Annotated in this window: 24 protein-coding genes (1 of these 24 running past the window's edge); 11 read left to right on the forward strand and 13 right to left on the reverse strand. The window is 73.6% G+C overall.

Features of this window, described 5'->3' with window-relative positions:
• The 3 genes from QWU11_RS38120 to galT form a co-directional block, all read left to right on the forward strand.
• Positions 1–979: sugar ABC transporter permease (locus QWU11_RS38120; protein WP_290119404.1), on the forward strand; the 979-nt coding region annotated here is incomplete at its 5' end.
• A gap of 14 nt (positions 980–993) precedes the next feature.
• Positions 994–2,028 carry a LacI family DNA-binding transcriptional regulator gene (locus QWU11_RS38125; protein WP_290119405.1) on the forward strand — a complete coding sequence of 345 codons (1,035 nt, stop codon included), beginning with the start codon at positions 994–996 and terminating at the stop codon, positions 2,026–2,028.
• 41 nt (positions 2,029–2,069) lie between these two features.
• A complete protein-coding gene (galT, locus tag QWU11_RS38130; RefSeq protein ID WP_290119406.1) occupies positions 2,070–3,119 on the forward strand; it encodes a galactose-1-phosphate uridylyltransferase in 1,050 nt (349 codons plus the stop codon).
• 73 nt (positions 3,120–3,192) lie between these two features.
• On the opposite strand, the gene QWU11_RS38135 is transcribed toward galT, so the two are convergent.
• The 7 genes from QWU11_RS38135 to QWU11_RS38165 all read right to left on the reverse strand — a co-directional run bounded on the left by QWU11_RS38135 (position 3,193) and on the right by QWU11_RS38165 (position 11,019).
• Positions 3,193–4,149, reverse strand: coding sequence for an NlpC/P60 family protein (locus QWU11_RS38135; RefSeq protein ID WP_290119407.1), 957 nt, complete (start codon positions 4,147–4,149; stop codon positions 3,193–3,195).
• Entirely contained in the window at positions 4,146–4,628 is a 483-nt protein-coding gene (locus QWU11_RS38140) for a poly-gamma-glutamate biosynthesis protein PgsC/CapC (RefSeq protein WP_290119408.1), read from the reverse strand. Before QWU11_RS38140 ends, QWU11_RS38135 begins: the two co-directional genes overlap by 4 nt.
• A gap of 9 nt (positions 4,629–4,637) precedes the next feature.
• Complete coding sequence (locus QWU11_RS38145) at positions 4,638–5,096, reverse strand: hypothetical protein (RefSeq protein WP_290119409.1); 459 nt, start codon at positions 5,094–5,096, stop codon at positions 4,638–4,640.
• Between the two features lie 392 nt (positions 5,097–5,488).
• Positions 5,489–6,328, reverse strand: coding sequence for a hypothetical protein (locus QWU11_RS38150; protein ID WP_290119410.1), 840 nt, complete (start codon positions 6,326–6,328; stop codon positions 5,489–5,491).
• A gap of 275 nt (positions 6,329–6,603) precedes the next feature.
• Positions 6,604–7,860 carry a hypothetical protein gene (locus QWU11_RS38155; RefSeq protein WP_290119411.1) on the reverse strand — a complete coding sequence of 419 codons (1,257 nt, stop codon included), beginning with the start codon at positions 7,858–7,860 and terminating at the stop codon, positions 6,604–6,606.
• Position 7,861: 1 nt separating this feature from the next.
• Positions 7,862–8,788 (reverse strand): ThiF family adenylyltransferase, encoded by a 927-nt coding sequence (locus tag QWU11_RS38160; RefSeq protein WP_290119412.1) that lies wholly within the window; start codon positions 8,786–8,788, stop codon positions 7,862–7,864.
• A gap of 818 nt (positions 8,789–9,606) precedes the next feature.
• A complete protein-coding gene (locus QWU11_RS38165) occupies positions 9,607–11,019 on the reverse strand; it encodes a radical SAM protein (RefSeq protein WP_290119413.1) in 1,413 nt (470 codons plus the stop codon).
• Positions 11,020–11,187: 168 nt separating this feature from the next.
• Here QWU11_RS38165 and QWU11_RS38170 point away from each other — a divergent pair, with 168 nt between their 5' ends.
• Positions 11,188–12,144, forward strand: coding sequence for a LysR family transcriptional regulator (locus QWU11_RS38170; protein ID WP_290119414.1), 957 nt, complete (start codon positions 11,188–11,190; stop codon positions 12,142–12,144).
• On the opposite strand, the gene QWU11_RS38175 is transcribed toward QWU11_RS38170, so the two are convergent.
• Positions 12,115–13,914: a thiamine pyrophosphate-binding protein gene (locus QWU11_RS38175; protein ID WP_290119415.1), complete on the reverse strand. Its 1,800-nt coding sequence runs from the start codon at positions 13,912–13,914 to the stop codon at positions 12,115–12,117. The two genes, QWU11_RS38170 and QWU11_RS38175, sit on opposite strands and share 30 nt — an antisense overlap.
• A gap of 170 nt (positions 13,915–14,084) precedes the next feature.
• Between QWU11_RS38175 and QWU11_RS38180 the strand changes: the two genes are divergently transcribed.
• The 4 genes from QWU11_RS38180 to QWU11_RS38195 are packed head-to-tail and all read left to right on the forward strand — an operon-like array spanning position 14,085 to position 18,588.
• Positions 14,085–15,482: a trehalose-6-phosphate synthase gene (locus tag QWU11_RS38180; RefSeq protein ID WP_290119416.1), complete on the forward strand. Its 1,398-nt coding sequence runs from the start codon at positions 14,085–14,087 to the stop codon at positions 15,480–15,482.
• A gap of 52 nt (positions 15,483–15,534) precedes the next feature.
• Positions 15,535–16,494 (forward strand): thiamine pyrophosphate-dependent dehydrogenase E1 component subunit alpha, encoded by a 960-nt coding sequence (locus tag QWU11_RS38185; protein WP_290119417.1) that lies wholly within the window; start codon positions 15,535–15,537, stop codon positions 16,492–16,494.
• Entirely contained in the window at positions 16,491–17,489 is a 999-nt protein-coding gene (locus QWU11_RS38190; RefSeq protein ID WP_290119418.1) for a transketolase C-terminal domain-containing protein, read from the forward strand. Before QWU11_RS38185 ends, QWU11_RS38190 begins: the two co-directional genes overlap by 4 nt.
• Positions 17,482–18,588: a 2-oxo acid dehydrogenase subunit E2 gene (locus tag QWU11_RS38195; protein ID WP_290119419.1), complete on the forward strand. Its 1,107-nt coding sequence runs from the start codon at positions 17,482–17,484 to the stop codon at positions 18,586–18,588. The genes QWU11_RS38190 and QWU11_RS38195 overlap by 8 nt, the downstream gene beginning before the upstream one ends.
• On the opposite strand, the gene QWU11_RS38200 is transcribed toward QWU11_RS38195, so the two are convergent.
• Genes QWU11_RS38200 through QWU11_RS38220 form a run of 5 tightly spaced genes read right to left on the reverse strand, consistent with a single transcriptional unit; the run spans position 18,560 to position 28,517 of the window.
• Positions 18,560–22,198 (reverse strand): ABC transporter ATP-binding protein, encoded by a 3,639-nt coding sequence (locus QWU11_RS38200; protein WP_290119420.1) that lies wholly within the window; start codon positions 22,196–22,198, stop codon positions 18,560–18,562. The two genes, QWU11_RS38195 and QWU11_RS38200, sit on opposite strands and share 29 nt — an antisense overlap.
• Complete coding sequence (locus tag QWU11_RS38205; protein ID WP_290119421.1) at positions 22,180–22,737, reverse strand: phosphopantetheine-binding protein; 558 nt, start codon at positions 22,735–22,737, stop codon at positions 22,180–22,182. The genes QWU11_RS38200 and QWU11_RS38205 overlap by 19 nt, the downstream gene beginning before the upstream one ends.
• A 3-nt stretch (positions 22,738–22,740) precedes the next feature.
• Entirely contained in the window at positions 22,741–25,758 is a 3,018-nt protein-coding gene (locus QWU11_RS38210) for a condensation domain-containing protein (protein WP_290119422.1), read from the reverse strand.
• A complete protein-coding gene (locus QWU11_RS38215; RefSeq protein WP_290119423.1) occupies positions 25,751–27,034 on the reverse strand; it encodes a condensation domain-containing protein in 1,284 nt (427 codons plus the stop codon). The genes QWU11_RS38210 and QWU11_RS38215 overlap by 8 nt, the downstream gene beginning before the upstream one ends.
• A gap of 4 nt (positions 27,035–27,038) precedes the next feature.
• Positions 27,039–28,517 (reverse strand): AMP-binding protein, encoded by a 1,479-nt coding sequence (locus tag QWU11_RS38220; protein ID WP_290119424.1) that lies wholly within the window; start codon positions 28,515–28,517, stop codon positions 27,039–27,041.
• Between the two features lie 306 nt (positions 28,518–28,823).
• Here QWU11_RS38220 and QWU11_RS38225 point away from each other — a divergent pair, with 306 nt between their 5' ends.
• The 3 genes in view from QWU11_RS38225 to QWU11_RS38235 are tightly spaced (each overlapping or abutting the next) and all read left to right on the forward strand, a layout consistent with a single transcriptional unit that may run on beyond the window.
• Positions 28,824–42,788, forward strand: coding sequence for a non-ribosomal peptide synthetase (locus tag QWU11_RS38225; protein ID WP_290119425.1), 13,965 nt, complete (start codon positions 28,824–28,826; stop codon positions 42,786–42,788).
• Positions 42,785–54,487: a non-ribosomal peptide synthetase gene (locus QWU11_RS38230; RefSeq protein WP_290119426.1), complete on the forward strand. Its 11,703-nt coding sequence runs from the start codon at positions 42,785–42,787 to the stop codon at positions 54,485–54,487. The genes QWU11_RS38225 and QWU11_RS38230 overlap by 4 nt, the downstream gene beginning before the upstream one ends.
• A protein-coding gene (locus QWU11_RS38235; protein ID WP_290119427.1) for a non-ribosomal peptide synthetase crosses the window boundary here: on the forward strand, positions 54,484–57,671 show its 5' portion. Its footprint extends 2,005 nt past the window's final position; the window shows 3,188 of its 5,193 coding nt (coding positions 1–3,188); it begins with the start codon at positions 54,484–54,486; the stop codon falls past the right edge of the window. The genes QWU11_RS38230 and QWU11_RS38235 overlap by 4 nt, the downstream gene beginning before the upstream one ends.

Raw genomic sequence — 57,671 nt, forward strand, 5'->3', positions numbered from 1 at the left:
CTCCACCCCGCCCCCCCACGCCGCCCCCCCGCTCTCCGCCGTGCCGCGGCGCCCCCACCACGTGCCCTGGCCGCTCGCGGTGGTGCTGACCCTGCTCGCGGGCGCGCTGATCGGTGCATGGCAGGGCTACTGGATCGCCTACTTCGAGATCCCGGCGTTCATCGTCACGCTGGCCGGCATGCTCATATTCCGGGCCCTGACCCTGACCGTGCTGGGCAACCAGGGCATCGGTCCGTTCCCCGACCAGGTTCGCACGCTCGCCAACGGCTTCCTGCCCGGCTACTTCGGCAATATCGGCCTGGGCCCGCTCGGCGGCGGGGACACGTTCACTCTGCTCGTCGGCGTGATCGGCGTCGCGGGCATCGTGTTCACCCAGTGGCGGGCCCGCCAGGCCCGCGCGGGGTACGGCCAGAACGTCGGCCCGCTGCCGGTCTTCGTCGTGCGGATGGCACTGGCCGGGTTCGTCGTGATGTTCATCGTCGTGCAGCTCTCGCGGTTCAAGAACCTGCCCGTGGTGCTCATCCTGCTGACCGTCCTGGTCCTGGCGTACACGCTGATCACCACCCGCGCGGTCTTCGGCCGGCACATGTACGCCCTCGGCGGCAACCTCCAGGCCGCCCGGCTGTCGGGCATCAAGACCAAGTCCGTGGTCTTCCTGCTGTTCGTCAACATGGGCGTACTGGCCGCCATCGCCGGCGTCATCTTCGCCGGGCGGCTCAACCAGGCCGGGCCGACCGCCGGCACCAACTTCGAGCTCGACTCGATCGCGGCGGCGTTCATCGGCGGCGCGGCGGTGCAGGGCGGTGTCGGCAAGGTCGTCGGCGCCATCACCGGCGGTCTCATCATGGCCGTGATCAACAACGGCATGTCCCTGCTGGGCGCGCCCAGCGAGCGGGTCATGTTGATCAAGGGTCTGGTGCTGCTCGCCGCCGTCGCGTTCGACGTTTGGGCAAAGCGCCGGGCCGGCACCTCCCGATAATTAAGATCGATTCCATGACCACAGAGCCCGAGGACCGGGGCGACGCGCGACACGCGGCGCGCCCCGGTCTCCGGGACGTGGCAAAGCTCGCCGGGGTGTCGCACCAGACCGTGTCCCGGGTCTTCAAGGATCACCCGAGGGTGAGCACGGAGACCCGGGCCAAGGTCCTGGCGGCCGCCGCCCAGCTGGACTTCCGGCCCAACGCCTTCGCCCGTGCCCTGGCCACCGGCCGGTCGCGCACGCTCGGCGTGGTCAGCTTCGACGCGACCCAGTTCGGGCCCGCGTCGATGATCAGTGAGATCGAGCGCTGCGCGCGCGAGGCCGACTACTTCACCAGCGTCATCACGCTGCAGTCGGCCAGCGAGCGTTCGATCGCCGAGGCGACCGAGCGGCTGCGGGGCCAGGGCGTCGACGGGCTCATCGTGATCCCCGGCCATGCCCCGCTGACCCAGACCATCAAGCACCTGCCGCGGGACCTGCCCGTCGTGGTCATGGAGAGCGAGACGATCGTCCCGGCCGTCGGGGTGGATCAGTACACCGGGCCGAAGGCGGCCACCCGCTACCTCCTCGACCTCGGCCACCGGACCGTGCACCACCTGCCCGGCCCGACGTCGTGGCTGGAGGCGCGCGAGCGCCACCGCGGCTGGCACGACGCGCTGACCGAGGCCGGAGCGCCGGTTCCGCCGACCATCGCCGGCGACTGGAGCGCCGGGTCGGGGTACGAACGGGGCCTGGCGCTGGCGGACGACCCGGAGGTCACGGCGGTGTTCGCGGCCAACGACCAGAACGCCCTGGGCCTGCTGCGCGCCCTGCACGAGGCGGGCCGCAGGGTGCCGGAGGACGTCAGCGTGGTCGGCTTCGACGACATCCCCGAGGCCGCGTACTTCATCCCGCCGCTCACCACGATCCGCCAGGACTTCACCGCGGTCGGACGGTCCAGCGTGAACCTGCTGCTCGAGCAGATCGAGAGCGGTCACCGCAGCGACAACAAGATCATCATTTCTACCGAGCTGGTCAGCCGGAACAGTGCCGGACGGGCACCCGCGTAACCCCGTCCTCTCCCGCGCTCCGCACCAGTGAAAGGACGACCATGTCGGCCCATGCCGTCACCGTGTCCACCGCTCGCACGTCCGTGCGGCTCGCGGACGGACGAGAGCTCATCTACTTCGACGACGCGCCCGGCCAGGACCGTTCCGTGCCCGACCTGCGGGAACTGCCCGCGTACGCGCCCGCCGCGGAGCTGACCTACGACGTGCTGCACGACGAGGAGGTCCTCGTCGCCGCCCACCGGCAGAACCGCACCTACCAGCCGGCGCCCGGCGAGTGCCCGCTGTGCGGCTCCCACAGCGGCCATCTCAGCGAGATCCCGGCCGCCGACTACCACGTGGTGTCGTTCGAGAACCGTTTTCCCTCGCTCGGCGGCCCGGCGGGCGGCCGCTGCGAGGTGCTGTGCTTCACCAGCCACCACGACGGGTCCTTCGCGACCCTGCCGCCGGAGCGGCTGGCCACCGTCGGGCGCGCCTGGGCCGATCGCACGGCGGAGCTCGGGAGGCGTCCTGACGTGGAGTACGTCTTCCTTTTCGAGAACCGCGGCGCGGCGATCGGCGCGACCCTGCCGCACCCGCACGGCCAGATCTACGCCTTCCCGTACGTTCCGCCCACTCCGCGCCGGATGCTCGCCGCCGCGGAGCGGTTCCGTGAGGCGCACGGCCGGTGCCTGATGTGCGACGTGGTCGCCCGCGAGGCCGCCGGGCCGCGCGTCGTGGCCGAGACCGACGGCTTCCTCGCGTACGTGCCCGAGGCCGCCCGCTGGCCGTACGAGGTCTACGTCGCCCCCCGTTTCTGCGTCCCCGACCTGCCGGCCCTCGACGCCGCGCAGCGCGACGAGCTCATGCGTCTGTACGCCGACGTGCTGCGCCGCTTCGACGCCCTCTACGAGCACCCGACGCCGTACATGGCCTGCTGGTACCAGGCCCCGGCACGTACGAAGCGCGACGCGGCGCACCTGTGCGCCCGGATCTACACGCCGCAGCGCACCGCCGACAAGCTGAAGTTCCTCGCCACGAGCGAGACCGGCGGCGGCGCGTACATCAACGACGTGCTCCCCGGCGCCGCCGCCGCCCGCCTCCGCGCGATCTGATCCCGCACCCGTGTCAGAGCCGGTGTGCGTACCGCGGGCCGGCGGCCATGAGGTGCTTGTGCACGGCTCCTCCTCAGAGGCGGCGGATGATGCGCAGGTGACGTGCGTAGTAGCCGTGGCCGTCCAGGATTCCCGCGCCGCCGATGTCGCCGAAGGTCGGTCCGTTCGCTCGCATTCGGGAGGAGACGAATCGGTCGTGTCCCTGCTCTTCGACGCCGAGGAAGAATCCCATGTGGGAGATCCTCGTGTCGTCGTGCAGGGCGAAGAAGACCAGGTCGCCGGGTTGCAGGAGCCCCAGGTCGGTCAGCTGGCGCGGGCGGCTGTCCGCGATCTCGATGCCGGGCGCGGCGGCGGCCATCGCACGTGACAGGCGGCCCAGCCCGTCAGTGTGCGGGTCCCGGTCGCGGAACAGACGTACGCCCATGTCATGGCCGAAGAGGAGCCGGATGTAGCCCGAGCAGTCGACGTCGCGGCTCAGCGTCGTACGCGGCTGCCGGCCGGCCCAGACGACTCCGAGGTAGTCGTTCCAGTCCGCGCCCCGTACGCGATGTACCGAGTCCTCGGCCGGTGGCCCGAACCCCGCGTCGAGCGGTCGGCCCGACAGATAGCGGACGGCGTCGGCGAACAGATCCGGCGACCGGCCGCCTAGCTTGGCCCCGAACCAGGTGCGGAACCACGCCTGCTGCTGCTGACCGAACCTCCACGGGCTGGGCGCGAAGCGCACCCAGGCGTCGGTGCGCACCGCGGCGGAGGTGGTGTCGGGATCGGTGAACGTCCGGGTCCGACCGTGGAAGACGACCGTGGAGGAGCCCTCGGTCAGCTGGGCCACCAGATGGTCATGACGGTCATAGACCGCCGTACGGTCCGGATGGGCCGAGCGGATGTACCGGTAACCGGGCAGGAGCGGCCGCGCGGACTTACTGATCTTGTCGTGCGCCCTGGCGTCGACGATCGAACGGCTCATCACCGGCACCAGCGCTATGATCGCCGGCCCGGCGATGGCCGAGAGGAGGATGACCGGCTTCCTCATGTCAGGGCCACCCCCACGGTGAGCAGGACGCAGGACGCCGCGGCGACCGAGATCAGGGACACGATGGTCGGCAGTGCCCGCTGACTTCTCACCTGGTAGGCGATCAGGCCCGGCACGATCAGGCCGAGAGTGTCGTGGGGGAACAGGCTCGGGTACTTACCCGCGAGGGTCAGGAACGCGTCGACCTCGACCAGGACACCGACCAGGACGGTCGCCGCGAAGAGGCGCTTGCCGTACAGGATGGTGTACTGACTCACCAGCTTCATGATCCCGTACATGCACACCGTGGCGCCGATCCCGATCGGGAGGGTCTGGGGCCGTTCGGTGACGGTGAGCGCGAGCCATCCGGGGACGACCAGCCCGCCCGGGGACAGGTTGGTGGTCAGGTAGCAGATCAGGGAGCCCAGCAGCCCGATGCTGAGAATCACCGCGGACAGGGTGGGGCCGACGTCGAGTCCGACCACGGGGAGAAGGTGCAACGCTGTCTCCTAGCACGCGGGATCCATGCCCAGGGCCGCGAGAAGATGCTCCCCTTGGCCATGGATGTTGCCGATCATGAGCAGGGTCGTGGCGGGGGCGGAGCCGCCGGCCGATGCCCTCCAGCAGGCTCTGCCCGGTGTGGGTGTCACCGCCCAGATCGACCACGAGGGAACGATGGGAGCGGCGATCGCGCGCCGCGCCGACCGTGTCGGCGTTCCGATCAGGTAGACCATCGAGGGGTCGATCCGGGCGAGGATCGCGCCCATCTGGGCATTGCGCTCCATGCGGTCCGGCCGGCAGTTGATGACCAGGTGAACGTCACGGCCGGCCAGGTTCAACAGTTCGATGTTCATCAGCGTCGAGGTCGGATCGTTGGCGGCGAACAGGTTCACGGCCTGCAACCCCGTCGCGCCGAACCACCGGCGTTCCACGCGCAGGACTCCGGGGTCCGGCGGCGCGGCGTACATCCCCCCGCAGGGCCTGCTGGCGGGGGATTCCGGCGTGGGCCGCGACCGCCAGGGCCAGGGCGACGTTCTCCTTGAAGGTCACCCAGCCGAATCCCGCCATCTCGGCGTCGGTGACGTCGTCCGGGTTCACCGGGACGAGCGTGCAGTTCCGCTTCCGGGCCTCGTCGGCGAGGACGTCGAAGTATGCGCGTTCCGTGGTGAAGCAGACGCCGCCGTCCGGCATGGAACATGACAACGAGCGAGCGATGTCCTCCAGGGATACGGTCAACACGATTGTCGTCTGCCGTTGTACAAGAGGCACGAACCAGCCAGACACACCAGCATCACTTGTGACACGGGGCCGAAGATCAAAAAGGTTCACCCGGCCGCGGACCGGCTCCCCTCAGGGCAGGTCAGCCGCAGACTGCGCGGGCCTGGGCCGCGGCGACGTGAGTGAAGGTCTTCTTCGTGTCCGTCCAGTCCTTCCCGGTGTTCGCCAGGCGGACGTAGAAGGGGCCGTCGGCCGTGAAGGCCGCGCTGCTGACCCATCGTCCCCGGGACCGAGGCTGGTCGATACCGAAGGAGAGGAGCTTCGCGTCGTCTTTCTTCCGCCGGACCGTGTAGAGGGCGGGGCTCCCGCCGACGAACACCTCGTCGCCGTCGTTCGGAATGAAGATGGCCACCGTGCACTGACGTCCCGACTTGGGATCGAACGCCCATTGGGCGTACAGCTTCGGGTCGGCCTTCTTCGCGTCGCCGGACATCGGAAGCGCGTCGAACTTCCCGTCGCACCCCGCTCCCGAGAAGCCGCCCGAACCGCTCAGCCACCCCGCCTTGCCGTCCTTGTAGAAACCGACACGCTTGTAGGCGCCACCTCCACAGCCCGGCCCGGTGGTGCTCGGGGGGAGGGGAGGCGCGGCCGGGTGCGTGCCGGCCCCTGACGGCTTGCGGCTGCCCCGTCCGGTCAGGTGCGTCACCACGGGAGCCGCGATCAGCGCCGCCAGTACGGTCACACTGGCGATGCCGAGAAGGACGGGCCGCATCATCGAACGGCGAGACGCTCCCTGCGAGGGAGGGGCCTCGGGCGGCGGAGGCCGCACGTCAGTGCCCGCGTCCTCCGCGTACATGGAGGACGCCCAGATGATGGCGGGCGGGTAGGACTCGGCGACGGGATCGTCGGCCGTGTCCGGCGGAACCGGCTCCGATCGCTGCTTCATCCGGTAGGCGTCCCACTCGGAGTAACGGTCAGGCATGGCACCTGTCCTTGCTCACTACGTTCCGACGGCATCTGTCAACAGTGAGCATCTTCCATCTCCTGGCATCGCCAAACGAGCAATCCGCGCCCTAATTCGGCGAGGGCGGTACTTCCGCCCCGCGCCGAGCCGCGCGAACGCACCGGCCGGCGTCGGTGCCCGTGGTGTACAGCAGGGTGTGGCGGCGGTACGCCGTCCGGGACCCGACATCGCGGGGGAGCGGTCGCGTGAGCGCGGGCAGGAACGTCCGCTCCGCCCACGATGGCTGGGAGCGGCTACCCGGTCATGCGGGTCCGCGTCCTGGTCCGTCGAAACCATCGGCGGAGGCGTTCACCGTGCCTGCGCCACCAGGCGGAAAGCCAGGTCAGCTGGAATCCCAGGATAATGGAAACGACCACGACCGCTTCCGCCGCCGCACCTGTGGATTCGGTGACAAGAAAGGTATGAATCGAATCAGCGATCAACCTGACATAAGTCGGGATGGTAATGGCGCCGACGACAAGCATGCAAACGCTCGTGCCGAGGACGAGCAGTACGGCATAGCAGCGAACGGCTACTCGCTCATGTCTGGGAAGTCGCAGTATGGCGGGACTCGCCGATTCGCCGCGTCGCCGGGTGAGGCGGTGGGCGACGTCACGAACGTAAGCGGATCCATCCGCGTAGAGGTTCCGGCATCTCGCCAGATCCTGGAGTATGAAATACACGTCCGTTCGCATGAAGACGAGAAACTGCAGGGGGATCATCGACGAGACCATCAGTACGATGATCGGCAGAACCGATGGGGCGTCGACACCCATTACCCGCAATGTCTTGATGGCAAGAATGGCGAGTGACGCTATCGTCAGATCGATCGCCATCCCCGCGCCGTAGACGGTGAACCGGTGTCTCCGTGGCGCCGTCCAGATTCCGCTGACATCGGTCTGGGCGACGAGGAACTGCAGCCGGGTCCCCAGTCTTATGCGCGCCGGAACATCGGCGGCCCGTGCCGTGGCCAGGTGGCCGATCTCATGGACGAGAATAAGAGCCCACATGACAAGGGCCTGGCTGAGCAGATTCAGGCTTTGATGATCGGTCCAGAACAGCTCCCGATAACTCGGAAACACGCCCGGATCCCAGGCGATCACCCCGAGAGAGACGATCACCACTGTGGCCATCAGCGCGGCCGGGACCGGGCTGAGGGTCCAGCGGACGTGACGCGGTCGTAGCCAGGGGAGGGAGGGTTCCTGAAGAGGGGACTGCGCGACATCGCGATCGTCCACCGCAGCCACGAAGCCGAGGTCGATCAACTGATTCACGAAAGCGACCACGTCGACGGGCTGATCACTGCGTGACTCGAGTTCTCGCCGGATGTCGTCGAGCGGTCGCCCGTCCTGGATTTTCTCGATGACCCGCATGCCCATCTGCGGGATGGCGACGAAGGTCCCGGTCTCGGCCCGGCCGACGATCCACTCCTGCCCGTCCTGGCGAAAGCGGAGGGAGTGCAGGCGAATCGCCGAGTCGTCCTTGGCGAGAGGAGACGCCGGCCGAGTCATCCTAGGTCGTCCCGCAGGCGGGGCAGCCGGGCTGGCGAGGGTGAGAAACGAGTACGGGGTCGGTCAGCGCGACGAGGTTCATGCCGTAGACACGTCCGGCCGGCAGGACCGGGGCCCCCGTGAGAAGGGAGATGGCCGCGTGTGTCATGAGGAGGCCCGTCATCCCGGCCGACGCCGCTGTCACCGGATGCCCAGGTCTCTGCGTACCGAAGGACGGCTCGTCTTCCGGTCTGAAGATCGACATTTCCGGTCGGCGCGCCTCTGCGAGGTTCAGGCACTCCCAGCAGGCGCCGTCGCCCGGTTTGAAGACGCCCACCGTCAGTAGTGCGCCGTGATATCCACCGCCGACCCAGGGAACGTTCTTGGCCAGACAGGCACGGTTGGCCCAGGTGCGAATACTCTCCGGCCGGTCGGCGGCCAGGACGAGCACGTCGCAGTCCTCCGCCAGAGCCTCCAGATCGGCCTGGCCGCGCACGGTGCGTCGCTCGCCTGTGATCTTGATATCGGAGTTCAACCGACCCAATCGGGCGACCGCGGCATCCACCTTCGGTTTGCCGAGGTCGTCCTCGTCGTAGAGAACCTGCCGGTTGAGGTTCGACAACTCCACGACGTCGGAGTCGACGCAGTGCAGATGCCCCACTCCGCTCGCGGCCAGACCTTGCGCCGCCGCGCCTCCGGCGCCACCGACGCCGACCACCACCACGCGCGCGTCACGGAGCATCAACTGCACGTCCCAGGAACCCTCCCTGGGCAGCGTGTCCACCCACCGGAAGTAGGCGTGACCGCGGCTGTAGCGCTCCCGTTCGCGCGGGGAGAGCGTCTCAGGTTCCAGGCTGCTCGCGTCTTCGAGATGTCCGGCGTTGAACAAGGACTCGATCGCGTCAGTGATCTGCGGCGCCGTGACCTGTGTTCGCTCACCCGAGGACATCACCTCGACGATCTCCGGGATGGTGCGAGAGCCGTTCATGGCCTCAAGGAGTTCCCAGATTCGGCCTGAGGGATCCGCGATCTCCGCGGCTATCCCGAAGAGTCCGCTTCCCAGCCGTATACGGCCGTCCGTGGTTCTGTACGGCTGGTGTTCGGGCTTTATTCGAGGGTGGTGGGGCAACGAACGGCCCCGGTCCTCGTCTGTCTGCATCAAGGATTACGCGCCAGATCTGTCGAGCGGATGACTCGATGAGAAGCCCTGGTGGTCGAACATCGAGCGTCCGGAGGTTTTCGAAGTCACGGGCCGCGACAATTGCCGTCGCGACCCGTAATCTGCCTACTTGTACGTCACATTTCGGTAGCGCAGAAACTTGTCGTCTCGATCTGGTCCAGCTTGCGGATTTCGATGTCCATCCTGATCCATTCCCTTTAGGCCGACGGTCCATGGCGTTTCGGCGTCATTGCAGTTGACCGTGGCGTCGGCAGGCCTTCGATTCGGCTGATCATGGGTGATCGTAGACGGGCCCCGGAGCCCTTGGCAATACCACCGTCACGGAGCGTTGTGACCTTAGGTCGCCGACATTGAATTATCTGTCCCCGGCCTCTCGCGTGGGCGAATCATTGCTGGTAGGTCGCTGGAAACGATCAATCGGAAATCAGTCGGCCAGGCCATTCGGGCGAACGGTATATCCACTAATTCACCATATTTCCGAGCGGAAATATATGATACATTACGGCTTCTGTGTTTGCTGAAAAATGTCATCCGGGCAGCTGGGAGTGGTGGAGGCCGGTGCGAACCCCCATTGGGAGACTTCGCCGTCATTCCAGACTGTGCAAATAGCAAGAGATGATCTCCTCGTGCAGCGCCTCGCCGAGCAGCGTGGGGATCAGGTCGGCGCCGTCATCGGAGCGCTCCACGTACCCGTGCCCGAGCATCGCCTCAATGGCGCCCGCGAACGGTTCGTCGTTCAGCAGGTTCACGCCGAACTGGTCGGCGTAGCGCTGGAGCGACATCGGCTGGTTGGCCTTGAAGTTGAACGCCAGCGTCGCCGCGACCGCGCGGACACCGGTGATGCGCCGGCCGAAGCTGATCGGGAGCGAGTCCTCGGTGCTCATGTGGTTGGCGTACTGGCCGATGTTGCCGAGGTTGTGGATCTGGACGAGTCCGTGCTCGTCGCCGGAGTTGACCCACCCGTACGCGCCGGGGCCGAAGGCGACCATCGAGTCGTAACGTTCCCACTTGCTCTTGGACAGGTGCGGCAGGCCCTCGTCGTACGTGCCGGGCGCGCTCCACCAGCACGCGGGCGCCGGCCAGTACTCACGGCCCAGCAGGACGTCGACTCCGGCCATGCGCATCCGGTAGGTGTCCTCGAGCGAGGGGAAGGCGCCCTCCGCGATGAGGCGCTGCCGGACGTTCTCGTTGTTCCACACCGCGCGGTTCCCGATCGCGAGGGCCTGCCGGTCGTTGTTGCGCAGGCGGTACATCGTGACGGTCGGAACGCCCAGGTCGATGAGCCGCTCGATGTCGGCGCTGAACGACTCGGCGGACTGCCGCGGCTGGCCGTAGATCATGTCGACGTTGAACGGGCGGCCCGTCTCGCCGAGGTTGCCGATGGCGGCGACGGTCAGCTCCGAGGAGTGACCGCGGTTGGCGAACTCGTTCACCTCGTCCTGGAGCGACTGGACGCCCATGCTGAAGCGGTTGGCGCCCAGGTCCATGGCGAGCCGGACGTTGTCCGCCCCGAAGTTGTCCGGGTTGCCCTCCATCGTGATCTCGCAGTCGGTGCTGAGCGGGTAGTTGTCACGGATATGGGCGAACAGGCGGTTCGCGGCCTCGGGGACGTTGAGGAGAAGTGCGGCGGTGCCGCCGCCGAGATAGACCGACTCGACGCGCGCCTGTCGAAGCCATTCACATCGCCGTAGGTATCGGTTCGACTCCTCGATCAGTAGATCGGTCCACTGCGTCAGCGCGTTGGTCTCGTCACCTTCGGGAATCAGCCGCTTGACGAAGTTGCAGTAATGGCAGATGTAACTGCACAGCGGCACGTGGAAGTAGAGGTGCAGGGCCTCCTGCTCGCAGGTGAAGCCCTGCAGGCTGGCCTCGGCCTGCCCGGGATCGAGCTCGCTTCCCGCCGTGTAGGTGACGTTGTAGTTGTAGTCGTCGCGATCGACGCGCAGCTGAGGGTCGTTGGCCAGCAGCTCAAGGATGTCGGGGGAGCGGGTGGGTGTCATGAGATGTTCCGGCCCCTTCTAGCGGATGTGAATCACCGAAAGTGAAGAGAACGTCCGCCACGAGAAATAGATCAGGTGATTACTTTCAGGCCCGAGCATCTCTCACTGCTACCCGGTCAAAATTCATTCATACGCGTAATTCAAAATTGAATATTGTACGATGCGATTATGTATGATCACCCGGCGCTGCAGGTCCTGTGTCCCCGGTTGTGTCGGTTCGTGGCGGTAGCCCGGGAGGAACACGTCACCCGCGCCGCTACGCGGTTGCGGACACCGCAGCCCACCCTCAGCCGGGCGATGACCCGGCTGGAGTCCGATCTCGGCGTCCCGCTGTTCGATCGGAACGCCCACCAGCTCCGCCTCACCGGTCCCGGCCGCGCTCTCCTCGCGTACGCCGAGCGTGCCCTGTCCGAGCTGGAGGGCGGCCTCACCCAGCTCGTCGACGACGAGTCGGTCGGCGGTGAGATCACACTCGCGTTCCTTCCGACGCTGGGCGCCCGCCTCGTCCCCTTCGCGCTGCGGGCGTTCCTGACCGTCCACCCCCAGGTGCGGTTCCGGCTGCTGCAGGGCGGATCGGACCTGGTCCTGGAGAAGCTGCGGCTCGGCGAGGCCGACCTCGGCCTGGTCTCGCCGCCGCCCGACGCCCCTGACGTCGCCATCCGCGGGATCTACCGGGAGGAGCTCGTGCTGACCGTGCCGGCCGCGCATCCGCTGGGCGCCCGCTCGGAGGTACGCCTCGCCGAGGCCGCAGGTTGTGAGTTCGTCGGGTTCGCCGACGGGAGCGGGCTGCGCCGGATCACCGAACGGCTCTGCCGGGGCGAGGGGTTCGAACCCCGTCTGGCCTTCGAGGGCGAGACGGCCGAGACCGTACGCGGCCTGGTCGCGGCGGGTCTGGGCCTGGCGCTGCTACCGCCGGCTCCGCTGCCGAGAACCGACGTCCGCGAGCTCCGTGTGATCGACCCACGTGCCGAACGCGAGATCGGCCTCGCCTGGACGCGGGACGTGCGGTCACCCGCGGTGACCGCCTTCCGCGACTTCCTCGTCGACCGGACGCCCGGCCGCCCCGAAGACCGCGGTGGCCCCCACGAGACCGCCTTACCGGGTTTCGACGCGCGGTCCCGCTGATCGGTCAGCGGTGGCCTCGTCGAAGCCTTGGGTCAGCCAGATGCCGCGCCACATCGCCGGGTCAGAGGGCAGGCCGAGCTCGATCAGCGCCGGGCCGTCGGCCGACTCGGCCTTGGCCAGCACGTTCTTCAGCAGGTGGGCGCCATCCTCCACCGCGTCCGGGCGCATCTCCACCGACCAGGCCGCCGCGCCGATCGCCTCGGCCACGCGCCGGTAGCCGAAACCCGGCACGTTGCCGAGATAGTCGCGTCCGCCCGGCCGGGCGCCGCCGCTCACGGCCGCCTGCTTCTCCAGCGAGACCGAGCGGCCGTTGTTGCACACGATGACGAGGATCCGGGCCTGTTCCTGGACCGCCGAGACCAGGCCCTGGAAGGCGTTCGTGAACCCCTGGTCGCCGAGCGTGCACAGCACGCGCAGCGAGGGGTCGCCGATCGCGAGGCCGATCGCCGTCGCCAGCCCGCCGCCGACGAAGCCGCCGTGGTCGCCGTACACGCGCAGGCCCGGCGGCAGGAGCTCGTAGCGTTCGGCGAGCAGCCCGCCGAACATCTGGCTGTCGTCGACGAGAGCGGGCGCGTCCCAGCCGCTCAGCGTCTGGCCGATGGCGCCGACGATCGCCGTGCGCAGCCGCTCGACGGCCTCGTCCGCGGGTTCGGGTGTCGTGCGGGCCGCGGCCTCGCCGGGAGGGGCGAACCAGCGTCCGGTACGCCCGGCGAGCCCATCCGCGAGCGAACGCAGCGTCGTGGCGACCTCGCCTTCGAGGAGCATGTCGCCGCCGCCGAGGTACTCGTTCTTGCGCACCTTCCCGCCGTCGCTGGTGATCGCGACCTTCCGGCAGGGAGGGACGACGCCGACCACGCGCCGGTAGATGTTGCGGTCCTCGAGGGTGACGAACAGGTCGCAGTCGGACAGCAGGGCGCGGTGCGCCTCGCTGAACGGGTTGAACCAGCCGAGGAAGTTGCCGACCTCCTCCACGCGCAGGCGCTCGAACAGCATCGGGCCGCGCCGGTAGCGCAGCTGGAGGACGGGCGCGCCGAGCAGATCGGTCAGCCTCGCGAGGGCCTCCCGCAGGTCAGTGTGGGCGAGGGCGAAGTCGTCGAGGAGGAACAGCGGGCGGGCCGCGCCGGCCATCAGCTCCGTGGCACGCGTGAGGTCGGAGGCCGCCGCGACCGGCGGCGCGGGAGGACACCAGGGCCGGGCGAGCTCCGCGGCCGGGATCCAGCGCGTCTCGGCGACGTCCTGCGGGATGCCGAAGATCGAGGGCCGGGTGGGCGGGCGTGCCGAGCTGCCCAGCGCGTCGCGGAACCGGCGGACGAACTCCTCCGCCGCGCGAGCCCGGGCCGGAGCGTCGCCGGGGATCGCCGGCGCCTCCCAGGACCACTGCGCGAAGGTGCCCATCGAGGCGATGAGGTCCGGCTCGGCGTGGGGCGGCAGGAAGCGCGCCGACCGGGTGGAGGCGAGACCCACGATGACGAGGGTGCCGGTCTCGTTGCGGTGGGCGTCGGCGAGGGCGCCGGCCGCGTTGGTCAGGCCGCGGGCACCGTGCACGATCGCCACGCCGCGGTTGGCGCGCGGCAGGGACGTGCCGGCCGCCATGAAGACGCACTCCTTGTCGCCGCGGGCGTTGACGAGACGGAGCCGGCCGGCCGCCTCGACCGCGTCGCACAGCGCGAGTTCGGAGGTGCCGGCATAGGCGAAAACGGTCTCGGCGTCGTGTTCGGCGAGGAGAAGCGCGACGGTCTCGGCACCGGTCAGGACCGTGTCTTCCGCCAATCCGGAAATGCCGCTGTGAACTGCGTCGTTGCGTCGATGCGGCTGAGACGATGACATTTCTCATCCCTCACAAAGTGCGGTTCGTCCCCCCGGTCAGTGTATATCGGCGTCCCTTACCCCACTTTTCGGGCGATTGACGCTCGTACGAAATGCGGGTATGGGATAGCGGTATGGACGGTCTGGTCTGTTCCCATCGCGGCCCCTTCACGTACGCGGACGTCGACGGGCGGATCGAGGAGCGGCCGGGAAACGGCGGGCTCGTCAACGCGGTCTCGGGGCTGCTGCGCGGCGGCGACAGGCTCGCGTGGCTCGCGTGCGCGCTCTCCGACCTCGACCGTGAGGTGGCCCGCGGACGCCGTCCGGCCGGCGACGGCCGGGTCGGCGCGCGGCTGCTCGACATCCCCGCCGAGACGCACCGGCTCTTCTACGACGAGGCGTGCGTCACCGGCCTCGGCTTCCTCTTCCACGGCCTCGTCGACCAGGCCCACACCCCGACCTTCGACGCGCGGCTCGACCGCGCCTGGGCGGCGTACCGGGAGGTGAACCGCGCCTACGCGCGTGAGGTGGCGAAGACGGCCGTGGCGGGACCGGTGTTCGTCGAGGACTACCACCTGATGTTCGTCGCCGACGCGCTGCGCGAGATCGGGTTCTCTCCTCCCGGGCCGACGGTGTACTTCCACCACGTGCCCTGGTGCGCGCCGGCCTACTTCGCGCTGCTGCCGCGCGCGGCGCGTACCGAGGTCCTGTCGCGGCTGCTGGCCTTCGACGCCCTCGGCTTCCACGCGCGGATGTGGGCGGACGCCTTCGTGGCCTGCTGCGAGGCCTTCCTGCCCGGCGCCGAGTGCGAACCCGGCCGGGTCCGCTGGCGCGACCGGGAGACGCCGATCGTCGTCGCCCCGGCCCAGGTCGACGTGCCGCACCTGCGCCAGGTCATGGCGGGCGACGCGGCGGAGCGCTGGCGCGACCGGCTGACCCGGCTCGCCGCGGGGAGGCGTGTCATCGTCCGCGCCGACCGGGTCGACCTGTGGAAGAACGTCATCCGCGGGTTCGCGGCGTTCGAGCGGCTGGTCCTGGACGGGGGCGCGCCCGACACCGTCTTCGTCGCGCTGCTCGTCCGGTCGCGGACCCACCTCCCGGAGTACCGCAGATACCTGGCGGCGTGCCGGCGGGAGGCCGGGCGCGTCAACGAGCGGCTGGACCCGTACGGGCCCGGCCCGATCCACCTGCTGGTCGCCGGCGGGAGCGAGCACGCCCGTGCGCTGGCCGGGCTGGGCATGGCCGACGTCGCGCTCGTCAACTCCACCAGCGACGGCCTCAACCTGGTCGCCAAGGAGACCGCGATCGCCGGAGAGGGGCGTACGCGCCTCGTGCTCAGCGAGACGACCGGCGCGCACGAGCAGCTCGGCGCGTGGGCCCACACCGTGCACCCGTTCGACATCGGGCAGACCGCCGGCGCGCTGGCGGCGGCGCTCGCCGAGGACGGCGCCCCCGGTCTGCGTGACGCGGTGCTCGATGACTCACCGGAGTCGTGGATACGCCGCCGGCTGGCTCCCGTTTCTTCGGCCTGACAATGGGCACCAAAGATCAGAACCATTATCGGATCAGCACATTGGGGTCAGCATGGAGCGTTCCCGTGGCCGCTCGGCGATCGCCGGACCGGAACAGCTCGCCGACCACGCCTCCACCGACGAACTCACGCGACTGGCCGACGAGGATCTGAGACTCGCGCTGTTCATCCGCCATTTCGAGCGCAAACTCCTCGACCTGTTCGAAGAGGGCAGGATCAACGGCACGACGCATACCTGTATCGGCCAGGAATACATTCCGGTCGCCCTGCGCCCCCTGCTCGACCTGAGCGACTTCGTCTTCAGCAACCATCGCGGGCACGGCCACTACCTCGCCCGCTACAAGGATCCCCACGGCCTGCTCGCCGAGATCATGGGCCGCCGCGGCGGAGTGTGCGACGGTGTCGGCGGCAGCCAGCACATCCTCCGCGACCGCTACCTGTCGACGGGAGTGCAGGGGCAGAGCCTGCCGGTCGCGACCGGGGTCGCGCTCGCGCTGAAGCGGTCGGCGCCCGGCTCCCTGGCCTGTGCCTACGTGGGCGACGGCACGTGGGGTGAGGGGTCGACGTACGAGGCGCTCAACATGGCACGGCTCTGGCGTCTGCCCCTGGTCGTCGTGGTGGAGAACAACGGCATCGCGCAGACCACCGCCACCGAGACCCAGATGGCCGGGACGATCGCGGGCCGCTGCAGGGCGTTCGAGGTCTGGCACCACCACATCGCGTTCGCCGACATCAACCTGATCCGCGAGGAGCTCGACCCGCTCATCCGCCGGGTCCGCGACTCGCTGCTGCCCCTGGTGATCGAGTTCGAGACCGAGCGGGTCGGCCCGCACAGCAAGGGCGACGACACGCGCCCGGCGCTCGCCCTCGAACACGTACGCGAACGTGACTGGTGCGGACGCTACGCGCGGGAGTTCCCCGACCAGTTCGCACGCTGGGACGGCGAGGTGCGGGCGCGCGTCGACGTGATCGCCGAAGAGGTCGCCGCCCTGCCGCCCGCGAGGCCCGAATGAGAGTTTCGGAGAACCTCAACCGGGCGCTGCACGATCTGCTCGCGGACAACCCGGGCCTGCACCTGCTCGGCGAGGACATCGCCGACCCGTACGGCGGCGCGTTCAATGTCACCAAGGGGCTCACCACGCGCTTCCCGGACCGCGTGATGCCGACGCCGCTGAGCGAGGCCGGCATCGTCGGCGTCGCGGCCGGCCTCGCGCTGGCCGGCGACGGTGCCGTCGTCGAGATCATGTTCGGTGACTTCGTCGCCCTCGCCTTCGACCAGATCGTCAACTTCGCGAGCAAGTCGGTGTCGATGTACGGGCGGCGGGTCCCGATGCCGCTGCTGGTGCGCTGCCCGATGGGAGGGGGCCGCGCGTACGGCCCGACGCACAGCCAGAGCCTGCAGAAGCACTTCGTCGGCGTCCCGGGGCTCACGCTGCACGAGATGTCGCCCTTCCACGACAACGGGCCGCTGCTGCGCGAGATCCTCGCCGGGGGCGAGCCGACGATGTTCTTCGAGGACAAGCGTCTCTACACCCGGCAGATGTTCGCCGACGGCACGGTGGACGACCTGTTCTCCTACGACTTTCCCGTACCGGGTACGGCGCGGGCCTTCGCCGGCGAGATGGGGTCCGCCGACTGCGTGGTGATCGCGCCGGGAGGCGTCGCGCACCAGGCGCTGAGCGCGGCGCGCAGGCTGCTGGTCGAGCGCGAAGTCTCGTGCGAGGTGCTCGTGCCCTCGCGGCTCTACCCGTTCGACGTCGTGCCGCTGCTGCCGCTGCTCAAGGGGGCCGGCCTGGTCTGCGTGGCAGAGGAGAGCACGGCGGGCGGCACGTGGGGGAGTGAGATCTCCCAGCTCGTCCACCAGGAGCTGTGGGACGACCTGCGCCGGCCGGTGCTGCTCGTCCACTCCAAGGACAGCGTCATCCCCGCGTCGGCGCACCTGGAGAAGGACGTCCTCATCCAGGACGACACGATCTTCGACGCGCTGGTGGAGGCACTCGATGGCTGAGATCCGGGTCCCCAAGCTGAACAACAACGACCAGGAGTACACCCTCACCGAGTGGCTGGCCGGCGACGAGGAGCCGATCGAGCCGGGCACCGCGGTCGTCGCGCTGGAGACCTCCAAGGCCGCCGAGGAGATCGGCTGCGACGAGGGCGGCGTGCTCTGGCACGGCATGAAGGAGGGCGCCCTGTGCGAGCCCGGCGCGGTGATCGGCTGGGTGGTGCCGCCGGGCACGCCGCGTACTGAGGAACACGCCGTCGCGCGGCCCGGCGGCGGGCAGGACAGCGACCAGGTCGTCACCGAGCCCGCGCGCAGGCGCATGGAGGAGCTGGGCGTCGACCCGGCACGGGTACGCGAGCTGGACCGCACCCTCGTACGCGCCGCCGACGTCGAACGCCTCGCGGAGACCGGTGACCAGGGCGAGAGGGGCGGCCCGGCCGGCGTCCACACGGTGCCCGCGGTACAGGCGGCGGTCGGGCGCATGGTCGGCCGTTCCCACCGGGAGATCCCGGCCGCCTACACCGTGATGAAGATCGACGTCGGCGCCGCGCAGGAGGCGGCCGCGCGACTGGGCCGGCGGCTGCGCAAGCCGGTGGGGCTGCCGGAGTTCCTCATCGCCGCCGTCGCGCCGCTCCACGCGAGGTTCCCGCTGTTCTTCGCCGCGCCCGCCGACGACCGCTCGGCCCGGCTGCCGGACGACGCGCACGTCGGCGTCACCGTCGACCGGGGCGACGGCCTGTACGTCCCGGTCATCAAGAACGCCTCCACCCGCACCCTGGAGGAGATCGTCGAGGCGCTGCGGGAGTTCCGTGCGAGCGCGGCGAAGGGCGCGTTCCGCGAGCAGGACCTCACGGGCGGGAACATCAGCGTCGCGCTGCACCACAACCCCGGCGTCGTGCTGGCGATCCCGTTCGTCTTCCCGGGCCAGACCTGCTGCCTGGCGCTCGCGAGCGCGCAGAGCGAGGTCGCCCTGGACGACGACGGCCGGGTCACGGCGCGTACGGTCGCCAACCTCGGCCTCGCCTACGACCACCGGTTCGTCAACGGCGGCCAGGCGGTGGCGTTCCTGGAGGCGGTCAAGGAGTCCCTGGAGGCGCCGAGCTGACCCGGCCGCCCTGGTCGGTGTAGGCCGACCACAGCGCGGCGTACACGCCTCCGGCGCCGGCCAGTTCGTCGTGGGTGCCGACCTCGGCGACGCGGCCCTCGTCGAGCACGACGATACGGTCGGCCCGTGCGGCGGTGGTGAGCCGGTGCGCGACGACCAGCGTCGTACGCCGCGTGGTCAGCTCCGCGGTCGCACGCGTGACGGCGGCCTCCGAGGCGAGGTCGAGTGCCGCCGTCGCCTCGTCGAGCAGCAGGATGTCGGGGTCGACGAGGCGCGCGCGGGCGAGGGCCAGCAGCTGGCGTTCGCCGGCCGACAGCGTCCGCCCGCGCGGTCCGACCGCGTGCAGGTAGCCGGCCGGCAGCCCCGCGATCATCTCGTGCGCGCCGACGGCGCGGGCCGCGGCCTCCACGGCGGCGTCGTCGGCGTCCGGCCGCCCGTACGCGATGGTGTCGCGCACCGAGCCGGGAACGAGGTAGGACTCCTGCGGCACGATGCCGAGCCGCCGCCGGTAGGCGGGGATGTCGTAGGAGCGCACGTCCACACCGTCGACGAGCACGGCGCCCTCGGTCACGTCGTAGAACCGCGCGACGAGCTTGACCAGCGTGGACTTGCCCGCACCCGTACGGCCGACGAGCGCCACCGTCTCACCGGGCTCCACCGTCAGGTCGACGCCGCGGATCGATTCTGGCAGGTCCGGCCCGTACCGGAAGCGGACGCCGCGCAGCTCGATCCGGCCGCGCAGGCGCCCGACCTCGAGCGGATGTTCCGGCGGGGGCGGCGACACCGGGACGCGCAGGAAGCCGCCGACCTCGCGCACCCCGACGGTGGCCTGCTGGTAGGCGTCCAGCACCTCCGACAGCTGCTGCACGGGCCAGAAGAGCATCTCGATGTAGAGCAGGTACGCGATCAGCGCGCCGGCCGACATCGCGCCGCTGCGTACCTGGCCCGCGGCGACGAGCAGGACGAGCGCGCCCGAGACCGTCGACAGCAGCTGCACGAACGGGAAGTAGAGCGCGCTGTAGAGCTGGGCGCGCATCCGCGAGACGCGGTAGGCGTCGCTGCGGCGGGCGAACCGCGCCTTCCGCTGGCCCTCGCGGCGGTACGCCTGCGTGACGCGCAGGCCCGCGACGTTCTCCTGCAGGTCGGCGTTGACGTCGCCGGTCTTCTCCCCGGAGTCCTGGTACGCGCGGCCGGACTTGGCGCGGTACAGCAGCGTGGCCACCGCGAGCGCCGGCATGACGGTGAGCACCAGCAGCCCCAGCCGCCAGTCGATGACGAGCAGGCCGACCATGATCCCGGCGAAGGACAGCAGCGAGTTGACCATGGCGACCAGACCGGTGCGCAGGAACACCGACAGCGCGTCGATGTAGATCGTCATCAGGGTCGAGATCCGGCCCGACGACTCGCTCTCGTAGTAGTTCAGCCCGAGCCGCTGCAGGTGGGCGAACACCCGCACGCGCAGGACGTGGACGAGCCGCTCTCCGTTGCGTCCCACGATGGCCGTGCCGGCGACGTTGACGCCCCAGTCGGCGGCGACGATCGCGACGCCGACGGCCGACAGGACGGCCAGTTTCTGGAACCCCGAGGCCAGCACCCCGCGGTCGATGCCGTCACGGGTCAGGATCGGCAGCGTCAGCCCGGCCGCCACATCGAGGATGTCGAGGACCAGTGCGACGGCGAGCGCGCCGAGGATCGGCGGCAACAGCCGGCGGAGCCGGAAGCCGGGCTCGGGCGTGCGCGCCGCCTCGCGGTCGATCGCGGGCCGGTCGCGCGGCGGCAGCGTCTCAGGGGTGTCGGACGGCCGCTCCTCCGCGTCCCACAGGTCCGGGGTGGCCCGCGCCACGGCGGGCTCGGTCCCGGTGCCCTCCGCGTCGTCACCGGGCCCGGACAGCAGGCGCCGGTACAGCGCGCACCGGGCGGACAGCTCCTCATGGGTGCCCGTGTCCAGGACGCGGCCCTCGTCGAGCACGGCGATCCGGTCCGCGAGCCGGAGCGTCGAGCGCCGGTGCGCGATGAGCAGCGTCGTACGGCCCTCCAGCACGCGCCGCAGGGTGGCGTTGATCACCGCCTCGACGCCGGGGTCGACGGCGGACGTCGCGTCGTCCAGCAGCAGGATCCGGGGGTCGGCGAGGATCGCGCGGGCCAGTGCGACCCGCTGCCGCTGGCCGCCGGACAGCGTCAGGCCCTCCTCGGCGACGACCGTGTCATAGCCCTGGGGGAGGCGGCGGATGAAGCCGTCGGCCTCGGCCGCCTTCGCCGCCGCGACGACCTCGGCGTCGGACGCGCCGGGCCGGCCGAAGGCGATGTTGGCGCGCACGGTGTCGGAGAACAGGAAGGCGTCCTCCAGGACCGGCCCGATCGCGGCCCGCAGCGAGCCGCGCGTCAGGTCGCGGACGTCGTGGCCGTTCACCCGGACCGCGCCGGCCTGCACGTCGTAGAACCTCGGCAACAGCATCGAGATCGTGGACTTGCCCGACCCGGAGGTGCCCACGATCGCGACGGTCTCGCCGGGCGCCACGCGCAGGCTCAGCCCGTCGAGCACCGGGTGGGCGGGGTCATAGCCGAACCGTACGCCGTCGAACTCGACGGCGGCGGGACCGCCCGGCAGCGTGACGGCGCCGGGCCGGTCGGCCACGACCGGGCGCGCGTCGATCACCTCGAAGACGCGCAGCGCGCTGGCCGCCGCCTGCTGGACGAGCGTGACCTGCCCGGCGAGGAAGCGTACCGGCGCGACCATCTGCAGCAGGTACAGCGAGAACGCCAGGAAGGTGCCCAGGCTGATCGAGCCGTGGATCGCGAGCCACCCGCCGAGCGCGAGCACGCCGATCTGGCCGAAGAGCGGGACCGCGCGCAGGGCCGGATCGTAGCGGGCGGTCAGGTTCACGGTGCGCACCCGCGCGGCGTACAGCCGCTCGCTGGCCCGCTCGAACCGGTCGAGCTCCTGCTCCTCCTGGCCGAACCCCTTGACCACCCGTACGCCGGTGACCGCGCCGTCCAGGACGGAGGCGACGTCGGCGGCCAGCTCCTGCGCCCGCCAGGTGGCGGGGAACAGGCGCCGCCGCGACGCGAGCGCGATCACGAGCAGCAGCGGGCCGGTCAGGGCCGCGACGAGCGTGAGCAGGGGCGACAGGACGGCCATGATCACTAATGAGAAGGTGAACACGGCGACGTTCCCGAGCATCGTCGGCATCCAGATCAGCGCCGCGATGATGTTCCTGATGTCGGAGATCGCCCGCGCGATGACCTGCCCGCGGTCCAGCTCGTCCTGGCGGGTGCCGTCGAGGCGCGAGAGCGACTCGAACATCTCCACGCGCAGGTCGTGCTGCACGTTCATGGCGAGGCGCCCGCTGACGTAGTTGAGCAGGAACGACCCGGCGAACGTCAGCAGCGCGGCGCCGACGAGCACCAGCACGTACGGGCCGATGGGGTGCCGGTGGGACAGGATCGCCCCGTCGATGATCCGGCGTTGCACCAGCGGGATGAGCAGCGACATCGCCGCGGCCGTCAGCGCGCCGCCGGTCGCGACGTACAGGTGCCGCCGGTGCCGGCGGCAGTACCGGCCCACGCGGCGCAGCGGCGCCCCGCCGCGGGTCATCCCGGCTCGTGGCACGAGTGCGCGAACTCCTCGATCGCGGCCGTGATGGCGGGCACGGTCGGCGTGTCGTAGAAGACGGAGAGAGGCACCTCGACCCGCAGCTCCTCGCGGACGCGGATCGCCATCCGCGTGATGGCGAGCGAGTGCCCGCCGAGGTCGAAGAGGTTGTCGCGCAGGCGTACCGCGTCGACGTGCAGGACCTCCCGCCAGATGTCGGCGATCGTCGCCGCGATCCCTCCGCACACGGCGGGTCCGGGCGAGTCCTCGTCCTCTCCGCGGGTCGCGTGCGGCAGGGCGTCGCGGTCGACGGTCCCGTCGGCGGCGTGCGGCATCCGGTCGACGGTGACGTACACGTCGGGCGGCCGGCCTCCCGGCCGCGCCGCCGCCATGTGGCAGCACAGCCGATTCAGATCGCCGGCGGACGCTTCGGGGACGACATAGGCGACCACCTGCTCGTCCATCTCGTCCCGGTGGAGGACGACCGCCGCCTCGCGGACGCCGGGGTGCGCGGCCAGCGCCGCCTCGGTCTCCTCACGTTCGAGGGAGTCGCTCACGCCTCACTCCTCGCGTCGTGCCTGCGCGATCACGCCGCAGATCTCGTTGATCGTGGGGGCTTCGTAGAAGGTCTCGAGCGGGATGTCGACGCCCGTACGCCGGAAGATGCGCGCGGAGATCTGCGTCACGATCAGGGAGTTCACGCCGAAGTCGAAGAGGTTGTCATCGAGGCCGACCTCGCCGGCGCGCAGCACGTCGCGCCAGATCTTCGCGACCGTCTCCAGGTCCTCCTCCCGTACGCCGGCCGACCGGGTGACGGCCGGCCTCCGCGCGCGGCCCGCCTCCGGGGACAGCCGGCCGACGTCCAGGCGGCGGTCGGGTGTGAGGGGGAACTCCGGCAGCGTGACGTAGCCGACCGCCGTCCCCTCGGGCAGCGTGGCGGCGAGCCATCCGCCCAGCTCCTCCTCCGCCGGCGGCTCGTCGCCCGCGGGCAGGAGGTAGGCGAGGAGACCGCCGTCCTCGGCCGTGGTGACGGCGCAGCGGGCGACGGCGTCATGCGCGCCGAGCCGGGCCTCGACGTCGGCGAGCTCGACCTCCTGCCCGTTCAGCCGGATCCGGCGGTGGTCGCCGCCGAGGAAGTCCAGCTCGCCGTCGGGCCGCCACCGCGCACGCTTGCCCGTGCGGGCGAGCCGCGAGCCGCCGGACCCGAAGGGGTCGGGCGCGAACCGCCCGTCGTCGTCCCGCGCGAGGGCGGGCCCGGCGACGCACAGTTCGCCGGGCGAGCCGATCGGCACGAGGGCGCCGGACGCGTCGAGGAGGTGGACGCGCGCGCCGGGGACGGGCCGGCCGATCGCGACCGTCTCCGCGCCGGGCGCGACCTCGCCGCAGGTCGACCAGAGCGCGGCGTCATCGGTGCCGTGGACGTTCCAGAGCCGCCGGAGGCGCGCGCGGAGCCGGCGGGCGAGCGTCGGCTGCAGGGTCTCGCCACCGCTGAGCGCCGTGAGGCCGGGGGCGTCCAGACCGGCGTCGAGGAGGAGCTGCCACAGGGAGGGCGTCGCCTGCGCGTGGGTGATCGCGTGCCGGCCGACGAGGGCGACCAGTCGCGCGGGTTCATCGGCCTCCTCGGGAGCGGGAACGACCACCCGCCCGCCCGCGGTCGCCGGCAGGAGGAGTTCGAGGGCGGCGCCCGGCGCCGTCACCCGGCTCAGCGCCAGGAACGTGCCGCCGGGCCCGAACTCCAGGATCGCGCGGAACGCCAGGAGCGCGCCGGTCAGCGCCCGGTGGTCGAAGCGGACGATCCGGCTCGGGCCGTCCGGCGTGGGGGAGAGGGCGGCGTAGGCGACGTCCTCCGGTGCGGGATCGGCGAGGGCGTCCGCGCCGCAGTTCCCGCAGACGCAGCCGTCCGCGTCGAAGGCCAGCACGGGCGGGCCTCCGGTCCCGGCCGCCGCACTCAGCACGGCGGAGACCCCGGACCGTACGGTGGGGCCGTCGGGGCCTGCCAGGAGGTACGCGGCCCCGGCCCGGAGCACGGCCAGCATGCCGGTGAGGGCGTCGGCCGGGTCGCCGGTCTCGATCGCGACGAGCGATCCGGGCGTGACGCCCGCGCACCGCAGGCGGCGTGCCAGGCCCTCGGTGGCGGCGTCGAGCCGCTCACCGGTCGTCTCGGCCGTCCCGCGCAGGACGGCGACGCCTCCGCGATCGGCGGCGACGCGCTCGGCGAACAGGTCCACGACCGTACGCTCCGCGGCGCCGGCGGGCTCGCCGGGGTTCGCGGCCAGGAGCAGTCCGCGCTCGGAGTCGCCCAGGAACGTCAGGGCGCCGACGCGCGTGTCGGGCGCCGCGACCGCCTGGTCGAGCAGCTCACGCCAGTGGCCCGCGACCCGCTCGGCGCTCTCGGCCGGGAAGCGCTCCTCGGGATGGTTGATGATGAAGCGCATGCCGTCGTCCTCGTTGAAGACGAGCACCCAGAACGCGCCGCGAGCGCTCTGGTTGGGAAGGCGTTCGCCGCGGATCCGCAGGCCCGGCAGTGTGTGAGCCGGGCTCGACCGCCGGTAGCTGATGGACACGGCGGTGCGCATGGCGGCCGGGCGCACCCCGGTGACGGCGCGGTTGAGCGGTACCCCGCGGTGGGGGGACAGCCCTCCCAGGTGCTCGTGCACGGCCGCGGCGAGCTCGCGGAAGGTCAGGTCACCGCCGACTCTCGCGGCGACGGGCAGCTCCTGGGCGAACGGGCCGATGGCGTCGGCGAACTCCTCCGGCCGGAGCCCGAGTGCGACCGTGATGACCGGATCGGCGTTGCCGTAGCGGTACAGCAGGGCGTACATCGAGGCCAGCAGGAGTTCGAACCGCGTCACGCCCAGCGCCTCGCCGGCCCGGCCCAGCGCGTCCCGCCGCTCGGCGCCGATGGTGAACCGGATCGTGTGCGCGGGGGCGGCGTACCCGATCGGGCCGGTGACGCCCGGCAGGGCCATCTGGTCCGGCTCCTGCCACCGCTCGCGCCAGAAGCGCCTCGCCGTGGGCAGGGCGGCGGCGATGCGGCGCTCCTCCCCGGCGGCGTAGCCGGCGAAGGACGCCGCGGGCGCCTCGGGCCCGGCGCCGGAGACGGCGGCCCGGTAGCAGGCGGCGAGGTCGCGGGTGAACAGGTCGAGCGAGGGGCCGTCGAACACGAGGTGGTGGGTCACGAGCAGCAGCGCGTGCCGGCCTGGGCCGAGCGGCGCCAGCACGAGGCGGACCAGCGGCCCGCGCTCGAAGTCGAAGGGGGCCGGCGCGTGCCGCCGGACGAGCTCGGCGAGCCGCGCCTCGGGGTCGCCCTCGCCCGGATCGTCGATCTCCAGCTCCGGCACGCGGTCGGCCGGGCGCATCCACGGGACGCCGCCGTCCTCCTCGAACGCGCTGGTCAGCACGGGGTGCCGGGCGAGCACGGCGGCGCAGGCCGTCCGGAGGGCGCCGGTGTCCAGCTCTCCGTCGAAGGTGATGAGACACGGCGCGTGGTAGGCGTCGTGCATGTCGCGGGTGCGTTCGTTCAGCCAGATCCCCTGCTGGGCGAACGACGTACGGCCCTGCTGGTGCCCGTCAGACATCGGAAGCCTCGATCGTGTGCGCGGACAGGTCGGTGACGAACGCGGTGAGATCCTCGGCCAGGTCCTCGACGGTGGGCTCGTCGAACGCGGCGGCGTTGAAGTCGAGCCGGGCGGCCATGGGCTCGCCCTGCTGTTCGAAGACGCAGAGCTGCGGCGTGCTCAGGCCGCTGCCGGGCGTGTCGAGGTCGTCGACGAGCGTCGGCGGAAGGTCGAAGGCCGTGGAGTCCAGGCCGGGCAAGTGCGGTGGAACGTGCCAACTGTAATAACCGAGGCAGGGGGCGTACGGGAACCGCGCGGCGTACTCGGCGTAGGGGTAGTCCTGCCGGGCGTGGGCGTCGAGGATCGCGGTGCGGGTACGCCGCAGCAGCTCGCCGAACTCCGGCTGGCCGGCCAGGTCGACGCGGATCAGCAGCGAGGAGAACAGGCAGCCGATCGCGTTCTCCGAGCCCGGCAGCGTACGCGCGGCGGCCGGCGAGAGCAGGACGATGTCGGTGGCCCCGGACCAGCTCGACAGCACGGCGCTCCACGCCGAGAGCAGCACGGCGAAGGGGGTGGCCGACGCCGCGCGGGCGACGCGCGCGACCCCGGCGGCCGCCTCGCGTCCGATCGTGAAGTCGTGGGAGCGCGGCCGCACCTCGTCGGCCGGCTCGCGGCCGGGGAAGATCTCCAGCGCGGCGGGCGCCCCGGCGAGCGCCTCGTCCCAGGCGGCGCGGTTGTCCGGCCAGCGTTCCCGCGACCGGCGGACGACCTCCGAGGCGGGCAGGACCGGGCCGGAGCGTACCGGGCGGCCCGCGCGAAGCGCGGAGTAGGCGACGCCGAGGTCGCGCAGCAGCGGACCCATCGACCAGGCGTCGAACACCAGGTGGTGGACCGCGAGCAGCAGCACCTGGTCGCGGTCGGCCACCCGGATCACGGTGGCCCGCAGCAGCGGGCCGTCGGCGAGGTCGAACGGCCGGTCGCGCTCGGCCAGTGCGAGTACGCGGGCGTGAGCCAGCCGCTCCCCGGCGTCCTCGCCCGCGGCGGCGACCCGGCGGATCTCCGGCGGCCGGTCGCCGAGCACGACGGGACGCCGACGGCCGGCGCCGCAGAAGACCGTGCGGAGCGCCTCGTGCCGCGCGACGACGTGGGCGAGAGCGGCGCCGAGCAGGTCCGGGTCGAGCTCGTCGGTGATCCGCAGCGCCACGGTGACGGGCGCCGGATGCCGGAGCCCGTCCGGCCCGTCCATCCAGGCGAGGAACGCCTCCTGCTGCGCGCTCAGCGGGACCTCGTCGCTCATGGCGTCACGCGTCACCGGGAGCGCGGGAGCGCTCCGCCTCGAGGCGTTCGCGGAGCTCCGCCTTGACCACCTTGCCCACCTCGTTGCGGGGCAGGGCGTCGACGGTGAGCCACCGCAGCGGGACCTTGTGCCGGGCCAGCCGCTCGCGCAGGAAGGAGCGCACCTCCGGCAGTGAGCCGTCCTCGCCGAGCACGACCGCGGCCGCGACCATCGAGCCCATCACCTCGTGCGGGACGCCGAACACCGCGGCCTCGCGTACGCCGGGGTGGTCGTACAGGACGGACTCCACCTCGGGGGTGGAGACCTTGAGACCGCCGGACTTCACGACGTCGCTCTCGCGGTCGACCAGGAACAGGCGGTCCTCCTCGTCGAGGTAGCCGACGTCGCCCATGCGCACCCAGCCGTCCTGGAAGACCGCGGCGTTCTCCTCGGCGGCGCCGTAGTAGGAGCGCGAGGGCGCCGGGCAGCGGAGCCACACGTCGCCGGTCTCGCCGGGCGGCAGCGAGGAACCGTCCTCACCGGCGATGCGGATGCCGACGTTGCCCACCGCGAAGCCGGCCGACTCGGGCTCTTCCGGATCGACCATGAGAAGGAGCTGCGCGGGCATCGCCTCGGTCGAGGAGTAGGCGTTGAAGACGGTCGCGCCCGCGAAGATCTCGGTCAGGGCGAGCGCGACGGACTGGGGGAGCGCGGCGCCGGACGACGCGACCATGACCACGCTGGAAAGGTCGTGCCGCGCGGCGGCGCCGGAGGCGATCAGGTCGATCGCCATCGCCGGGACAAGGAACACCGTGCCGACCGAGAACTCCGCGATCGCGCCGCAGAAGCGCTCCGCGTCGAAGCGTTCGAGGGCGAGCCCGGGAGGACTGGCCGAAAGCGAGTGGAACAGCGCCATCTGACCGGCGGTCGTGCCGATCGGAAAGGCGTGGACGAAATACTGCGAATGGTCGAAGAGCCGGTGGAGGGGCGTGAGCCGCTGGCCGAAGGTGAGGTTCTCGTGGCTCGCCGCGACGCCCTTCGGCTTTCCCGAGGTGCCCGAGGTGTAGAGGATCTGGGCGAGGTCGCCCGGCCGCGGGTCGACCTCGGGCGGTGGGGCGTCGCCGCGGTCGAGGTCGTCGAAGGGCAGGTGCGGTATCGGCGGCTCGCCGGTCCGCGGCACGCCCGTGACGGCCACCGTGGCGCCAGAGGAGGCGAGGATCTCGTCGCACTCGGCCGGGGTGGCGTTGTGCGGGACCGGTACGGAGACGGCCCCGGCCCGCTGGGCGGCGCAGTAGGCGATGGCGTACTCGGGCCAGCACGCGTTTCCGAAGACCAGGCCGACCCGGTCACCGGGCCCCACTCCAGCGCCTGCGAGCCCTCCGGCGAGACGTTCGGACCGGCGGTGCCAGTCGCCGAACGTGAGCGACGCGCCGCCGTCGAGCCGCAGCGCGAGGCGGCCGGGCTCGGTCCCGGCCCGCGCCGCGAGCAGGCGGGGAACGGTCACGACATCTGCTTCCCGCGCCGCGGTCGGCAATTTCTCGCCCATAAAGACCACGTCTCTCGCCGTCGCGGATCGATGAGTCCGAGTTGGGGACAGATAGGCCGCGACGGTACCAGCAGTGATGTTTACCGTCAACGACTAAATGCGCTGACCTGCTGTAATCATCCATTCGCGGACATGGCGTTTTTGTTGAAAATAAAACTGATCTTGACGGCTAGTGGAATTGTGACTATCATCCACCCTACCTTTATCTCGGCCAATATGTTTTCTGAGGCGCATGGCGTTTTTCACTGCTGAGAGCGTGGTCAGATGACCGGCGAGGCGGAGCGACGTCGCCGTCGGGCCGGTGCGGTGCGCGTGGCGCGGGCCGCCGACCGCCCGGCACTCGCCCGTGCCGGCCGGCCGGACCCCCTCCCCCTGTCATTCGCCCAGCAGCGCATGTGGTTCCTGAACCGCCTCGAAGGCGGCGCGGCCTACAACGTCCCGGTGGCCGTACGGCTGAGGGGTGACCTCGACCGGGAGGCCCTGACCGCCGCCCTTTGCGACGTCGCGGACCGGCACGAGACCCTGCGCACGGTCTACCCCGAGACCGGTGGCGTCCCTCGGCAGGAGATCCTCACCGGTGCCGCGAGCCGCCCGGAGCTCACGGCCGTGCCGGTGGGGCCGGGCGACGACCTGGCGGGTCTCGTCGCGGACGAGGCCGCGCGTGAGTTCGACGTGAGCCGCGACCTGCCGTGGCGGGTGCGGCTGTTCGTGCTCGGCGCACGTGAGCACGTGCTGTCGCTGGTCATGCACCACATCGCCGGCGACGCCTGGTCGTTCGGCGTGCTCGCGCGCGACCTGTCCGCCGCGTACGCCGCGCGCCTCGGAGGCCGGGAGCCGGACTGGGATCCGCTGCCCGTCCAGTACGCCGACTTCGCTCTCTGGCAGCGCGCGCTGCTCGACGGGCTGCTCGCCGACCAGCTCGCCCACTGGCGTACGGCGCTGGCGGGCCTGCCCGCCGAGCTGAACCTGCCGCTGGACCGGTCCCGCCCGGCGCGGGCCGGCCGCCGGGGGGCCCTGGTCCCGGTACGGATCGGGCCGGCGGCGCACGCGCGGCTGGGCGAGGTCGCCCGGCGGAGCGGCGTGACCCTGTTCATGGTCCTGCAGGCCGGCCTGGCGGTGCTGCTCTCACGCCTCGGCGCCGGCACGGACGTCCCGATCGGGGTCCCGGTGGCCGGCCGGGAGAACCAGGTCCTGGACGAGCTGGTCGGCTTCTTCGTCAACACCTTGGTGCTGCGCGCCGACCTGTCCGGCGACCCGTCCTTCGGTGAGCTGCTCGGCCGGGTCCGTGAGGCGAATCTGGCCGCGTACGCCCACCAGGACCTGCCGTTCGAGCGGCTCGTGGAGGAGCTCGCGCCCGAACGCTCCCTGGCGCGGCACCCGCTGTTCCAGGTGATGCTGGCGTTCCACTACGCCCCACCGGCGATGTGGGAGCTGCCAGGCCTGGACGTCGACCCCGCCGACGTCGCGGTGGCGGGGGCCAAGTTCGACCTGTCGTTCGGCGTGGCCGAGCGGCACAGCCCCGACGGCGCGCCGATGGGCATCGAGGGCGAGCTGGAGTACAGCACCGACCTGTTCGACGCCGCGACCGCCGAGGCGATCGTGGCGCGGCTCGTCCGCGTGCTGGAGCAGGTGGCGGCCGATCCCGCGCTGCGGCTCGGCGCGGTGGACGTACTGGACCCGGCCGAGCGGCGGCGGCTCCTGCGGGAGTGGAACGCTACGACGCGGCCGGTGCCGGAGTCCTCGCCGCAGGGGCTGTTCGAGGCCCAGGCGCGCCGGACGCCGGACGCGACCGCGGTCGTGTGCGGGGACGACTCGCTCACGTACGCGGAGCTGAACACCGCCGCGAACCGCCTCGCCCACGAGCTGATCGGCCGGGGCGCCGGCCCGGAGCACACGGTCGCGCTGGCCCTGCCGCGCTCCGCCGCGCTGGTCACCGCCGTGCTCGCGGTCCTGAAGTCCGGCGCGGCCTACCTGCCCGTCGACCCGGACTACCCCGAGGCGCGGACCGCGTTCATGCTCGCCGACGCCGGCCCGGCGGTGCTGGTCACCACGTCCGGCACGCGTGTGCCCGGCGGCGACGTCCCCCGCGTCGTGCTGGACGACCCGGCGGTGGCCGGCGCGCTGGCCGGCCGGCCGGACACCGATCCGGGCGACCACGACCGGACCGTTCCATCGCATCCGGAGCACCCGGCGTACGTGATCTACACCTCCGGCTCGACCGGCGTCCCCAAGGGCGTCGTGGTGCCGCGGGGCGGCGTCGTGTCGCTGCTGGCGTGGGCGGCCGGCGACATCGGGCCCGAGCGGCTGCGGCACGTGGCCGCCTCGACGTCGCTGAGCTTCGACGTGTCGGTGTTCGAGATCCTCTCGCCGCTGGTCACCGGCGGATGCGCCGAGATCGTCGCGGACCTGACGGCGCTGGGTGAGAACGGCTTCGGCGGCACACTGGTCAGCGGCGTGCCGTCGGCCTTCGCGCACCTCATCGAGCAGGGGGCCGTGGGCGCGGGCATCACGGCGGAGCTGGTGGTGCTGGCGGGCGAGGCGCTGCCCGCGCAGGTCGTCGCGGACGTGCGCGCGGCACTGCCGGACGCCCGGATCGCCAACATCTACGGCCCGACCGAGGCCACGGTCTACTCCCTCGCCTGGTACACCGGCGACGACGTCCCCGGCGTGCCCCCCGTCGGGCGGCCCATCGCGAACGTGCGCGCGTACGTGCTGGACCGGTGGCTGCGCCCGGTGCCCGCCGGGGTGGAGGGCGAGCTCTACATCGCCGGCGCCGGGCTGGCGCGCGGCTACCACGACCGTGCGGGGCTCACCGCCGAGCGCTTCGTGGCCTGCCCGTACGCCCCCGGCGAGCGCATGTACCGCACCGGGGACCTGGTCCGCCGGACCGGTGACGGCGAGCTGGTGTTCGCGGGCCGGGTGGACGACCAGGTCAAGGTCCGGGGCTTCCGGATCGAGCCGGGCGAGGTCGAGGCCGCGCTCGCGGCACTGCCGGGCGTGGGCCGCGCGGTGGTGACGGTGCGGGAGCACGCGCCGGGGGAGCCGCGGCTGGTCGGCTACGTCGTCCCGGACGGGGACCGGCCCGACCCGGTGGAGCTGCGCCGGGAGCTCGTGCTGCGACTGCCCGGCCACCTGGTGCCGTCGGCCGTCGTCGTCCTGGACGACCTGCCGCTGACGCCGAACGGCAAGCTCGACCGCGCCGCGCTGCCCGCTCCCGAGCTCGCCGCGACGGCGTCCTCACGCGGGCCCGCCACCCCGGTCGAGGACGTGGTGTGCGGACTGTTCGCCGAGGTCCTCGGCCTGGAGCGCGTGGGCGCCGAGGACTCGTTCTTCGAGCGGGGCGGCGACTCGCTGCTGGCGATGCGGCTGATCGCCCGCGTGCGCGGCGTGCTGGACGCCGAGGTGGCGATCCGTGACCTGTTCTCCGCTCCGACGCCCGCGGGCGTCGCGCGCCTGGCGGGGCGAGGTGCCGGGCGGACCCGCCCGGCACCGGAGCGGGGCGAGCGGCCGGACCGGCTGCCGCTGTCGTTCGCGCAGCTGCGCATGTGGTTCCTGAGCCGCCTGGAGGGCGGGTCGGCCTACAACGTGCCGGTCGCCGTACGGCTGGCCGGTGATCTCGACCGGGACGCGCTGGCGGCGGCGCTGGGCGACGTCGCGGACCGGCACGAGAGCCTGCGCACCGTCTTCCCCGACGCCGGCGGGGAACCGTGGCAGGAGATCGTTACGGGCGAGGCCGCCCGGCCCGGCCTGCGCGTGGTCCCGGCCGGCGCCGGCCTGGCGGAGGCGCTGGCCGCGGAGGTCGCGCGGGAGTTCGACGTGGGCGCCGGACCGCCGTGGCGGGCCCGGCTGTTCGCGACCGGTACGGCCGAGCACGTCCTGCTGCTGGTGATGCACCACATCGCCGGGGACGCCTGGTCGTTCGGGGTGCTCATCCGCGACCTGTCGGCGGCGTACGCGGCCCGGCTGGCCGGCGAGGCGCCGCGCTGGGCGCCGCTGCCGGTGCAGTACGCCGACTACACGCTCTGGCAGCGGCGCGTCCTGGCGGACCTGTTCGACGCGCAGTTCGTGTACTGGAAGCGGGCTCTCGCGGGGCTTCCCGCCGAGCTGACCCTCCCCGCCGACCGGCCGCGCCCGGCGACCGCCGGCCACACGAGCGCGACGGTGCCGGTCGGCGTGCCGCCCGGGCTGCACGACCGGATCGTCCGCGTGGCACGGGAGAACGAGGCGACCCCGTTCATGGTCGTGCGCGCGGCGCTCTCGGTGCTGCTGTACCGGCTCGGCGCGGGTACCGACATCCCGGTCGGCGTGCCGGTGGCGGGCCGTGCCGACCAGACGCTGGACGACCTGGTCGGCCTGTTCCTCAACACCCTGGTGCTGCGCGCCGACCTGTCCGGTGACCCGTCCTTCGCCGACCTGCTCGGGCGCGTACGGGCGACGGACCTGGCCGCGTACGCCCACCAGGACCTGCCGTTCGAGCGGCTCGTGGAGGAGCTGGCCCCCGAGCGCTCCCTGGCCCGGCATCCGCTGTTCCAGGTCATGCTGGTCTTCCAGAACGCCCCGCCGGCGGACTGGGCGCTGCCCGGCCTGACCGCCGAACCCGTGGACGCCGGGACGGCCGGCACCACGTTCGACCTGTCCTTCAGCCTGGCCGAACGCCGGGACGCCGATGGCACCGCGGCCGGTGTCCACGGTTGGCTGGAGTACGGCACCGACCTGTTCGACGCCGCGACCGCCGAGGCCATCGTGGCGCGGCTCGTCCGCGTGCTGGAGCAGGTGACGGCCGACCCCGGGATTCCCGTCGGCCGGGTGGAGGTGCTGGGCGCGGACGAGCGCCGCCGGGTGCTGGAGGAGTGGAACGCCACGGCGCGCGCGGTGCCGGAGGCGACGCTCGCGGGCCTGTTCGAGGACCGCGTACGGCGGTCGCCGGACGCCGTGGCGCTGGTGTGCGAGGACGTGACGCTGTCCTACGCCGAGCTGAACGCCGCGGCGAACCGGCTGGCGCGGGACCTGTCCGCGCGGGGGGCCGGGCCGGAGCGGATCGTGGCGGTACGCCTGCCGCGCTCGGCGGAGCTCGTGGTGGCGCTGCTGGCGGTGGCGAAGACCGGCGCGGCCTACCTGCCGGTCGACGGAGGCTATCCGGAGCCGCGGATCGCGTTCATGCTGGAGGACGCCGCCCCGTCCGTGGTGCTCACGGCGGCAGACACGGCACGGCCCGGAGCCGAGGCGGCCGACCCGCCGGGCGAGGGGCGGCACGGCGCGCATCCGGCGTACGTGATCTACACCTCGGGCTCGACCGGCCGGCCCAAGGGCGTGGTCGTCTCACAGGCGAGCCTGGTGAACCTGCTCGCGGCGATGAGCGGCCCGATCCCGCTGACACCCGGCGACCGGCTCTTCGCGGTGACGACGGTCGGGTTCGACATCGCGGGCCTGGAGCTGTTCCTGCCGCTGGTCCACGGGGCGGCCGTCGTGCTGGCCTCCGAGGAGCGGGTGCGCGACCCGGCGGCCTCGGCGGAGGCGATCCGCTCGGCCGGGGTGACCGTCGTGCAGGCCACGCCGAGCTGGTGGCAGGCGCTCCTGGAGACCGGCGCGGACCTCGGGGGTGTGCGGATGGTCGTCGGCGGCGAGGCGCTGCCGGCCGCGCTGGCCGGCGCGATCTCGCGGGGCGTGAACGTCTACGGGCCGACCGAGACGACGATCTGGTCGACCGCCATGGAGCTGGAGGGCCGCGAGGGCGTGCCGCCGATCGGCCGGCCGATCGCGAACACGTGGACGTACGTGCTGGACCCGGCGCTGCGGCCGGTGCCGCCCGGTGTGGCGGGCGAGCTGTACATCGCCGGAGCGGGGCTGGCCCGCGGCTATCTCGGCCGCGCGGGGCTGACGGCCGAACGGTTCGTCGCGTGCCCGTATGCGCCGGGCGAGCGGATGTACCGCACCGGCGACCTGGCCCGCTGGGACACCGCCGGGCGGCTGGTCTTCCTCGGCCGGGCCGACGACCAGGTCAAGGTCCGGGGGTTCCGGATCGAGCTCGGCGAGATCGAGACCGTGCTGGCCGCGCAGCCCGGCGTCGCGCGGGCGGCCGTGACCGTACGGGAGGACACGCCCGGCGAACGGCGTCTCGTCGGCTACGTCGTCCCGGCCGAGGGGGCCGGCGCCGACCCTGCGGAGCTGCGGAGGCTGGCGGGTGAGCGGCTGCCGGAGTACATGGTGCCCGCGGCGGTCCTCCCGGTCGGCGCGCTGCCGCTGACCCCGAACGGGAAGCTCGACCGGGTGGCGCTGCCGGCGCCCGACTTCGCCGGCCTGGCGTCCGGACGCGGACCCGCGACGCCCGGCGAGGAGACGATGTGCGCCCTGTTCGCCGACGTCCTCGGCCTGGACCGGGTCGGCGCCGGGGACTCCTTCTTCGACCTCGGCGGCGACAGCATCGCCTCGATGCGGCTGGTCACGCGCGCCCGCGAGGCAGGGCTGGCGGTGTCGCCCCGCGACGTGTTCACGCACAAGACCCCGGCCGGCCTGGCCTCGGCCGCCACCGAGCCGGCCGGCGAGGCCGTTCCGGAGACCGGCGACGACGAGCCTGCGCCGACCCCGTTGCAGGAGGGGTTGCTGTTCCACGCCCTGTACGACCGGCAGGGCCCGGACGTCTACACCGTCCAGTTCGTGTGGGAGCTGCGTGGGCGGCTCGACCGGGAGGCGCTGGCCGCCTCCGCCGAGGCGCTCCTGGCGCGCCACGCGTCCCTGCGCTCGGCGTTCGCCCAGCTCCCCTCGGGCGACGTACGGCTGGTCGTGCCGGCGCGTCCCGGTCTGCCGTGGCGGGAGGCCGACCTCTCCGGGGCGCCGGAGGACGAGGCGCTCGCCGGGGCGCGGCGCGTCGCGGACGAGGAGCGCGAGAGCCGGTTCGACCTGGCGGCGCCCCCGCTGCTGAGGTTCGTGCTCGTCCGGCTCGCGCCCGACCGGCACCGGCTCGTCCTGACCCACCACCACATCCTGCTGGACGGCTGGTCCGTCCCGGTCCTCCTGCGGGAGCTGCTCGCCACGTACGCGGCGGGCGGTGACACGAGCGGCCTGCCGCCCGTCACCCCCCAGCGGGAGTACCGGCGGTGGCTGGCGCGTCAGGACCGCGACGCGGCGCGGGCGGCCTGGGCGCGGACGCTCGACGGGCTGGAGGAGGGCGTCCTTGTCGCGCCGAGAGACGCGGCCCGGATCCCGGTCGTCCCCGAAGAGGTGGTCCTCGACCTCGGCGAGGCCGCCGGCGCGGGCCTGCGGGAGTGCGCCCGGCGCCACGACCTCACGCTGAACACCGTCGTGCAGGGCGCGTGGGCGCTGCTGGTCGGGCGGCTCACCGGCCGCGACGACGTCGTGTTCGGCGTCACCGTCGCGGGGCGGTCTCCGGAGATCTCCGGGTCCGCGACCATGCTCGGCCTGTTCATCAACACGGTCCCGGCGCGGGTCCGGCTCGACCCGCGCGCCTCCGTGGCCGGCACTCTGGCCGCGCTGCAGGACCGGCAGGCCGGGCTGATCGCCCACCAGCACCTGAGCCTCGCGGAGATCCAGCGGCAGGCCGGACTGGGCGAGCTGTTCGACACGCTGCTCGTCCACGAGAACTTCCCCGTCGACCCGGCCGGGGGTGACTCCTCCTCCGGCCTCGCGGTCTCCCTGGCCGAGGCCAGGGACGCCGCGCACTACCCGCTGACGCTGGTCGTCATCCCCGGCGACCGGCTGCGGCTCCGGCTGGTCTACCGGCCGGACCTGTTCGACGCGGAGACGGCCGGGCGGATCCTCGCCCGGCTCGCGCGGATCCTCGACCAGGTCGCCGCGGACCCGCGCCGCCGCGTCGGCGACGTCGACGTCCTGGACCCGGCCGAGCGGCGGCAGGTGCTGGAGGACTGGAACGCGACGGCCCGGCCCGCCCCGGACCGTACGCTGCCCGCCCTGTTCGAGGACCGCGTGCGCCGTACGCCGCACGCCACCGCCCTGGTCCACGGCGCCACCGCCCTCACGTACGCGGAGCTGAACGCCGCCGCCAACCGGCTCGCCCGCGAGCTGGCCGGCCGCCGCGCCGGCCCCGAGGAGGTCGTCGCCCTCGCGGTGCCGCGCTCTCCCGCGATGGTCGTCGCCCTCCTCGCTGTGCTGAAGACCGGCGCGGCGTACCTGCCGGTCGACGTCGGCTACCCGCCGAAGCGGGTCGCGTTCATGCTCGGCGACGCGGCCCCGGCGGTCCTCCTCACGACGGAGGACACGGTGGGCCGGCTGCCGGGCGAGGTACCGGCCCTCGTCCTCGACGCCCCCGGCATCGCCGCGGCGATCGCAGCCCGGCCGGACACCGACCTCGGCGACGGCGACCGGACCGCGCCCCTCCACCCGGCCCACCCCGCCTACGTCCTGTACACCTCCGGCTCGACGGGTGTGCCGAAGGGCGTCACCGGGCTCCACTCGGGGATGGTCAACCGGCTGACCTGGTTCGCCGAGACCTACGCCGGCCCCCAGGCGGCGACCGGCTGCGCGCAGGCGTCGCTGAGCTTCGTGGACGGCTCGACCCAGCTGCTCGGACCGCTCCTGTTCGGCGCGGGCGTGGTCGTCGCCGACCCCGCCGACCCGGACGAGCTCGCCGCACTGGCCGTCCGCCACCGGGTCGGCCTGATCACCGGCGTGCCGGGGTTCCTGACCGAGCTGGCGTCCCGGCCGCTGCCGTCCCCGTGCCTGGTGAGCAGCGGCGAGGCGCTCTCCGGAGCCCAGGCCGACCGGCTGACCCGGACCGCGTCCAGGCTGGTCAACCTGTACGGCTCCACCGAGGTCACCGGCGACGCCCTGTACGCCGACTGCGAGCCCGGCACGGGCACACCGCCGATCGGGCGGCCGATCGCGGGCACCCGCGGGTACGTCCTCGACGGACGGCTGCGGCCCGTCCCGGTGGGCGTCACCGGCGAGCTGTACGTCGCGGGCGCCGGGCTGGCCCGCGGCTACCGGGGCCGCGCGGGCCTGACGGCCGAGCGGTTCGTCGCCTGCCCGTTCGCCGCCGGAGAGCGGATGTACCGGACCGGGGACCTGGCACGGTGGACCCCGGACGGGACGCTCGCGTTCGCCGGGCGGGTGGACCACCAGGTCAAGATCCGCGGCTTCCGCGTCGAGCTGGGCGAGGTCGAGGCCGTACTGACCGCCCTGCCGGGCGTGTCGGAGGCCGTCGCGACGATCCACGGCGAGGGCGAGCCCCGCCTGGTCGCCCACGTGGCCGGGAATGAGGACCTCGACCCGGCGGAGCTCCGGCGTCTCGCCGGTGAACGGCTGCCGGGTCACATGGTCCCGGCCGCCGTCCTGGCGTTGGACCGGCTGCCGTTGACGCCGAACGGCAAGCTCGACCGGGCCGCGCTGCCCGCCCCGGACTTCGCGGGCGCCGTGTCGGGCCGCGGGCCGGCGACGCCGGCCGAGGAGGTGCTGTGCGACCTGTTCGGGGAGGTTCTCGGCCTGGAGCGGGTGGGCGCTGAGGACTCCTTCTTCGAGCTGGGCGGCGACTCTTTGCTGGCGATGCGCCTGATCGCCCGCGTGCGGGCGGTGCTGGGCGCGGAGGTCGAGATCCGTGAGCTGTTCGCGGCGTCCTCGCCCGCGGGCGTGGCCCTTCTGGCCGAGGCCGGCGGTGCTGCGCGTCCGGCGCTGGAGCGCCGGGACCTGCCCGAGGTGATCCCGCTGTCGTTCGCCCAGACGCGGATGTGGTTTCTCAACCGGCTGGAGGGCGGTTCGGCCTACAACGTGCCGATGGCCGTACGCCTGACCGGGCACCTGGACACCGAGGCGCTGGCCGCCGCGGTGGCCGACGTGGCCGAGCGCCACGCGACCCTGCGGACGGTGTTCCCCGAGACCGACGGGGTGCCGCGGCAGGAGATCCTCACCGGCGCGGCGGGCCGTCCCGGCGTCGAGGTGCTCCCGGCCGGGGCGGATCTCGCCGGCGCCGTCGCCGCGGAGGCTTCGCGCGCCTTCGACGTCGGCGCCGAGCTGCCCTGGCGGGTCCGGCTGTTCGCGGCCGGGCCGCGGGACCACGTGCTGCTGGTCGTCGTGCACCACATCGCCGGCGACGGCTGGTCGCTCGGCGTCCTGGCCCGTGACCTGTCGACGGCGTACGCGGCGCGGCTGGAGGGGCGCGCGCCGGGCTGGGCTCCGCTGCCGGTCCGGTACGCCGACTACGCGCTCTGGCAGCGCGACCTGCTCGAGGACCTGCTGGGCGACCAGCTCGCCCACTGGCGCGAGGCCCTGGCCGGGCTGCCGGGCGAACTGACCCTGCCCGCGGACCGGCCGCGCCCCGTACGGCCCGGCCACCGCGGCGGCCGGGTGCCGATCGACGTCGGAGCGCAGGCGCACCGCGGGCTCGTGGAGGTGGCGCGGCGGTCGGAGACGACGCTGTTCATGGTCGTACGGGCCGGTCTCGCGGTGCTGTTGTCGCGCCTCGGCGCGGGCACCGACGTCCCGGTCGGCGTCCCGGTCGCCGGGCGGGCCGACCAGGCGCTGGACGACCTCGTCGGCTTCTTCGTCAACACCCTCGTGCTGCGCGCCGACCTGTCCGGCGACCCGTCCTTCGCCGAGGTCGTCCGGCGGGTGCGCACGGCCGACCTGGAGGCGTACGCCCACCAGGACCTGCCGTTCGAGCGGCTGGTGGAGGAGCTGGCGCCCGAACGTTCCCTCGCCCGGCACCCGTTGTTCCAGGTCATGCTGGCCTTCCAGAACGCCCCGCCACCGGACTGGAACCTTCCCGGCCTGAGCGTGGAGCCCGAGCCGGCCGGCACGGGCACGACCAAGTTCGACCTGTCCTTCGGCCTGGCCGAACGCCGCGGCCCCGACGGCGCCCCGGCCGGGCTGGCGGGGGAGCTGGAGTACTCCGCCGACCTGTTCGACGCCGCGACCGCCGAGCTGATCGTGACCCGGCTCGTCCGCGTGCTGGAGCAGGTGGCCGCCGACCCGGAGCTTCGCCTCGGCCGGGTGGACGTGCTCGACGCCGGCGAACGCCGGCAGGTGCTGACCGGCTGGAACGCCACGACCCGGCCCGCGCCCGAACCCCCGCTGTCCGCCCGCTTCGAGGCGCAGGCGCGCCGGACCCCGGACGCCACCGCGGTCGTGTGCGGGGACGTCTCGCTCTCGTACGCGGAGCTGGACGCCGCCGCGGACCGCCTGGCCCACGAGCTGATCGCCCGGGGCGCCGCCCCGGAGCGGACCGTCGCGCTGGCCCTGCCGCGGTCGGCCGAGACGGTCATCGCCCTGCTCGCCGTCGCCAAGACGGGCGCCGCGTATCTGCCGGTCGACCCGGACTATCCGGCGGCGCGGGTGGCCTTCATGCTCGACGACGCGGGTCCGGCCGTCGTGGTCACCACCGCAGCGACGGACCTGCCCGGCGGCGACGCGCCGCGAGTCCTCCTGGGCGACGCGCATGTCCCCCGCTCCGGGCCCGCCGGGAGCCCCGCCGTGGCCGGCCGTTCCCCGGAGCACCCGGCGTACGTCATCTACACCTCGGGCTCCACCGGCCGGCCCAAGGGCGTCGTGATCTCCCAGGGGAGCCTGGCCGGCTTCCTGACGGCGATGGGCGCCCGGCTCCCGCTGTCGGCGGCCGACCGGCTGCTCGCGGTGACGACGGTCGCCTTCGACATCTCGGCGCTGGAGCTGTTCCTCCCGCTGGTCGCCGGCGCCCGGGTCGTCGTCGCCATGCCGGACCAGGTACGCGACCCGGCCGCGGCGGCGGAGCTGGTCCGCTCGTCCGGCGCGACCGTCGTGCAGGCGACGCCGAGCTGGTGGCGGGAGCTGCTGGACGCTGACCGCGAGGCCGTACGGGGGGTCCGGACGCTGGCCGGCGGGGAGGCCCTGCCCGAGGGAGTCGCGGCGGACCTGCGGGAGGCCGGCGCCGTGGCGGTGAACCTCTACGGCCCGACCGAGGCGACGATCTGGTCGACCGCGATGGACCTGGACGACCGGGACGGGCCGCCACCGATCGGCACGCCGCTGGCCAACGGCGCGGTGTACGTGCTGGACCGCTGGTTGCGGCCGGTTCCGCCCGGGGTGGCCGGAGAGCTGTACATCGCGGGCGCCGGGCTGGCGCGCGGCTATCTCGGCCGCGCGGGGCTGACGGCGGAGCGCTTCGTGGCGTGCCCGTTCGCCGCCGGCGAGCGGATGTATCGCACCGGTGACCTCGCGCGCTGGAACGCCGACGGCCGGCTCGCCTGCCTCGGCCGCGTGGACGACCAGGTCAAGGTCCGGGGCTTCCGGATCGAGCTGGGCGAGATCGAGGCGGTGCTGGCGGCCCACCCGGGAGTGCGGCAGGCGGCCGCCGCGGTCCGCGAGGACGCTCCGGGCGAGCGGCGGCTGGCCGCCTACGTCGTACTCGAGACCGGCGAGACCGGCGACGCCGACCCGGCCGCACTGCGGCGGCTGACCGCCGACCGGCTGCCCGGCCACATGGTCCCGGCGGCGGTGGTCATCGTCGAGGCGCTGCCGCGGACCCCGAACGGCAAGCTCGACCGGGCCGCGCTCCCGGCCCCCGACTTCGCCGGGATGGTCTCCGGCCGCGAGCCCGCCACCGCGGTGGAGGAGACTATCTGTGGCCTGTTCGCCGAGGTGCTGGGGCTGGAGCGGGCCGGCGCCGAGGACTCCTTCTTCGACCTGGGCGGTGACAGCATCATGTCGATGCAGGTGGTCACGCGTGCTCGCCGCGCCGGGCTGCGGATCACACCGCACGACGTGTTCGTGCGCAAGACGCCCGCGGGCCTGGCGGAGGCGGCCGAGGCCGTGCCCGAGACGGCGCGCGCCGGCGCCGCCGCGGACGACACCGGCACCGGCGAGGTCCCCCTGACGCCCTTCATGCGCCGGCTGGAGGAACGGGGCGGCCTGACCGGCCGGTTGTCCCGGGCGATGGTGCTCCGCGTGCCCGCCGGCCTGGGGCTGGAGGCCCTGACGGCGGCGGTACGACGCCTGCTGGACCAACACGCCATGCTCCGCGCCCGGCTCGGCGACGCCGCGCTCGTCGTCCCTCCGCCCGGTACGCCCTACGCGGAGGCCGTCGTACGCCGGGTCGCGGCGTCCGGCGACCCGGACCAGGCGGCGGCCGAGGTACGCGAGGCGGCCGCCCGGCTGAACCCGCGGACCGGCGTCATGATCCAGGTCAGCTGGCTGGACGCGGGGACGAGCCGGTCCGGGCTGCTGGCGATCGTGATCCATCGCCTGGTCGTGGACGGCGTCTCCTGGCGCGTCCTGGTGCCCGATCTGGAGGCGGCCTGGCGGGCCGCCTCGGGCACCGGACCGGCGGAGCGGGCTCCGGCGGGCACGTCGTTCCGGCGCTGGGCGGGCCTGCTGGCCGCACGTGCCCGTGAGCCGGGGCAGGTCGCCGAGCTCTCCGCCTGGAAACGGCTTCTCGACGTCGCCGAGCCCACCCTCGGCGACCGCCCGTCCGACCCCGGGCGGGACCGCGCGTCGGCCGTACGGTCCGTCACCAGGAGCCTGCCCGCCGGCCGCACCGAGCCGCTGCTGACCGGCGTCCCGGCCGCCTTCCACGGCGGCGTCGACGACGTCCTGCTGGCCGGCCTCGCGATCGCGATCGCCGAGTGGCGGCACCGGCGCGGCGCGGGCGGCGACGGCGTCGTGCTGGTCGACCTCGAACACCACGGCCGGGAGCCGCTCGCCGGCGACGTCGACGTGTCGCGGACCGTGGGCCGGTTCACCGGCGTCGTCCCCGTACGCCTGGACGCCGGCGTACGCGACTTCGCCCAGGCCCGCGCCGGGGGAGCCGCCGCGGGCCAGGCGATCAAGCGCGTCAAGGAGCAGCTGCGCGCGCTGCCGGGGGACGGCTTGGGCCACGGCCTGCTGCGTCACCTCAACCCCGCAACGCGGTCCGAGCTGGCCGCGCTGCCGGAACCGCAGATCGGCTTCGCCTACCTGGGCCGTCTCGGCGCCGGCGCCGGGGACTGGGAGACGGTCTCCGACGGTGACGAGGACGTTCCGGTCACCCACGCCGTGGAGATCCTCGCGCATGTCCGCGACCGCGACGGCGGCCCGGAGCTGGCCCTCACCCTGCTCTGGCCGGACGGGGTCCTCACCGAACGGGCCGCGGAGGAGCTCGCCGACGGCTGGCTCGCCGCGCTCGGCGGGCTGGCCGCGCACGTCGCGGACCCCGGCGCCGGCGGCCGTACGCCCTCCGACCTCGACCTGGTCTCGCTGGACCAGGACCAGGTCGAGGAGCTGGAGAACCTCTGGGGACGGCGGACATGAGCGACCTGGAACTGGCGGACGCGTGGCCCCTGACACCGCTGCAAGAGGGGTTGCTGTTCCACGCCCTGTACGACCGGCAGGGCCCCGACGTCTACGCGGTGCAGTTCGTGTGGCGGCTGGACGGCGATCTCGACGGCGACCTCCTCGCGGCCTCCGCCGAGGCGCTGCTGGCCCGGCACTCCAACCTCCGCGCCGGCTTCCTGCAGCTGAAGTCGGGCGATCCGGTCCAGGGCATCCCGGTGCGCGTCGACACGCCCTGGCGGACCGTCGACCTGTCCGGGCGAGACGAGGACGAGGCCACGGCCGCGGCGGAGCGGGTCGCGGCGGAGGAACGCGAACGCCGGTTCGACCTGGCCGTGCCGCCGCTGCTGCGCTTCGCGCTGGTCCGCCTCGCGCCCGGGCGGCACCATCTGGTGCTGACGCACCATCACATCCTTCTCGACGGCTGGTCCCGCCCCGTCCTGGCGCAGGAGCTGCTGACGATCTACGCGGCGGGGGGCGACGCGAGCGGCCTGCCGCCGGTGACGCCGTACCGCGAGTACCTGGCCTGGCTGAGCCGCCAGGACCGCCGCGCCGCCGAGGACGCCTGGACCGCATCGCTGGCCGGTCTGGGCGAACCCGTGCTCGTCGCGCCCGGCGGCGCCGGGCGGGCCGCGCTGATGCCCGAAGAGGCCGTCGCCGGCGTCGGCGAGACCGTCACCGCGGCCCTGCGCGAGGCGGCGCGCCGCCGCGACCTGACGCTGAACACGGTCGTCCAGGGCGCGTGGGCGCTGCTCGTCGGCCAGCTCACGGGCCGTGAGGACGTCGTGTTCGGCGTGACGGCGGCCGGACGGCCGCCCGAACTGCCCGGAGCCGAGACGATGCTCGGCCTGTTCATCAACACGGTCCCCGCGCGCGCCCGGCTCGATCCGCGCGCCTCCGTGGCGGACCTGCTGACCGGCCTGCAGGACCGGCAGTCCGCGCTGATCGAACACCGGCACCTGAGCCTCGCGGCCATCCAGCGCCTCGCCGGTCTCGGCGAGCTGTTCGACACGCTGCTCGTCTACGAGAACTATCCGCTCGACCCGGCCCGGCGCCCGCCGTCGGAGACGGGCGGCCTGCGGGTCGGCCTGGAGGCCGCGACCGACGCCGCCCACTACCCGCTCACGCTCGTCGTCTTCCCCGGCGAAGAGCTGCGGCTGCGGCTCGTCCACCGGCTCGACCTGTTCGACGCCGCCAGCGCCGAGCTGATCATGGCGCGGCTCGTACGGATCCTGGAACGGATCGCCGAGGACCCGGACCTCCGCCTCGCCCGGCTGGAGCTGCTGGAGGCGGGCGAGAAGCGGCGCGTGCTGCGGGAGTGGAACGACACCGCCCGCGAAATCCCGGACACGACACTGGCCGGGCTGTTCGAGAGCCAGGTGCGCCGGTCACCTGACGCCGTGGCGGTGGTGTGCGAGGACGAGTCCGTCTCCTACGGCGAGCTGAACGCCGCGGCGAACCGGCTCGCGTGGGACCTCATCGGCGCGGGCGTCGGCCCCGAGCACGTCGTGGCGGTACGGATACCGCGCTCGATCGCGCTGGTGACCGCCCTGCTGGCCGTGGCCAAGACCGGTGCGGCGTACCTGCCGGTCGACGGCGAGCATCCGGCAGCGCGCATCGAGTTCATGCTCGCCGACTCCGGCGCGACCACCGTCCTGTCCGGCGCGGACCCGGTCGAGGAGAACACCGGCGACCCGCCGGGCGCGGCGCGGCGGGGGGCGCATCCGGCGTACATGATCTACACGTCGGGTTCGACGGGCCGGCCGAAGGGCGTCGTGGTCCCGCAGACGGGGCTGGTGAACCTGCTGGCGGCGATGGACCAGGTGGTCCCGCTGACGCCGGCCGACCGGCTGCTCGCGGTGACGACCGTGGCGTTCGACATCGCGGCGCTGGAGCTGTTCCTCCCGCTGGTCAACGGTGCGGCCGTGGTGCTGGCCACCAAGGAGCGGGTGCGAGATCCGGCCGCGTCCGCCGACCTGATCCGTGCGGCGGGGGTCACCGTCGTCCAGGCGACGCCGAGCTGGTGGCAGGCGTTGCTGGAGACCGAACTCGGCCTCGGCGACGTGCGGATGGTCGTCGGAGGTGAGGCCCTGCCCGCCCGGCTGTCGCGGCTGATGCGGCGCGCGGTGAACGTCTACGGGCCGACCGAGACGACGATCTGGTCGACCGCGATGGACCTGGACGGATGCGAGGGCGTGCCGCCGATCGGCCGGCCGATCGCGAACACGCGGACGTACGTGCTGGACGCGGCGCTGCGGCCGGTGCCGCCGGGCGTGGCAGGGGAGCTGTACGTCGCGGGCGCCGGGCTGGCGCGGGGCTACCGGGGCCGCGCCGGGCTGACGGCGGAGCGCTTCGTGGCGTGCCCGTTCGCCGCCGGCGAGCGGATGTACCGCACCGGGGACCTGGCCCGCTGGGACACCGGCGGGCGGCTGGTCTTTCTCGGCCGCGTGGACGACCAGGTCAAGGTGCGAGGGTTCCGGATCGAGCTCGGCGAGATCGAGGCCGCCCTCGCCGCCCATCCGGACATCGCGCGCGCCGCCGTCACCGTACGGGAGGACACGCCCGGCGAACGGCGCCTCGTCGGCTACGTCGTCCCCGCGGACGAGCCGGCCGGGGACGGCGCGGCGCAGGTCGAGGAGTGGCGCTCGCTGTGGGACACGCTCTACCGCCAGGAGCTGGGGTCGGCGCCGTTCGGGGAGAACTTCGCCGGCTGGAGCAGCAGCTACGACGGGTCGGCGATCCCCGTGGAGGAGATGCGGGAGTGGCGCAACGCCGTCGTCGGCCGGATCCGGTCGCTCCGGCCCCGCAGGGTGCTGGAGATCGGCGTGGGCAGCGGCCTGATCCTGTCGCAGGTCGCACCCGAGTGCGAGGCGTACTGGGGGACCGACGTCTCCCGCGAGGCGGTCGAGGCGCTCCGCGCCCAGGTGGCGCGGCACGACGACCTCGCCGGGCGGGTCGAGCTGCGCGAGCAGGCCGCAGACGTCACGGACGGCCTGCCGGAGGGCTTCTTCGACACCGTCGTCATCAACTCCGTCGTCCAGTACTTCCCCGGCGCCGGCTACCTGGAGACCGTCCTGCGGCGGGCCGTGGACCTGGTCGTGCCCGGCGGCGCCGTGTTCGTCGGCGACGTGCGCAACCGGCGGCTGCTGGGCTGCCTCCAGGCCGGCGTGCACGCGTCCCGTACGGGCGACCCCGCTGAGCTGCCCAGGCTCGTCGACGCGGCCGTGTCCGCCGAGGAGGAGCTCCTGGCCGACCCGGAGTTCTTCACCGCCCTGGCCCGTACGGCCGAGGGCGTCGGCGCCGTGGACGTCCGGCTCAAACGCGGTGCGCACCACAACGAGCTGACCCGCTACCGCTACGACGTCGTCCTGCGCAAGGGGGACGCCGGGCCGGAGCCGGTGACCCTCTGCCTCCGCTGGGGCGACGAGGTGCGCGACATCGCCGAACTGGTCGGACGTCTCACGGCGGACCGGCCGGACCGGGTCCGCGTCGCCGGCGTCCCGAACGGCCGGCTGGCCGGTGACCTGGCCGCGCTGCGCGGCGCCGAGGTCACCGGGGGGATCGATCCCGAGGAGCTCGGCGCGGCCGGTGAGACGGCCGGTTACTCCGCGGCCCCCACCTGGTCGGCCGGCGACGACGGCGCGTTCGACGTGATCTTCGCCCGCGACGGCGAGGCGACCGGCCACTACCTGCCCGGGGACGACGACGCCGGATCCCCGGCCGCCCACGCGAACGACCCGGTGCGCTCGCGCGCCGCGGGCGGCCTCGCGCGGACCCTGCGCCGGTACGCCGGCGAGCGGCTGCCGGGTCACATGGTCCCGGCCGCCGTCCTGGTGCTGGACCGGCTGCCGCTGACGCCGAACGGCAAGCTCGACCGCGCCGCGCTGCCCGCCCCGGACTTCGCGGGCGCGGTGTCGGGCCGCGGGCCGGCGACGCCGGCCGAGGAGGTCCTGTGCGACCTGTTCGCCGACGTGCTGGGCGTGGGCCGGGTCGGCGCTGAGGACTCCTTCTTCGAGCTGGGCGGCGACTCCCTGCTGGCGATGCGGCTGATCACGCGCGTGCGGGCGGTGCTGGGCGCGGAGATCGAGATCCGTGAGCTGTTCGCGGCGTCCACGCCCGCCGGCGTGGCCCGGCTGGCCGAGGCCGGCCGGAAGGACGCGCGGCCCGTGCTGGAGCGCCGCGACCTGCCCGCCGTGGTCCCGCTGTCGTTCGCCCAGACGCGGATGTGGTTCCTCAACCGGCTGGAGGGCGGGTCCGCCTACAACGTGCCCCTGGCGGTACGCCTGACCGGCGACCTGGACATCGAGGCGTTCGGCGCCGCTCTGGCCGACGTGGCCGAGCGCCACGAGACGCTGCGGACCGTCTTCCCCGAGACCGACGGGGTGCCGCGGCAGGAGATCCTCACCGGCGCGGCGGGCCGTCCCGGGCTCCTCGTCGCGTCGCCCGGCGCGGACCTCGCGGACGCCGTCGCGGCCGAGGCGGCCCACGCCTTCGACGTGCGCGTCGAGCCGCCCTGGCGGGTCCACCTGTTCGCGGCCGGACCCGGCGAGCACGTCCTCCTCATCGTCGTGCACCACATCGCCGGCGACGGCTGGTCGCTCGGCGTCCTGGCCCGTGACCTGTCGACGGCGTACCGGGCGCGGCTGGACGGACGCGCGCCGGGCTGGGCTCCGCTGCAGGTCCGCTACGCCGACTACACGCTCTGGCAGCGAAGCGTCCTCTCCGCGGACGGTGACACCGACGGGCTCGACGCGCAGCTCGCCTTCTGGCGCACGACGCTCGCCGGCCTGCCCGGCGAGCTTCGCCTGCCCGCCGACCGCCCCCGGCCGCCGCAGGCCACCTACCGGGGCGGCACCGTACGGCTCGCCGTGGACGCCGGCGTGCACGACCGGCTCGTCCGCGTGGCCCGGCAGAACGAGGCGACGCTGTTCATGGTCGTCCAGGCCGGCCTCGCGGTCCTCCTGTCCCGCCTCGGTGCCGGCACCGACATCCCGATCGGCGTCCCGGTCGCCGGGCGCGGTGACCAGGCGCTGGACGACCTCGTCGGTTTCTTCGTCAACACCCTCGTGCTCCGCGCCGACCTGTCCGGCGACCCCACCTTCGTCGAGACGATCGCCCGGGTCCGGTCCGCGGACCTGGCCGCGTACGCCCACCAGGACATGCCGTTCGAGCGGCTCGTGGTGGAGCTGGCGCCCGAACGCTCCCTTGCCCGGCATCCGTTGTTCCAGGTCATGCTCGTCTTCCAGAACGCCCCGCCCACGGTGTGGGACCTGCCCGGGATCGCCACGCGGCCCGAGCGGGCGGGCACCGCGGGCGCCAAGTTCGACCTGTCGCTCAGCCTCGCCGAGCAGCGCAGCGCCGACGGCGCTCCCGCGGGGATCGTGGGCGAGCTGGAGTACAGCGCCGACCTGTTCGACGCCGCGACCGCCGAGGCGATCGTGGCGCGGCTCGTCCGCGTGCTGGAGCAGGTGGCCGAGGACCCGAAGCTGCCGCTGACGCGGGTGGAGGTCCTCGACGCCGCCGAACGCCGCCGGATCCTGCGTGACTGGAACGCCGCCGCCCCCGCGCCGGAGCGTACGCTGCCCGGCCTGGTCGAGGACCGGGCACGCAGCCGCCCGGACGCGACCGCGGTGGCCTGCGGGGAGGAGGAGATCTCGTACGCGGAGCTGAACGCCGCCGCGAACCGCCTCGCCCACGAGCTGATCGCCCGCGACATCGGCGCCGAGCGGGTCGTCGCCGTGGCGGTACCCCCGTCGATCGCGTCGGTCACGGCGCTGCTGGCCGTCGCCAAGGCCGGCGGGGTCCACCTGGCCGCGGGCGGAGCACCGTCCGAAGCGTGGGCCACGATCACCGGCTCGGCGGCCGGTGAGGGCCGGATCGCCCTCGACGATCCCGCGATCGCCGCCCGCCGCGCCGAGGACCCCGGCGTCCCGCTGAGTCCGGCCGGCGCCGTCCACGTCACGGTCGAGGGCACCGTCGTCACGCACGCGAACCTGACGGCCGCCGAGGCCGAACCCGCCGGGCGCGTCCTGTGGCTCGGCCACGACCCCGGCGACCTCGCCGGCGCGTTCGCCGCGGGCGACACGGTCGTGATCCCGGCCGGTCCGCCGTCCTCGGCCGGGGAGCTGGCGCGCGCCCTGAGGGACCTCGGCATCGGCCGGCTGCGGATCACTCCGTCCGCGCTGGCCGCCCTGCCCGCCGAGGACCTGCCGGCGCTCCGGAGCCTGGCCGTGACCGGCGCGTGCCCGGCGTGGCTCGCCCGCCGCTGGTCGGCCGGCCGGAGCCTGACGAGCACATACGGCCGCGCGGCGCGCGGCGACCACGAGGGTCTGCGCCCGGCCGCCGGCACCCGCCTCTACGTTCTCGACGAGCGCCTGCGGCCCGTACCCGCCGGGGTCGTGGGCGACCTCTACGTCGCGGGCGCCGCCGTGGCCCGCGGCCACCGCGACGACCCGTCCCGTACGGCGGAGCGGTTCGTCGCGTGCCCGTTCGAACCCGGCGCGCGCATGCACCGCACCGGCGACCGGGCGCGGTGGACCCACGACGGCCGGGTGCTGCGCGCGCCCTCGGCGGACCCGGTCCCGGCCCTGGTCGAGAGCGCGCTGGCGGCGCGGCCCGGCGTCGGCCCGATGGCGACCCGCGAGGACCCCCAGGGTCACCTCGTCGCCTATGTCGGCCGCGGGCCCGGGGACGGCGCGCCGCCGGATCCCGCCGCGCTGCGCCGTGCCCTCCTGGACGAGCTGCCCGAGGCCATGGTCCCGGCGGCCGTCGTGGTCGTCGGCGACCTGCCGCTCACGCCCGGCGGGTGCCTGGACCGCGCCGCGCTGCCCGCCCCGGACGCGGCAGGCCCGGAACACGTACCGGCCGAGGAGGTCGTCTGCGGCCTGTTCGCCGAGGTGCTCGGCAAGGACGTCGGCCCCGGCGACTCCTTCTTCGACCTCGGCGGCGACTCCCTGCAGGCGATGCGGGTCATCGCCCGCGTCCGCGCGGTGCTCGGCGTGGAGATGGGCGTACGCGGCCTCTTCAAGGCCTCCACCCCTGCGGCCGTGGCGCGCCTGGCCGGGCCGTCCGGCGAACCGGGCAGGGCCACGCTGCGGAAGGCCGACCGGCCGGACGTCGTGCCCCTGTCATTCGCGCAGCTGCGGATGTGGTTCCTGAGCCGGCTGGAGGGCGGCGCGGCCTACAACGTCCCGATGGCCGTACGGCTGAGCGGGCGGCTCGACCGGGAGGCCCTGGAGGCCGCGCTCGGCGACGTCGCGGACCGGCACGAGACCCTGCGCACCGTCTATCCCGAGGTCGACGGCGTCCCGCGCCAGCAGGTCCTCGGCGGCGACGCGGGCCGCCCGCGCCTCGACGCCGAGACGGCGGGCGGCGACCTGGCCGGCCGCCTCACCGCCGAGTCCGGCCGCGGCTTCGACGTGGCGCGGGAGCTGCCCTGGCGCGCACGCCTGTTCGCGGCCGGCCCGGACGAGCACGTGCTACTGCTGGTCGTGCACCACATCGCCGGCGACGGCTGGTCGTTCGGAGTGCTGGCACGCGACCTGTCGGCGGCCTACCGCGCCCGGCTGCGCGGCGAGGCCCCGCTCTGGGCGCCGCTGCCGGTGCAGTACGCCGACTACACGCTCTGGCAGCGGCGAACGCTGGAGGAGTCCGGCGGCGTGCTGCGCGACCAGCTCGCGTACTGGACGCGGGCCCTCGCCGGGCTGCCCGGCGAGCTGAGGCTGCCCGCCGACCGCCCCCGCCCGGCCCGGTCCGAACACCGCGCCGGCCTGGTCCCGGTGCAGGTGGACGCCGCCCTGCACGACCGCCTCACCCGCCTGGCGCGCGAGCACGAGGCGACCCTGTTCATGGTGGTCCAGGCGGGCCTCGCCGCCCTGCTGTCCCGCCTCGGGGTCGGCACCGACGTGCCCCTCGGCGTCCCGGTGGCCGGCCGCGGCGACCCGGCGCTGGACGAGCTGGTCGGCTTCTTCGTCAACACCTTGGTGCTGCGCGCCGACCTGTCCGGCGACCCGTCCTTCGGTGAGCTGCTCGGCCGGGTCCGTGAGGCGAATCTGGCCGCGTACGCCCACCAGGACCTGCCGTTCGAGCGGCTCGTGGAGGAGCTCGCGCCCGAACGCTCCCTGGCGCGGCACCCGCTGTTCCAGGCCATGCTGACCTTCCAGAGCGACCCGCCGCCGGAGTGGGACCTGCCCGGCCTGGCCGTACGGCCGGAGGGCGCCGGCACCGGGGTGACCACGTTCGATCTGTCGTTCAGCCTCTGGGAGCGCCGCTCCGCGGACGGCTCGGCGGAGGGGATCACCGGCCGGCTGGAGTACAGCGCCGAGCTGTTCGACGCCGCGACCGCCGAGACGATCGTGGCACGGCTCGTCCGCGTCCTGGAACAGGTGGCCGGGCGGCCCGGGCTGCGGCTCGGCTCCGTCGAGGTCCTCGAACCGGGCGAGCGGCGGCGGCTGGTCCACGAGTGGAACGACACCGGCCGCGAGATCCCCGGTGACACCCTGACCCGGCTGGTCGAGGACCAGGCGCGGCGGACCCCCGAGGCCACCGCCGTCGTCCACGAGGGCACCGCGCTCTCGTACGCGGAGCTGAACGCCGCGGCGAACCGGCTGGCATGGGAGCTGATCGGCCGGGGCGCCGGTCCGGAGAGCGTCGTCGCCCTCGCGGTGCCGCGGTCGGCGGAGATGGTCGTCGCGGTGCTGGCCGTCCTCAAGGCCGGCGCGGCGTACCTGCCGATCGACGTGGACCTCCCGGCGGCGCGGATCGCGTTCATGCTCGCCGACGCCGCTCCCGCCGCGCTCGTCACGACCGAGGGCACCGGGCTTCCGGCGGGCGAGGTCCCCCGCGTCCTGGTGGGAGAGGCGGCCGGCGCCGCCGATCGCGATCCGGGCGACCGGGACCGCGTCGCGCCGCTGACCCCGGCGCATCCGGCGTACGTCATCTACACGTCCGGTTCGACGGGCACCCCCAAGGGCGTCGTCGTCGAGCACCGCGCCGTGGTGAACTACGTGACCCACGTCCGCGACGCCTACTCCGGGCTCACCGGCACGACGGTGCTGAACGCCCCGCTGTCCTTCGACTTCGCCGTGACACCTCTGTTCGGCGCGCTCACCTCCGGCGGGCGCGTCCACGTCATGGCGGCGGAGGAGGCCGCGGGGCTGGACGGCACCGCGCCCGCCCGTACGTTCTACAAGGTCACGCCCGCGCTGCTGCCGGTCCTGCCGGACGCCGCCGCGCCAACGGAGGAGCTCGTCCTCGGCGGCGACGCCGTCCAGAGCGGCCCCGTGCAGGACTGGCGCGACCGGCACGACGGCGTCGTCGTCAACGAGTACGGCCCGACCGAGGCCACCGTCGGCTGCGTCGAGCACCGGATCCGCCCCGGCGACCCTCTGGCACCCGGGCCGGTGCCGATCGGGCGGCCGATCGCGAACGCCCGCGCGTACGTGCTCGGTGAACGGCTCGAACCGCTGCCCGCAGGCGTCGTCGGCGAGCTGTACGTGGCGGGCGCCGGGCTGGCCCGCGGCTACCGGGATCGCGCCGGGCTGACGGCGGAGCGGTTCGTGGCGTGCCCGTTCGCGCCGGGTGAGCGTATGTACCGGACCGGCGACCTGGCACGCTGGGACGCCGGCGGGCGGCTCGTCTACGAGGGACGGGTGGACGGCCAGGTCAAGATCCGCGGCTTCCGCGTCGAGCTGGGCGAGGTCGAGTCCGCCCTCGCCGCCCTGCCGGGCGTCGGCCGGGCCGCGGCGGCCGTCCACGCGGACACGGGGGAGAGGCGGCTCGTCGGCTACGCGGTCCCCGACTCCGGCGCGCTCGACCCGGCCGCGCTCCGCGGCGCCCTGGGCGAGACCCTGCCGGACTCCCTGGTGCCCGCGGCGGTGCTGGTGGTCGACGCGCTGCCGCTGACCCCGAACGGGAAGCTGGACCGCGCCGCGCTGCCCGCCCCCGACTTCGCCGGCCTGGTCTCCGGTCGCGGGCCCGCGACCGCCGCCGAGGAGATGATGTGCGGCCTGTTCGCCGACGTGCTCGGCCTGGACCGTGTCGGCGCCGATGACTCGTTCTTCGACCTGGGCGGCGACAGCATCATGTCGATGCAGCTCGTGACCCGCGCCCGCCGTGCCGGGTTCACGCTGACGCCCCGCGAGGTGTTCACCCGCAAGACCCCGGCGGGGCTCGCGGCCACGGCGGGCGAGCCCGCGCCGGACCGCACGCAGGACGTGGGCACCGGCGAACTCCCGCTCACCCCGATCATGTGCTGGCTGGCCGAGCACGGCGACCCGGCCGGACGGTACGCCCAGTCGATGGTGCTGTCCGTGCCCGCCGATCTGGGCCTGGACGCCCTGACCGTCGCGGTCCAGGGCGTGCTGGACCACCACGACATGCTGCGGGCCCGCCTCGGCGAGTCCGGGCTCATCGTCCCGCCGGCCGGTGAGACGAGGGCCGCCGTACGCCGGGTGGACGCGTCCGGCGACCTGGACCGCGCCGTCGCCGGGGAGACGCGCGCGGCGGTCGCCCGGCTCGACCCTCGCGCCGGGACCATGACGGACGTCGTCTGGCTGGACGCCGGTGCGGGCGGTTCCGGCCGTCTGCTGGTCGTGGTCCACCACCTGGTGGTGGACGGTGTGTCGTGGCGGGTGCTGGTGCCGGATCTGGAGGTGGCGTGGCGCGCGGCTTCGGAGGGGCGTGCGGTGGAGTTGGAGCCGGTGCCGACGTCGTTCCGCCGGTGGGCGCGTCTGCTGGCCGCGCGTGCGCACGAGCCGGGCCAGGTCGCCGAGCTCGACGCCTGGAAACGCCTGCTCGACGGCGGCGAACCGCCGCTGGGCGAGCGCCCGCTCGACCCGGAGCGCGACGTCGCGGCGAACCTCCGCTCGGTCACGTCGCACCTGCCCGCCGAGCGGACCGCGCCGCTCCTGACGAGCGTCCCGGCGGCCTTCCACGGAGGCGTCGACGATGTCCTGCTGACCGGCCTGGCGGTCGCCGTCGCCGAACGGCGCCACCGGAGGGGCGAGGACCCCGGCGGCGTGCTGGTCGACGTGGAGGGGCACGGCCGCGAGCCGGCCGCCGACGACCTCGACCTGTCCCGTACGGTCGGCTGGTTCACCAACGTCCTTCCCGTACGCCTGGACGCGGGCGTCACCGACTTCTCCGGCGTGCGTGAGGGCGGGCCGGCCGCGAGTGAGGCGGTCAAGCGGGTGAAGGAGCAGCTCCGGGCGGTCCCCGGCGACGGCCTCGGGTACGGCCTGCTGCGCCACCTCGGCCCCGGCACCGCTCCGGAACTGGCCGCCCTGCCGTCCGCCCAGATCGGCTTCAACTACCTGGGCCGCTTCACCGCGAGCCGCGGCGAGGCGGACTGGACGCCCGCCGGAGAGACGGCCCTGGGCGCGGCCGGCGAAGACGTCCCGGTCACCCACGTCCTGGAGGTCCTGGCACACGTCCGTGACCTGCCGGACGGGCCCGAGCTGACCGTCACGCTCTACTGGCCCGAAGGAGTCCTCACCGCCGAGGACGCCCGCGATCTGGCCGACGGCTGGCTGGCCGCGCTCGACGGGCTGACCGCCCGCACCGCCGAACCCGGCTCCGGCGGCCACACGCCGTCCGACCTCCTGGCCGCGATGAGCCAGGACGAGGTCGACGAGTTCGAGGAGATCGCCGCGGAGATGGAAGGGGGAACCTCGCGATGACCCGTTCGGCCCTGTCGGACGTCTGGCCGCTCACGCCCCTGCAGGAGGGCCTGCTGTTCCACTCCCTCTACGACGAGCGGGGCCCGGACGTCTACACCGTCCAGTTCGCCTGGCGGCTCGACGGGCCGCTGGACGCGGACGTGCTGGCCGCCTCGGCGGCGGCGCTCCTGGACCGCCACGCCAACCTCCGCGCGGGGTTCCGCCAGCGCAGGTCGGGCGGCGCGGTGCAGGTCATCCCCGTACGCGTCGAGACGCCGTGGCGCGTGGTCGTACCGGCCGCGGGAGACGACCCGGCGGCGGCCGCCGAGCGGGTGGCGGAGGAGGAACGAGACCGCCGCTTCGACCCGGCCGTGCCGCCGCTGCTGAGGTTCGTCCTGATCCGCCTCGCGCCCGGCCGGCACCGGCTTCTGCTCACCCACCACCACATCCTCCTGGACGGCTGGTCGATGCCCGTCCTCGCGCGCGAGCTGTTCGCCCTCTACGCGGCGGGCGGTGATCCCGCCGGGCTCCCGCCCGTGACCCCGTACCGCGACTACCTGGAATGGCTCGGCGACCAGGACCGCGAGGAGGCCGAGTCGACCTGGCGGCGGATCCTCCGCGGCCTGGACCGGGGCACCCTCGTGGCGCCGCGGGACGCCGGCCGCGCGTCCCTCGTGCCGAGGGAGATCGAGGTCGAGGTCGGCGACGGGCTGACCGCCGGCCTGCGCGCGTGCGCGCGCCGCCACGACCTGACGCTGAACACCGTCATGCAGGGTGCGTGGGCCCTGCTCATCGGCGTGCTCAGCGGGCGCGACGACGTGGTGTTCGGCAACACCGTCGCCGGCCGGCCGCCCGAGCTCGCCGGCGCCGAGACCATGCTCGGCCTGTTCATCAACACGATCCCGGTTCGCGTCCGGCTCGACCCGGAGCGGTCGATCGCGCGGACCCTCGCCGCGCTCCAGGACGAGCAGGCCGAGCTCATCGCGCACCAGCACCTGAGCCTGGCCGCCGTCCAGCGGCTCGCGGGCGCCGGTGAGCTGTTCGACACGCTGGTGAACTACGAGAACTACCCGGTCGAGGCCGCCGGCGAAGCCGCCGAGGACGGCCCGCGGGTCACGCTCGCCGGCGTCCGCAACGCCAACCACTACGCCCTGACCCTCGTCGTCTTCCCCGGCGACCCGATCCGGGTACGCCTCGTGTACCGGCCCGACCTGTACGACGCCACCGAGGTGGAGCGCGTCGCGGACCGCCTCGTCCGGCTGCTGCGGCAGATCGCCGACGACCCCGGCCGGCCGCTCGGCCGGGTGGAGACGCTGGACCCGGACGAGCGGCGGCGCCTGCTGCGGTACGGCGCCGCGCCGGCGCCGCCGGCGCCCGGATCGACGCTCGCCGCGCTCTTCGAGGCCCAGGCGCGTGCGACCCCGGGCGCCGTCGCGCTGTGCGACGAGGACACCGAGGTCTCCTACGCCGAGCTGAACACCGCCGCGGACCGGCTCGCGCGCGACCTGGCGGGACACGGCGCCGGTCCCGAGCGGGTCGTCGCCCTCGCCGTGCCGCGCTCCGCGGGCACCGTCACCGCGCTGCTGGCCATCGCCAAGACCGGCGCGGCGTACCTGCCGGTCGACCCGGACTACCCGCGGGCCCGCGTCGACCACATGATCGCCGACGCCGCCCCCGCGGTGCTCCTCACCACGGCCGGCGTCCTGCCGGACGTCGACCTGCCCCGGATCGTCCTCGGCGAGGAGGGCTCCGCGGGGACCGGCGTCACCGCCCCGGGCGTACCGCGGCCGGAGCATCCCGCGTACGTCATCTACACCTCCGGCTCCACCGGCACGCCGAAGGGCGTCGTGGTGCCGAACGCCGGCCTCGCGAGCCTGGCCGCCGCGCAGCGCGAGCGCATCGGCCACGACGCCGGGCCCGGCGCGCGGGTGGCACAGCTGTCCTCGCTGAGCTTCGACGCCGCCGTCGCCGAGATCCTCCTCGCCCTGACCTCCGGGGCGACGCTCGTCCTCCCGCCGCCCGGCCCGCTGGCCGGCGACGAGCTCGGCGCCTTCCTCGCCGACCGGCGGATCACCCACCTGCAGATCCCTCCGACCGTCCTCGCCTCGGTGCCGCGGCGGCCGCTGCCCGCGCTGCGCTCGGTGGCCGTCATGGGGGAGGCGTGTCCCGAGAGCCTCGTGCGCGACTGGTCGGCGGGCCGCCGCATGGTCAACGCGTACGGGCCGACCGAGACGACGGTGTGCGCGACGGTCAGCGACCCGCTCGGCGACGGCCCGCCGCCCATCGGCCGGCCGGTCGCGGGGACGCGCGTCCACGTGCTCGACCGATGGCTGCGCCCGGTGCCCGAGGGCGTGGTGGGAGAGCTGTACGTGGCGGGAGCCGGGCTGGCCCGTGGCTACGCCGGCCGGCCGGGCCTGACCGCCGAACGCTTCGTGGCCTGCCCGTTCGCGCCGGGCGAGCGCATGTACCGCACCGGCGACCTGGCCCGCTGGACCGGCGACGGCCGGCTGTCCTACGCCGGACGCGCCGACGGCCAGGTCAAGATCCGCGGCTTCCGCGTGGAGCCCGGCGAGGTCGAGACCGCGCTCACCGCCCTGCCGGGCGTCGGCCAGGCCGCCGTCACGGTCCGCGAGGACGCTCCGGGCGAGCGCCGCCTCGTCGGCTACGTGGTCATGGACGGCGCGAACGGGGCCGGCCCGGCGGAGCTGCGGCGGTCGCTGGCCGAGACCCTGCCCGCCTACCTGGTCCCGGCCGCGGTCGTGCCGCTCACCGAGCTGCCGCGGACGCCGAACGGCAAGCTCGACCACGCCGCGCTCCCGGCGCCCGACTTCACCGGCGCGGCCGCCGGGCGCGAGCCCGCCGGCGCGGCCGAGACGACGCTGTGCGCACTGTTCGCCGAGGTCCTCGGCCTGGACCACGCCGGCGCCGATGACTCGTTCTTCGACCTGGGCGGCGACAGCATCATGTCGATGCAGCTCGTCACCCGGGCACGCCGGGCCGGCCTGCAGGTCACGCCGAGGGACGTGTTCGTCCGCCGGACCCCGGCCGCGCTCGCCGCCGTCGCCGCGCCCCCGGAGGAGACGGACGCGCCGGAGGACGTCGCCGTGGGCGAGCTGCCCCTCACCCCGGTCATGCGCTGGCTCGGCGAACGCGGTGGCCTCGCCGACCGGCTCTGCCAGTCGATGGTGCTGTCCGTGCCCGCCGA

Source organism: Actinomadura sp. DC4 (assembly GCF_030406325.1).
Lineage (GTDB): Bacteria > Actinomycetota > Actinomycetes > Streptosporangiales > Streptosporangiaceae > Actinoallomurus.

What these genes read in the sequence shown, in the direction of transcription:
- QWU11_RS38185 (WP_290119417.1), top strand. Translation starts at nt 15,535, where the DNA reads ATGGAGCGTTCCCGTGGCCGCTCGGCGATCGCCGGACCGGAACAGCTC.
- QWU11_RS38225 (WP_290119425.1), top strand. Translation starts at nt 28,824, where the DNA reads ATGACCGGCGAGGCGGAGCGACGTCGCCGTCGGGCCGGTGCGGTGCGC.
- QWU11_RS38180 (WP_290119416.1), top strand. Translation starts at nt 14,085, where the DNA reads ATGGACGGTCTGGTCTGTTCCCATCGCGGCCCCTTCACGTACGCGGAC.
- QWU11_RS38195 (WP_290119419.1), top strand. Translation starts at nt 17,482, where the DNA reads ATGGCTGAGATCCGGGTCCCCAAGCTGAACAACAACGACCAGGAGTAC.
- QWU11_RS38145 (WP_290119409.1), bottom strand. Translation starts at nt 5,096, where the DNA reads ATGTACGCCGCGCCGCCGGACCCCGGAGTCCTGCGCGTGGAACGCCGG.
- QWU11_RS38135 (WP_290119407.1), bottom strand. Translation starts at nt 4,149, where the DNA reads ATGAGGAAGCCGGTCATCCTCCTCTCGGCCATCGCCGGGCCGGCGATC.
- QWU11_RS38150 (WP_290119410.1), bottom strand. Translation starts at nt 6,328, where the DNA reads ATGCCTGACCGTTACTCCGAGTGGGACGCCTACCGGATGAAGCAGCGA.
- QWU11_RS38210 (WP_290119422.1), bottom strand. Translation starts at nt 25,758, where the DNA reads ATGTCTGACGGGCACCAGCAGGGCCGTACGTCGTTCGCCCAGCAGGGG.
- QWU11_RS38190 (WP_290119418.1), top strand. Translation starts at nt 16,491, where the DNA reads ATGAGAGTTTCGGAGAACCTCAACCGGGCGCTGCACGATCTGCTCGCG.
- QWU11_RS38215 (WP_290119423.1), bottom strand. Translation starts at nt 27,034, where the DNA reads ATGAGCGACGAGGTCCCGCTGAGCGCGCAGCAGGAGGCGTTCCTCGCC.
- QWU11_RS38125 (WP_290119405.1), top strand. Translation starts at nt 994, where the DNA reads ATGACCACAGAGCCCGAGGACCGGGGCGACGCGCGACACGCGGCGCGC.
- QWU11_RS38230 (WP_290119426.1), top strand. Translation starts at nt 42,785, where the DNA reads ATGAGCGACCTGGAACTGGCGGACGCGTGGCCCCTGACACCGCTGCAA.
- QWU11_RS38170 (WP_290119414.1), top strand. Translation starts at nt 11,188, where the DNA reads ATGTATGATCACCCGGCGCTGCAGGTCCTGTGTCCCCGGTTGTGTCGG.
- QWU11_RS38155 (WP_290119411.1), bottom strand. Translation starts at nt 7,860, where the DNA reads ATGACTCGGCCGGCGTCTCCTCTCGCCAAGGACGACTCGGCGATTCGC.
- QWU11_RS38165 (WP_290119413.1), bottom strand. Translation starts at nt 11,019, where the DNA reads ATGACACCCACCCGCTCCCCCGACATCCTTGAGCTGCTGGCCAACGAC.
- QWU11_RS38160 (WP_290119412.1), bottom strand. Translation starts at nt 8,788, where the DNA reads ATGTCCTCGGGTGAGCGAACACAGGTCACGGCGCCGCAGATCACTGAC.
- galT (WP_290119406.1), top strand. Translation starts at nt 2,070, where the DNA reads ATGTCGGCCCATGCCGTCACCGTGTCCACCGCTCGCACGTCCGTGCGG.